This window comes from Legionella sp. (assembly GCF_965140895.1).
GTDB lineage: Bacteria > Pseudomonadota > Gammaproteobacteria > Legionellales > Legionellaceae > Legionella.
On record NZ_CBCSKT010000109.1, the window covers coordinates 1 to 45,030 of the forward strand.

The following is a 45,030-nucleotide window of genomic DNA, read 5'->3' on the forward strand; positions in this document are numbered from 1 at the left end:
GTGAAAGTAGGTCATCGCCAGGGTTTTATTAAGAACAAGAAAGCGGCCTAGAGCCGCTTTTTTTGTTTCTACCATCCTCATTCAACACGCACGATGACTAATACGTCGGCTCGGCTGTAAAGCCCAGCATTGCAACCAGGCTACGATTTTAGATTCATTCTTGATTTAAATATTTATCTTTTAAGCGTACATAATGTCGAGCAGAATACTCTAATTGCTCTAATTCAGTTGCGGTTAGTTTGCGTACCGCACGTGCTGGATTTCCAAGATATAAATAACCACTTTCTAGAATTTTCCCTGGTGAAACTACACTACCAGCCGCAACCATGGCGTGATGTTGAATGTGAACGGCATCTAATATCAGTGCACCCATCCCAATCAGACAATAATCATCAATAGTACAACCATGTAATACCGCTTGATGCCCTACCGTAATACCCTCACCTAAAATCAAGGGCTTACCCCCAGAAGTATAAGGACCATCATGGGTAACATGGAGAATCGCACCGTCTTGAATACTGCAGGCATTGCCTATTTTTATGAAATTCACATCCCCACGTAAAACTGCCATTGGCCAAATAGAAACATCGTCTCCTAAGCATACATCACCAATTACAGTGGATTGCGGGTCAATATAAACTTTATTACCCAGTGTAGGGCTTTTACCTTGGAAATTACGAATAGAATAATTCATCTTCATTACACCATAGTTACAAATTCTTCGGCACTTGTTGGATGAATAGCAACTGTATTATCGAAATCTTTTTTACAGGCACCCATTTTTACTGCCACAGCAAAACCCTGCAACATCTCATCTGCGCCTAAGCCGATGACATGTAAACCAACAATTCGTTCTTCCTGGCCTAAGGTTACTAGCTTCATTACGGTTGGAATCTTATCATTACTTGAAGCATAGTACATGGAATTAAAACGTGTTTGATAGATTTTAATCTGTTCTTTACCATACTTTTGTATCGCGGTCTCTTCAGTTAATCCTACAGTGCCGACAGGAGGGTGGCTAAATACTACAGATGAAATATAGTCATAATTTAAATGTGCATCTTGTTGTTTATCAAATAATCGATCAGAAAGCCTACGTCCGGCAGCGATAGCCACTGGCGTCAAGGCTGGAGTCTCAGTTACATCTCCAATTGCATAAATTCCTTCAGTGCTGGTATTTTGGAACGCATCAACCAGAACTAAGCCATGCTCATCGATTTTAACCCCTACTGCATTTAAATTTAATGTATGCGTTCTCGGCCTTCTGCCTACAGCAGCAATGATCACATCCAGATCAGAAAGCAGGGTGCCACTGTGGCAGGATATGGCTTTTCTGCCATCGCTATGTAAGGTGACTTCACATGCTCGATGATTTTGATGAACATGAATCCCTTGTTGTTGCATAACCTCTAAAAGGGTATCACCTAAAACATGATCAAAACGACTAAGCGGTTTTTCGCCTCTCATCAGCAAATGTGTTTCAGAGCCTAGGCCATTTAATACTCCGGCCAGTTCTACTCCAATATAACCACTACCAATGATGGCTACTTTTTCAGGTTGCTTGGTTAATGCAAAAAAACCATCAGAATCAATTACATGTTTCATGCCTGTGAACATCGGGATAATGGGTTCACCACCAGTAGCAATAATGATATGATTTGCATGGTAAATTTGCTCGTCTACCACGACTGAGTTTTTATCATGAAATGCACCATAACCATTAATATGCATAATGTTGAATTGTTCAAAACGTTTGGCATAACTTACTCTTAGGCGATCAATATAAGCATTACGCTTGTTAACTAAATCATTCCAATCCAGTTTTATCGCAACGGGATCAAAGCCATAATCTGGAGCACGATACATGGCTTCTGCCATCATCGAGGCATTAAACATCATTTTTTTGGGGACGCAGCCTAAGTTAACGCAGGTGCCTCCTAACTGGTTAGGTTCAATTACTGCTACTTTGGCTCCATGCTTTGCTGCGCGCACTGCACTTGCAATACCACCGCTGCCGCCACCAATAACTATTAGATCAAATTGATTGTTTTTCATGATTAGTTCTTTGAGAAATAAAATTATAGTAGCAGGAACTAATGTGCTAACCAACTGATATTTATTGGTTTAAACGTAGTCTAATAATCGATACCGTGATCACGTCACTGCAGTATCCATAAGTTCAGGGTGAGAAAGCGAAATATTGCTTCTACAGTGCGAAAAGAAATATCCAGTAGTTTCGCAATTTCTTCTGATGTTTATTCTTGCGCTAATAATTTAATACAGTTGGCTTGTTGCTCCGTATACCTGGAAATACTCTGTGCATGCAAGCACAGGCAGTCTTCGTCTATACGCACCCAAAGATCTTAGTATATAATTAATGCGCAACACGTGTTTTTGTTGGGATGATCATGGGGGGAAGAAAGAGGCAGCGGCAAAAAAGCCATCATGAAAATCATAATAAAGTATTACCTCAACTATTCGATCCTTTGGTTATGGAGCCGATGCTACTGTAAAAGCAGAAAAAGCTCCCCTTCAATCCTTTGAGCAAGCAAAACCAAAATAGTGCCGATGGCACAGAAAAATTTAAGGACTTTAAAGATAAATATAACTCACCGAAAAATGATGAGGGGAATCTTGCGAATGATGTTGCCATGAGGATCTCATCATCCGGTTGATACGTTGCAGGGATAGGTTATTTTTGAGCATGCCATTATTGCGAGCATAGCGAAGCAATCCAATAGTGAGTTTTAACGAAGTATCGCTCTGCGTTGCGTCACGTCACTGTGCTCGTAATAACGAAATTGTCATACCAAATGAACATTTTGCTCTGAGCGTATACTCGATGTTTTGCGAGGATAAGTGTCCCTAATACAAGGCGGTATCTTAGTTTACAGCAAAGATTTTTTTGCAGTTGTTATCTGCTACATTCGGATTTTTTACCCCGTAAAATGCGCCTTTATCCAAATCCGCACAGACTTGGTCTGGGTTTAATTGATCTAGGCATTCTGCCAATGTTCGATTTTGGCAATTAGGTAAAATAGGATCTGGGGTACTCAGAGCATGATATTGCTCATTATTCCATTCATGTACAGAACTCGTGTAGTAGGTGGCAAAGTCTTTGATTCGCAACTCAGGGCTTAAGCTAAATATTTTAAATGCAGAGTAGTTATGGTGATTACGGCTAATACTTGGGGTGGCGTAATCATATAAATTAACTCCATTATCTAAGCGAATTCTACGGAATTCCTCCATATGTGTGTGGGAACTCAGTAAGGTGATTTGACCATATAATCGGCTGTATTTGTTAATAACTTTTATAAAATCTTGTTCATATTGCTCATACCAAATTCGCTCGCCGAGGTAAGAGCGTCCTGGAGGCTCATGCATCGCAATAAGTAATTGTTTTGCATGGTGATTTTTTAATTGTTTTTCTAACCAGGCCAATTGGGTTTGGGCATCGGTTTCTTGGTTTTTGTTTTGAAAGAAAAATCCATGTCTTAACCAAGATACTTTGGTCCATTGGGTTGCATTTAAGGCTAATAGGATGACTTCTTTGTTATTAGGAATAACATAACTGGAATAGTAGCCATCGTGATGCATGTGGCTGTCGTCAATTATTAAACCTTTGCAATGAGCACACGCCCCATCCCAATCTGTAGCATAGGTCAATGGGGAAATGCCATTTGCTTCAAAAGCTTGATAGTTACCTTGAAGAGAATCATTATTTCCTGGAATATAAAACATAGGTTTTTGGGCGATGTCACTGCGATATAAGCTTTGAAAAACAATTTTTTCATATTCTGCCTTAGTTGAAGTAAACAGCAGGGCATGAGCAGGAATATCACCTAAAAAAAGGATAAAATTCACCCCAGGACTTAATTCCTTTATTTTATTTTCGGTAAGTTTAAGCAGCTCAGGCCCGGTATCTTGGCCATCACCTAGTGTATTATTATGGCCGTAATGGATATCGCTTATCGTTAAAAACTGTATTGATGCTGCAACGGTTGAGTTTAGTAGGAAAAAGCTGAGGAGTACAATGCGGATTATAAGGCTCAATTTTTTCTCCAAAAAAGCTAGTAAGTGGTGTCGTCTTTACCGCAGCGTTGATAGTGCTTGGTTTTAAAGGTTCTATCTTGGCCATGGTTTTTGTGCTCTATTTGGCTATTTATTGGGCCGACTCCTTAATCGTCCACACGCGCTCTGCTGGATTGGTTGTATCCGTTGCTTGCACCCACAGTAAGGCTGGTTTAGCCACAGGACTAATGGCTAGCGTTTTGGAAGATAACATCACCGCAAAAGGATAGTTTTGCACGACGGATTGTAGCGATGCCCATACCTTATTGGCATCTGATTGATTATCCGTTACCACTAATTCATCGCCACGGTAGATAATATTCACTGCTTGGCCACGTAGCGCGGTTCGTATCGCCGATTCTAAGCGTCTCCATTTTGCTTGATGCACTTTTTGCCGTTCTATTTGATTCGGTTTTAATTGAAAGTTAACGGGTTTATGTGCTGTCACAAGCTGAGGGGCGTGATTTATTACGGGGCTAAGTTTAAGAAAATAAGTGCATAAAGCATCTAATACTGGGCGTCCAGGACCGGAGGCTTTTCCTGGCTGTCTATTAACATACATGGCAAAGGCCAAGGTATGGCCATTAGCCGTATATAAATATCCAGACAGACTATTGATTCCTGTCATCGTACCGGTTTTTGCTCGAATGAAACCTTGTTGTGTTGGCACGCGGAATCGCTTTTGTAGAGTGCCATCACGGCCAGAAACCGGTAGAGCGGCAATGTACTCATAAGCAAGAGGGAAGCGTTGATATAAAAATGTTAATAGCGAAATAGTTTGTTCAGGAGTAACCAAACTATAGCGAGATAATCCCGACCCATCGGTAAATATAGAACGAGTAAAATCAATTCCAGTTTGTGCTTGTAAAAAGCCTTTGATAAGGGGCTCTGCTTCTTTCCAGTTGACTGGAGCACCATTGAGTTTAGCCGCAGCATGTAGATATAAACTGTCAGCATATAAATTATCGGAGGGTTTTAATGTATCAGCCATCAACTCAGATAAGGCTTTTGAGCGTTGGTTGGCGATTAATAATGCTCCCGCAGGTGTTTTGCCTAACTGAACTTGCCCATTAAGTTGAATATTGGTTTGAGCTAAATTACTTTGAATCATCCCTTGAGCATAAGCCAGGGGATTTTTTATGGCCATGCGTTGTTGTACGGCCCCTTGACCTACTCCTACGCAACCACGAGCAGTTAGGTGATTGTCTTGGTCTAATGAAAAGCCAACACCACACCCCTCCGCCCTAGCTTTAGTGGTGGCTTGATTATTAATGCTGATGGCAGCACCATTATCGTTTGCTTCTACAATTGCAGGATCGCCTGCTTTAGCTCCTGGGTTTACCGTAACGGTTAATCGATTCGCATCAATCATCACCGGAGCGTTGGGAGCTCCATAACTATAAGATAAATCAGTGCTTAACCATCCTGGAGGGTAAGTATCGACATTAGCTAGATTGCTATCAATATAAACATTGCCTTGAACTGCATGGATGTTCCAATCTTTTAAAGTGGAAAGTAATTCTTTTAAATCATCGCGAGAGAAAGAAGGGTCGCCACTGAGCTTTAGGTAAATATCACCATGCAATACACCTTGCTGCACTTTGCCAGAACTGATACTTAATTGGTTAGTGAAGTGATAATCAGGGCCAAGCACCATTAAGGCTGCGGCTTCAGAAAACAGTTTCATATTACTGGCAGGAATGTAAAAACGGTCTGCATTACGACGATATAAAGTTTCTCCAGATGTTAAATCAATAACGACTATGCCAAGATTGACATTAGGGTTTACTCGCGTAATTAATGCGTCTACATCACTTTGTACACTGCTGCTTTGAGAGCCTGACGATAATGCCAGCAAACACAAGCCAGTTAGCATCCGTTTTATCAATGTTGGTTCCTTTTTCTAGGATAATTGTTTTTATTAGGGAAGAAGCTGCTTTTGGCAGCAGATCCTAATCATATCGTAAGCCTAGGCGCTCCAAAAGCCCTGCAAGCGTGTCATTGTTAAAAAATTTCACTTTAAGCCAGCCTCCATCACCATTATCGTCGATTATTTCTACCGGAGCACCGACTTGCTCTGCCAAAATAGTTTGTAAGCGCTCAATGTCGCGATCTTTATTGTTATTCTTCAGTGGCGTTGCATGTTGATTTTTTTGTTCTTTCACAGCCTGTTCTAATTGGCGAACAGACCATTGCTCTTGTACCGCTTGGTCAGCTAAATATTCTTGGTCTGTTGGGTTTAAGCCAATCAATGTACGGCCATGCCCTAAGGACAGAACTCGATCGCGAAGATAATCTTTAACAAAAGGTGTCAGGCTTAATAGACGCAAGATATTAGCGATATGGCTGCGTGATTTACCTACCAAGGTGGCGATTTCATCTTGAAGGTAGTTGAACTCATCCATCAAACGCCGATAAGCACTGGCTTCTTCAATAAGGTTTAAATCTTCACGTTGGATGTTTTCAACCAGCGTAAGTGCGCAGGCTTGTTTGTCGCTGTAATTGCCGATTAAACAGGGTACTTGTTGCATTCCCGCTATTTTCGCGGCACGCCAACGTCGCTCTCCTGCAATAATTTCATAGCGCTCTTTGGCTATGGCACGTACTATAAGTGGTTCGATTAAGCCCTGAGAAGCAATAGATTGAGCTAGTTCTTTTAAGGCATCGAGATTGAAGTCTTGTCGAGGTTGATATTGACCTGCTTGGATGTTTTCTATGGGTAAATAATGAAATTCACTGTGCATTTAAATGCAACTGCATGAGTAATTTGTTCAATTGTTTCATATCTTGGTGTATGGAGGCAAGTGTTGGTAGGAAACGTAGCTTTTATTAGAATGAAGGCTGGGCTGACAGGCCCAGCAATTGGAAATAGTGCAAACCGGTTTTGCCGGGCTTTTCAGCACAGCCTACGATATGTATTTTAAAGTAATCCGTAAATAATTGCAGAAATCGCAATCACGCCCATAATAATGGTGAATAGATTGCTGATTTTGTGGGTGCCGTATTTTTGCATTGCAGGTACTTTGGCAATAGCATACATCGGCATAATGAATAATAGTACGGCAATAACTGGTCCACCCAGGGTTTCAATGATTTTGAGGATATTGGGATTGATGGTGGCTGTGATCCAACAAGTAATAACCATAAACACTTCAATAATCAGTTGCAGCTTATCTTTACCGATTGTTTTTCCATATGATTTTAACGAGTTAACAATAATGCTGCTTAAGCCTTCTTTTGCTCCTAGATAATGTCCTAAAAACGATTTGGAAATGGCAATAAAGGCAATAATTGGTGCGATGCAGGCGATCAATGGGGTTTTAAAATGATTCGCAAGATAAGACAAAATCGAAATATTTTGTTCTTTCGCCTGCATTAAATCTTGAGGAGAGAGACTAAATACGCAGCTGAACACAAAAAGCATGACGGAAAAAACCATCATTAAATGGCTGTATTTCATTATCTTGGTACAACGCTTATCTGCCGCAGTGCCATGGCGCTCCTTTTGGCTAACCGCAAAAGAAGAAATAATGGGGGAATGATTAAAAGAAAATACCATAACGGGGATTACTAACCATAGAGTCATTAATAGCCCGTGTCCACCATTTGCGTGTAAGGAGTTACTTTGTTGTAAAATGGCGTTATTCCAATTAGGAATTAAATATAAGGATAGGAACAGTAAAATAGTCGCGAAGGGGTAAACCATGAGCGACATTGATTTTACAATAAATTCTTGGCCAAAACGGATGATTGCCATTAAAGCAAGAATAAGAATAATTGCTAAAAGAGCTCGGGGTGGGGCGGAAACACCGACTTGGTTAACCAGAAAACTCTCTACAGTATTGGTAATGGCGACGCTATACATTAACAAGATGGGGTAAATCGCAAAAAAATATAAGGCGGTTAGAATTCGGCCATAAAAAGTACCAAAATGTTCTTCAACCACCTCGGTGATGTTGTTTTGTGCAGAAGAACCGGATAAAACAAATCGACATAAGGCTCTATGTGAAAAGTATGTCATTGGGAAGGCTAATAAAGTCATGATAATTAAGGGTAAAATTCCATTTAAGCCAGCGTCAATAGGTAGAAAAAGAGTTCCTGCGCCTACTGCCGTACCATAAAGACTCAGCATCCACACTGTATCTTGTTTATCCCACGTAGTTGAGTTTTGATCTGCCCCTGATATGGGTATTGCCACTGATTCATTTATCGCCATACATTCTACCTTAAAACGGGTTTGTATTGTTGAGACAAATACAAAAATGCCCTAATTGCACATAATATTACCAATATATGGTTTTTTTTTCAACATAGATGGTATTTTTATGCTGGGTATTACTTTAATACTACAGATTGGTTAGCATTGTAAAGCGTTGGATACATAGCCCGTCTTATACTGCGTTAATACGGGCTATGTATTTGTTAATAGTCTAACTTTGTTCCGTAGAGCCTGTCTCCAGCATCTCCTAAGCCTGGCATGATGTATCCTTTCTCATTCAATTTCTCATCAATGGCGGCCGTATAAATGGGGACGTCAGGATGTTCTTCATGGAACGAGGCGATGCCTTCGGGAGCCGCTAGTAGACAGAGGAATTTAATGGATTTAGGTTCTCTCTCTTTTATTTCTTTAACTGCAGCGATAGCTGAGTTTCCAGTGGCAAGCATCGGATCGACAACAATGACATCACGATCATGCATGTGCTCAGGTAATTTAATGTAATATTCAATGGCTTCTAAAGTTTTGGGATCACGGTATAAGCCAATATGGCCAATGCGCGCAGTTGGGACAAGCTGTAACATGCCATCAACTAAACCATTTCCTGCACGTAAAATAGAAACAAACACCATTTTTTTACCCTTGAGAACTGGAGATCGCATTGTAGTCATGGGGGTTTCAATGTCGGCATATTCTACTTCCAGATCGCGAGTAATTTCATAGGCTAGCAACATACTTACTTCATGCATCAAGGTGCGAAATTTTACACAGCTGGTTTCCTTTTGACGCATAATCGTTAATTTGTGTTGAATTAACGGGTGATTTACTACCGCAACTTTTTGATTTTGCATGATAACTCCTAAAATACAGTACCATCACTAATGATTTGTAGTGGTGGGGTACCTTGATTACGTTTTTCCCTGGCAATACGCCGTCCTGCTTCCCAGGTACCTCCTTGCAAGATTTTTGCGAGTGGTAGCTCATGAGTACTTTTTTGTAGATTTTTTCTAATTAAATCAGCCAGCTCATCCAGTAATGCTACGGTTAAGGCGCGCCATTCTACTACCAGTTGGGAACTAGGATCATGGGCTTGTTGTAGAGCGTTCGGATCTTTAACTTGAAGTAAGCCCGTATCAATCAATAATCCCCCATTGCGATACTCGGGTAAGCCGGTTAAGGTTGCAAGTTGTGTTACCTGAATTCCTGCTTGTTCTAAAGGTTCTATCAGTGAGTAGGTGAGCCATTGTGATAATTTATGGAATGGAACATATTCAGAGCCTGATACTTGGCTTTTTAAGGCACTATGCAGCCATACATCACCCAAGGGCACCCCTTGATAACTAAGCCGTGCTGGCCAGATTGTATTAAAGGCGCCTAATACGGCTTGAAAAATCTGCGCAGCTTCGAGCTGGCCATGTGTCGCCATGGAGCTGACATAGGTATAGAAATCACCTAAACGGCCTGCTTGCCCAAAATATTCAGTATTTTCTTGTATTGCTTTACCTAAGTGGTTTAATAAAGCGACTCGACCTGAAACCCCTTCAAGAGGATTGTTGCTACTGACTTGAAAACCCTGTTGCAGATCCTGTTCACTAAATTCGACTAAGCGTTGCGCATCTACGCGAAATGGCTCTTGAGGATGAGTGCTAAAGTCACCACTTTGATAAAGATCCAGGCTTGCTATAGCTAATCCTTCCGAACGTGAAAATTCTTTTCCAGAAGCATGTTCTTTATAGTGCCAGGACGGGCCTGCTCCAGCATCCAGAAACACACTGATAATTACCAATTCATAGAGGACCTTTCCTTGCTCTGTGGGACTGAGTGTACTGAGTTGTTCCTGCATTTTGGGGATGCGATCAATGCCGCCGGCTTCAAAATGCCGCCAGCGACTGTGATAGGGAATATCTAAATTAGGGTATTGTTCTTGAATTACTTCAGTAACAAATGAAGCAGTAGCTGCCATTTGTTCTGGCTGCAAGCTAAAGTGCTGGAGCTTGTTTTGTTTGGCAAGCTCTAAAATGGCATGGGCACGATGACGTATGGTGCGCGGGTCGCGCAGCATGGTTAATATGGGATCTTGTTTTTGTTGCTCCTTATTCATGCAGTTCACGTCCTTTTGTTTCCGCTAATTCGTTAATGTCGACGATACGTTCTGGCGAATAGTAGCCTGCGGCACGTTTTGCATTCATTTCTACTTGGGCATCCGGAGGGACCAGCTCATCTGGAATTGAGACGCGTTCAATGACTTCGATTCCCGATTTAATGAGGGCATCGTATTTCATATTGGACATCGAAACAAAACGGTGGATTTTAGTAATGCCAAGCCAGTGCAGCACATCAGACATAAGCTCTTGGAAACGCATGTCCTGGACTCCGGCAACACACTCTGTACGCTCAAAGTATTTAGCCGCTGTATCACCGCCTTTTTGGCGTTTACGAGCGTTATATACTAGAAACTTAGTGACTTCTCCTAAGGCTCTACCTTCCTTACGGTTATAAACAATAAGTCCTGCTCCACCTTTTTGCGCGGATTCAATACAGAGTTCAATGCCGTGAGTTAAATAAGGTCTGCAGGTACAAATGTCCGAGCCAAATACGTCAGAACCATTACACTCATCGTGAATACGACAAGTTAGCTCCACTTTAGGATCATGGATAGTCGTCACATCACCAAAGAAATAGGCAGTAAGCCCGCCAATTGGCGGTAAAAAGACATCAAGGTCCGTACGGGTTACTAATTCTGGGAACATACCTGCGGTTTGTTCAAATAGAGTACGGCGAAGGGTGGATTCTGAAACTTGAAAACGCTCAGCAATCCCTGGTAAATACCAAACAGGCTCGATGGCTGCTTTGGTTACGGTCACATCGCCTGATTCTTTTAATATCTTTCCATCTGGCTTGAGCCGTCCTTTCTGCATTGCTGTATGTAACTCGGGAATATTAATATGGGCTCTGGTTACTGCAATCGTGGGTCTGATGTCATAACCGGCCTGAATCTCTTCCGCAAATTCTGTGGCAACCATATGTCCCCAGGGATCTAATGAAATAATTTTTTGGGGATTATTCCATTGCGCGTGTGGCCCAATAGTTACTGGTGGGGTTGTATCGGTCAGATCCGGGACGTGTTCTGGATCTAAAACACCAGCGGCAACGGCAAGGGCTCGGTACACTGAATACGAACCAGAATGCGTACCAACGGCATTACGATTACGAATATTAGTTAAAGAGGCAATAATTGGTCCACGCTCTTTAGCGGTAGGAGCACCCCATTTAATTTTTAGTGAGGGGGCAGAGTGTACTGACGGATGAGAGGAGAGGACTATATGTCCTTTAGATTTTTTCTTAAGATCGTCGTGTGTCATTGTGTTAATCCTTTAATCGCCTGTTTATTGGAACTTATCATAGCAGAACCATTGCGGAGGTAAAGGGCTAAGTTGTTGATTTTAATTTGATCATAGTGTGTTGTTGTGGGCTTTTTGGCAATCAATATAACCGCTTATTATCACGTTATTTTGAACATCAGTCTTTGAACAAGGTATCGCTACTGGTTCATCGTTTATAGAGGATAGAATTCATATAAATGGACTTAAGGGGGGGGCGTTCTTGTTGGTGGTCATGAACGGTCACATCAATATTCTTCAATGGGTTCAGGCTGGTTTAGGCCCCCAGGTTCTCGCTCCCCAGGGCATCAGCAGGAACTAATTATTGTTCCTGCTGTTTTATGTAAGAGTTGTCTTGCTATTTTGTTCTCTTGCATGATGTAATTTGATTTACAGTCGTAATTTTGGATTGCGGCTTGATGAACTTCAAGGATCATTTAATGCCCATACCAGATCGCCGAATCGTATCTCCTTTTTTAATTTTTGTTGTGTTATTGCTTATGGTATTAATGCAAACAACTACGGATCAATACGTGCCTTCGTTACCAGCGATTACCAAGGTTTTTAATAGCAGTGAGGCGGCAATTCAAATGACGCTGTCTTTATTCATGCTGGGTTTAGGAATTTCTCATCTATTTTATGGGCCTTTATCCGATAAAATTGGTCGCAAGCCACCACTCATGTTTGGGATTGGTTTAAGTATTTTGGGTAGTTTATGCTGTTTTCTTGCTACCTCCGTTTGGATGTTGATTGTTGGGCGTTTTCTACAGGGGTTTGGAATTGGTTGTTGCAGTTCTGTAGGTCGTTCCTTAGTCAGGGATTTATTTACTGGAAAAACCCTGGCAAAAATTGGTTCTTATGTCGGGATTGTTAGTGTTTTTATTATCGTTGCTTCCCCTACCTTGGGCGGATACATCCAGGAGCAATTCGGGTGGCGCGCTAATTTTTTATTTTTATTGTGCTTTGGATTGGTGATGTGGGTGCTCGCGTTTTTTGCCTTGCCTGAAACCAACAAAAATCTTAATCCTGATGCGACCAAGTTTAAGGTAATGCGAGCCAATTTTTTTCTTTTATTAAGCTCTAAAGTATTCCTAGGTTATACCCTCTGCTCTTGTTTTGCCTGCGCGGGTATTGTTTCCTATCTGATTATCGCACCTTTTTTCTTTCAGGATGTTTTAGGATATACACCCATGGAGTTTGGTCAATTAACGGTTTTTATTGCTGCAGGTATTTGTGTTAGCGGCATTATTAATAGCCAGTTAGTGATGCGGAAAGGTATTTCTTATATGGTCTTTGTTGGGGCCTTGTTGATGACGCTGGGCGGGGTTTGTCTGCTGGGGCTCGCCTTGCTCGGTATCACTACAATATGGAGCATTATACTTCCAGTTGCTATATTTTGTATGGGGGCGGGTTTCACCTTTATTAATGCATTTGCGGGGGCGTTTCATCCGTTCCCACAGATGGCGGGCACCGTTGCTGCCTTGTATTCCAGTCTGCAAGATTTAACCGCTGCTTTAACGAGTGGCATTATTGCTGCAGTTAAAGGCTATGGGCAGTGGTCCTTGGCAATAATTCTATTGATTTTAGGGGCTTGCTCTATCTTGAGCTGGGTTCTCGCAGCTCGCGAAAATAAATGATTTAGCCTTGATTTTTCTAGGGTAATCAAGGTTTTCATAATGTCATTCCATATAATTCTTGCTTATTTTAAAGACAAATTACTGTTAATATAAGCCTCTATTCTCAGGAGAGCCTCATGTTATCAAAAGTGCAGTTGCTTCAGTTTATTGAGGAATGTCAAAAATTACCCCTTACCTTTTCTGCTTCACTAGATGAAAGAAAAATCTATTGGATGAGATTAGAAGCTGAAGTTGGTTTTGTTTTTTTTAAAAATTTGGCAGAGCAGTCTGATTTTGAAAACGAACAGGAGGCAATAGAACAACTTATTAGAAGATATTTTGCTGAACGAGGAACTTTATTCGGTGAAAAAAGCAGTATTGCCTATCTGAATCATCCTTTTGCACCAATCAATCAGCTGTGCCTGAGGATTGCTCAGGTAATTGCCAAACCTGAAGAATCGGTTTGGACGATTTTAATGCCTTCAGTCCAGAAATTATGCCGTTCCTTGGTGTTTTCATTTAAAGAAGACACAGAAGAGGAAGGGCATTTTCCTCTTGAACTCTATGGGTTAAACCAAACCCAGACGCAATTAATTCCCGTAGCCGAAATTTTTAGTCGAGCAAAAGTGAATACCAATGCGCTTTTTCCCGATTTTCAACAGGATTTAACAGCGCTTCAGTACACGCTAGGCGGGCGCGATTTTTTAACTCTGGAACAAATCGCTGGTGAAGCTGGTTTTCGCTATATGCGTGCGTTAAAGCAAAAACATAACCGACAATTCGATGATCAAAGTATTGGCTTTGCTATTAGCAAGTTGATTCGGGAGTTGAAACGGGGGGCTTCGGGGGATGCTGGGACAGAACTTGTTGCGGATAATGAGGTACTTGCTAGTCCCATCCAGACTTTTTATACCTTATGGAGATCTCTGCCTGAAAACATTCGGGCACAAGTGGCTCCTTTGAAATTGAAGCATTATGGTTACGCTAATGTTACTTTAGAGTGTTATTTTATAACTCTATTTGCACGCTGCCTCGGATGTGAGCTTACTGATGAAGAAGTACTGCTACAAAAGGAAGCAGATATTTTTCCCTGTGCGAATCAAATTTCAGACTCACTCGATGAATATTTAACCCAGCATGCGCAATTATACATCATCAAAATTAATGAACAGGAAACTGAGGTACAAGAGCATTCTGATTTGAAACTGTTACGTGATGAAGCATTAAAGGCTTTAAAAACACGTGGACAAAGTATGGGGTTGGATGACGATCAATTGTGGTATAAGCTGGTCCAGCTAATGACGTTCCTAGATTATTCTGTATCTGCTATAGCCCAGGTAATTGCAGGTGAAATACGGAAAATGCAAGATTTACTCTCGTTAATACCTATAAACCCACAATTATTTACAGCAATACTAGACTGTCTCCAGGAGAGATTAGGTCAGTTGTCTTTTAATGAAAAAAAGACATGCAAGGTATTACTCCATTTTTCTGCTGAAAAACAACAAATAATTATTCAAGCTAAATCCACGGCAATCGCGGAGCTCATTCGGGCTGAACCGGAACAATATGACTTGATTCACCAAGTCTTGAAACCAGAACTTTGGGACGATTTTGAGCAAAATTACTTACAGGCCATGTGTGATGGCATTAAAAGTGGTGGTGACTGTGTATTTTTAATGAGTGAGCTAAATGAGACTGCAGTTGTCGCTATGCTGACTTATTTACAACCAAGACTCCATGAACTATTTAACAATTTTGATTTTGCAAAACTTTTTACTTATCGAGTTAAAGTACAGCAAAAATTGTTGATTGATGCTCTTTTTGAACAACTAATTCAATGGTTTAGTCCCAATATTTATTCCCGCTGGGATCGATATTGGGAGTGGGATAGCAAAGTTTATTTTCTTAACCGATATTTAAATGGTAGAACAGATGTTACTGGTTTTGATGAGCTATTAAAGATGCTGGTGCAATGGGAGCGTAGGGCGTTAATGCATGCGGCTATGCTCGATCATTTTAAACCGCAATTAAAAATGTGGATAACCAATAGTCGGCGCTTAGAGTTATTGATTCAGAACGTATATATCAAGAGTAATACGTTACATGAGTTTTCTTCTTTAATAGATGATAGTGCATTATTCTGCCGTTGGCTTGATTTTCATCCTTCTGCTTTGCGGTCGAAAGCTATCTTCGCTGTGGACTTTAGCCAGTTTATTCGTTCTTTCAGTGAGTTTCACACTTTGGCTTCTCGGTTAGAAAAAGCAGAAGAGCAAATGGTAATTGAACGACTAGGTAATACCGTAACGTGTACCCCTGATGAATTGACACAAGTTATAGCGAATACAACGTCAGGTTTTATTAGGGCCTTGGAGGATTATCTTAGGGAGTACCGTAATTGTGGTGCTGTGCGGGTTGTAAATAATTTATTGAAAAAACTGCATAATCCAGAGGTGTCTTTAGCGGAACTCATTAAATTTTTTCAGTATGAAAAGAAAATGATTGGCTCTGAGTACGTTGGTTCTTCCTTTTTCTTTTTAACAGCGAGGAATAGTCGCTTACATACCTTATTGGAGCAATTTGTGAACGAGTCACAAGAACTGCTCGATGTAGTGCTGCGATTTATCCCTAATGATGGGCTTTTGCAAGGAAATATGTTGGAATTACCTGATAATATTAAGGCATTTATTGAGTGATTACATGATTTCTGTTCGCACTGGTACTCTTTATAAACAAAAAGCTTAATTTACATGTTGATGCCAGATTAAGGATTAATGCAGTGATAAGCATAAAGCTTATGTTCTTTATGCTTGAACGCATAGGTACGCGTAGGTAGTCTTTGGCATTGGGTAAAATGCTGAGCTAAACACACGCTACGGTCATAAATATCAATATATAACGCCTCTTTTAAGGTTTTGTCGCTAATCTGTTTATTAATCGTGGCACTCCATTGAGCATATTGATTTTGTTGTGTGTCACAACCTAAGGTATAAACCGCGGGATTATTTTTAAGGAAAAATAACATGCGTGCGGCAAACCAACCTGAGGTTAAAACGGGGCTGGTAAGTTGAGGATAATCTTCATTGAATTGTTTGATTAGATAGTAAGAGACAAGCTTTTTTGCTTTAACGATAGGGAATGCATAGGTATTATCGATAACAATAAAAAAGCTTATTAGAGCATAGATTCCAATCAACGCGCTGGCCAATTTACGATAGGGAAAGATTTCAAAACAATATCCTAGCAATAAGGCGCTGCTAATCAGGTAAGGCGCTAGCCAATACTCTCGAATTTCTGCTTTACTTGCTGTGTATAGGTAAAAACACAGAAAGGTAAGGCTCACAATCCGACATAGTTTTACGATTAACTCTTTATTCGTATCCAATTTTCTTGTTCCCCACAAAAATGGGGGAAGAAGCATCACATTTAAACAGGGAAGAAATTGGGTGACGAAGGTTTTTCCTGCATTAAAGAAGGGATTTACTGCAGTACTTAGCTGATGGGTAGTCAGTTGATAGATAAACGACTGCCATTGATTTTGATAATTCCAAATAATGACAGGGCTAAAAATAGCGATGGAGAGCAATAAGGCTAGGTAAACGTGTTTGTTTTTAAAAATTGAACGATATGGGCTGGAGATTAAGAAAATAAGCAGGGCGAGGATTAAGACGATACCGGAATATTTTGAAAGCATCATTAGGCCGGCACTGGCTCCTATAAAATAGAGCTCTTTATAGTTATTGGTTTTTAAGAATTTTACGGTGTAATAAAGGGTTAGAGCCCAAAATAGGGTTAGCGGGGTGTCATAGGTGGTTTGTTTTAATATATCCAGGGTGACTAGTGGGGAAAATAGCCAGGAGAGTGTGGCAATGTAGCTGCTTTTTTTTGATAAGAAAAAGCGCGCAGTTTTATAGATAATCCAACTGGTAAGTGCGGTATTCGCAATGCCTACGAGGCTCAACGCAAAAAGGGTATGGCCAAATGCTAAGGTGGCTAGCTTGATAAGATAGGCAATCATCGGGGAGCCATCGTAATAAGACAAGGCGAGATGACGACTCCATTCCCAATAATAGTAGGTATCAAATGATAATAAATTGATAGGCGCAAGTCCTAATAGCACCACGAAGTAGAGAGCCAGAAGAAGACAAGTAGCACGTGTGTAGGTCATAGAATTAGCGGTCGCCTTTAATTGTTGAGTGCAAGCTTTTCTCCCCAGATATGGCGAGAGTAGGTGAAATAATTTAAAAGGGACATTAAACCAATACCAACGCCCATGATTATATTTTCTTGCAGTGCTCCATCACCAAAACACAAGACGCCCAAGCGTAGCCAATAGCTTTGTAAGTAGATAATACTAATTGAATAAATCGAAAAGAGGGCGAGCCGTTGCATTTTTAGCGCACGTGATACGGAGTAGCGCGTGCGAAAAGTAATTTTATTATTCAAAATAAAGTTATTAATGATGGCTGCCAATACGGCAAGCTGCGAGGCACTAAATGGTGACAGATGCAGGTAGTTACGTAGCAGGTTATAAACTCCAAATTGCACTACCATGCCCATGGAACCCACCAGGCACATTTTTAAATAACGTCTGAGTTCGTAATAGCGAAGGGTAAAGACAACCCGTAACGAGTCAGAAATGCTATTTTTGGGGAGTTTACTTTCTCCTAAATCCCGATCAATGAACTCTATGGGAAACTCGCGAATTCGCGCTTTATTTTTGTGGAGTAACCATAATAGCTGTAACTTGTAAGCATAATGATTCGTTAAAAATTGTTGTGGAAGTATTTTTAATAAGTGCTGACGACGTGTCGCACGAAAGCCACTAGTAAAATCTTTATATTTGGGCGTAAGCATCGCTCTGGCAATGTAGTTACCTAAAACGGAAAATAATTTACGATGAAACGCCCAGTCTTTAGGAATACTTCCACCTGGGACATATCGACTGCCCACAACACAATCGCAGTGTTCTAATTGTTCTAAAATCGGGCCAATATATTTAGGTTGGTGGGATAAATCGGCATCAAACTCAAAAATAATATCTGCATTCATCTCATCAAGGGCATAGTTCATAGCCTGCAGGTAGGCTGAGCCTAATCCTGATTTGGCTGATTCCGAGCACAAATGTAACCGTGGATAGTGTGCTTGTAATGATTGAACAATCACCTGAGTATTATCAGTAGAGGCGCTATCAAAAATTAATATATGCAGCTCATAATTAGGAATAGGGCTGGTGTCAGCAAAGACTTGCTCTATAGTGGTTTCAATGACCGAGGCTTCATTGTAGGTCGGGATAATGACAACCACTTTTTCCTTGGTTAATAACGCATCCATGTGTGCATCAAGAGCATCTGATTTATTTGCTTCGAGAGTCAATTTTATATCCGACTGAGGATTATTTTGGCTAGAGTGTATCAATTAATTTTTGGAAAAAAAAGGTGTGTATTTATTCCAGCAGGAGGGGGATATAAAATTTATAAAGCTTGCATATCACCTCCTTTTTGCAAGGTGTTTATTGTCTCTTAACACGAGTACTCCTCCTTAAAGCGGGTGAACTCAAATTGGATCCAAAAACAACTTCCTTTTCCAATTTCAGATTCAAATCCTATGCTTCCATTCATTTTTTCTACCATTTGTTTGCAGATATGCAATCCAAGCCCAGTCCCTTCTTTGGTATTTTTATGGGAAGAATCATCTTGAGAAAATGGGGTAAAGATCCTGTTATGGAATTCTTTTGAGATCCCTATACCGTTATCTTCTACACGAATACAAACGGAATTTTCTATGCACGAGGATTTTATTACCACGGAGCTTTTGGGGGGGGAAAACTTAATGGCATTGGAAAGAATATTGGTCATTACTTGCTCAAATCTGTCTGCATCAACATTGATATAAATTTCTGAATCTACAGGTTCAGCACAAATGATTACATCATATTTATCTGCATAAGCCTGGTTTAAGTTTTTTGTTTGTTTTAACAGCTCGGCAAGATTTTCCTTTTGAATGGCAAATCTCATTTGACCGCACGCTATTTTATTCATATCCAGCATATCATTAATTAACAAAATTAAGCGTTCGCAATTATCATTTGCAATGTTTAACAGATTATGGATTATTGGGGATAATTCTTCTGCCATATCATCAAGAATAAAGCCTAGAGATGCACGAATAGAGGTAATCGGAGTACGTAACTCATGACTTATCATCGAAACAAATTCATTTTTTATATTTTCTATTTGTTTTCGTTCCGTGATATTTTCAATAACGCCGAGATAACCTGTAATCACTTGTTCTTGATTTTTTAATGGGGTTGCTGTGAGTCGAACTGGAAAACGAGAGCCATTTTTTCTAATAAAGGTCCATTCTCCCTCATCCGAACCGAAGCGTTTTGCTTTCTCCACAAATACATCAAAGTGAGGGGCTATCGTATAACCTAATTCATCACTTAAATCGGTTGCTTTTTGGATAATTTCTTTAGGGTCATGCCAGATAGCAGGGGTTTCTTTTCCTATTATCTCATGAGCGCTGTAGCCTAATTCATTTTCAGCGGCATGATTGAAAACAGTTACTACGCCTGAGGCATCTGTAGCAATGATGATGTGTTTTGCACCGGTTAAAATGGCATTTTTTAATTTGTTAGATTCTTGTAGTGCGATCTTGGCGTTAACTCGTTCATTAATATCAGCAACAGAGCCTGCCATTCGAATCGCATTACCAAATTGATCCCATGTTGCTTGGCCACAGGCGTGAAACCAACCAAAATTTCCTTCTTCATCTTTAAACCGATATTCAATATCATAAGGACCATTATGATGTAGATGGTCATTCAGCATTTTTGCTGTTTCATCTTTGTCATCAGGATGCAAATTGCTCATAAAATAATCCATGTTTGGAATTTGTAATTTATTTTTAATTCCAAACATTTTTTTTAATTTATCTGACCAATACATTTTGTCTTCGTTTATTTTCCAGTCCCATAATCCAACACTCATTCCATCGACAACCAAATTATAACGCTCCTCGCTTTCTTTCAATTTTTTATGAGAATCTTCAAGATATAATGATTTAAGGTGGGAGATCATTATAGAGCGGAAAAAAACCGCCAAGAGTAACGCAATAATTAAGTTAGATATTAAAATCATCAACGGTAATTGGTTTTTTTGGTATTTAATAAATTGTTTTGTAGGAATTAATTGTAAAGTCCACGTATTTTTACCAAAGCTAATTTCCTTTGAGAAGGCAAAGTCACTTTCGATTGGAGTATTAATTTTATTTTGGAAGTAAACCTGGGCTCCTTGACTTAAGGTAATGTGGTAATTATGAAGTAGCGATTGGGGAATGCTTTGATTAAAAAACTCACTGATAGAAAATATTCCTGCAAGTAAGCCACCAAATTGCTGATTAATGGTTAACGGAAAATAAACAGTAAATGCATTACGCCCTTGTGTCAACGTGAACGATCTCACGTTAGCCAAATTATTGGTGGTTGTTACATTTTTCAAAGCAATATCTGCAGATGAAATATTCATACCGATAAGATTCTTGTTGTCCTCCAATGGCTTCACCCAACGAATACGGTAGGTTGGATCAATCCATTCAACAGTATGGAGACCTTTAAGGGTATCAATATAATTGGTAGCATCCATGCTCCATATCTTATACGGAGTCCCCTCAGCTTGTTCCCAGCGTCGCGCCATACGCTCTAACGCATTAATACCACTTTGTAACTGGGCTTTCACTAATAAATCGATTGTGTTTAACTCACTTATAAGCAGTTGCTCTAAATAATAGGACTGATTATTTTCCAGAATCAGGTATAGTTTGGTTGCTCCAAACGATAAAATAATAAAAATAAATGCAGGAAATAAATAACCCTCTCTACTTGCTAACCATTCTTGAGTAGAGGTCTTTTTCATCGCATTAATAAACAGAAATAAGGCAAATACCGCGCTAAACAAAAAACCACAAACCAAAATAATGAGAGGGAAGTAACTTTTTTCAGTTGCCTCAAACAAGGGGGTACTTTCCCAAACGATGAGCCATTGTTTTTGCATTACGTTGATGACACTGCTTTGTTTAAAAACACTAGGATATACCTGAATATTTTTGTCACTTTGGTAAATTAAATTCGTTTGGTGCGGTTTGTTCCCTTCATAAATTTTTACATTTAAGTAGCGATTTTGGTTTTCTGTTAACTGGCTAATAAAATTTCTCGCCAGTATCGCTAAATACACCCATCCGCTGTGCGTACCGTACTGTGATGAAGAACTTAGATGAATAGGGTGTAAAATTAAAAATCCTGCGGTTTTTTGATCATCCTGTACCAATTGAAGGCTGTCGCTAATCGTTGTTTTACCTGTTTCGCGAGATAATAATGCGGCATTTAGTCGTCTTTTTTCAAATGCAATATTTAGACCTAGCGCATTTATATTTTCCTTCTGTGGTTCAATGTAGGTAATAATAAAGTAATTAGAGCCAGAATACGATTGAGGATAAAGCTTGAATTTTTTATCGCCATCTAAACGAACTTGATTGACAAAAGGAGTTAGCTCCTTTTTTTTGACAGACAGGATTAAGCCTAATCCTTCAATACCGATTAAATGCTGCGCATCGACTAATGTTTTAGCATAGTTTTTCCAAATTGAGCGAGATATTTGAGGTGATGCCTTTAAAAAAGCCGCAGTAGCTAATAATGTATTTTCATAGTTGGTAAAATTACTAAGTAAAGAGCGCTTGTTTTCAGCAATTAAAGTCTGAAATTTGCTAAGGGATTGTTCATAGGCTTCTACTGAAAAAATCCTCCATAAATAAAATGTCACGCTTAAACTCATTAAAAGAGTTAGTATGCCGAAAGAGGACAGGGTATTTAATACATGCCCCTTCCAAGTGGTTTGATTTTCTTTTAAGGGCAGGATAAGGATCAGTGGAAAAAAGACAAGCACACCTAATGTATCCCCAGACCACCACGTAAGCCAGCTGTTTACTAGAAGTTCCTTAGTTATAATTCCGTTTGTATAAAGGCAAAAAACGCCAATAGTCGCAGCAATAAGGCATGCCACAGGAGCGCCTAGAAGAAATACTTTGGTGATTTGGCTCGAACGATTCATGTGTAATGGAAGTCCTACAAAATGTCGTATAAGCGAATAGCCTGCTAAAGCTTGTATTGTTGAGCCAATCGCTATTCCACTCGCAGAGATTATATTAGGTAAAATAAATCCCACATCGGGCGTATAGATTCCTGAGAGGCGACTGTTTAATACAAAAGAACCAATGAAGATCCCTGGCCAGAGATTAGAGCCATGAGCAATCAGTACGCCCAAGGCTATACCTGATGGTGGCCATATTATGGTTGCATAACCAGGAGGAATTGCCAAGTAAAGACCAAGTTTCCCCATAATAAAATAAAGAAAAGCAAGGAAAAACAATTTGAAGGCATAAGCGTTATATAGAGGGCGTTGCGGTGGCATGAGGTTAATGCATCCTTGTATTAAACAATATGGGGTATTTTTTTTCCAAAAAGCACGCTTAGTATTCTTTAAACATATCCGGGGTATCTGGTGGCACAAGCACTGCTTTTTTTGCCTGAGTTAGTAAGTCGGTAGTCTTCTTTTTGTTTACAAAATCCATCCCGTTTTGCAATATACTGGAAAAGATTTTATCTAATTCGCGGAGTATTTTACTCAGCTCTTTATACCCATGGGTGCCACTGGAGCCAGATAAATCATGTATTTCTCTATAACAGGTACATAGGCCATCCTCATCTGACTCTGATTCAGTTATTTGTAACCATGTTATCTCTAAGGCTACAATTCGTGGATGCAGTTTTTTAACATAATCTTTATGGATTGCTGCTAGAATTTTATTGGTCTCTTTGTCCATTTTATCTTTCGTTTATTAGTAGTCGTTTTTTACTTTGCTCATATTCAAGTTGCATAAATTTACGTTTGATTAGTAAATTTTTGATGCGTGCAAGAAGCTCTTGTTCAACTAGTGGTTTTACTAAATAATCATCGATACCCACGTGAAAAAATTCTATTCTTCGAGATAAATTATCTGAGCCTGTAGTGATAATAATTGGGATGATGGAGTTAACGGTATAATTAGAGCGTAAACGATAAATGAGAGACAGTACACTTTCGTGACCATCGACCAATACATCAGAAATTATCAAGCTGATCTGATTATGCATTATAAAATCAAATACCCCATCTGTACCGGTGAAATGAGAAACTTTTGCTCCTGCCGCGTTTAGTATTTTAATCACTTTTTCTGCTTCATTTAATTCATCTTCGATATAAAGAATATGGCATTTCATCGATGGGTTGTTGATTAATTTTTGAGCTGCGAAATTTTCAAGCTGATCATAAATAAGTTTGATATTATTTTTGGATAATATTTCAGTGATTCCCCGTGATAAGGCTTGTCTAATATGATCATTAGACAATGAAGAGGTGGTTGTTAAAAAAATAGGCGTTTCATTAGATACCCAGTGTTCGCATCGACATTTTTCGGCAAAATCCATCCCAAAACCATCGTTGAGCTCATTGGCTACCAAAACCATATCGAATTCAGAATTTTTAATCTCTTTTGTCGCTTGCTTTACCGTTTCAGAAAGTGTTATTTCATAACCTAATTTTGCAAATAAATTACCAATAACTTTTCTAAAAATACGACTACTATCAATTATCAAGACATTCATTGTCAGATTTTCCTTTTCGCTTCCGTTCCACTAATAGTATAGTCAAGAATAGTTATCAATGTAGAACAACATTAACTAAATAAGGACGTGATGCGATGACTCCAGAGTTACAAAAGATACTTTATGCTGAAGATGACAAAGATATTCGAACTATTGTAATGACGATTCTACAGCGAAAAACCAATTACCAAATAGAGTGTTGTGATACAGGATTAAAGGCACTGGAAATTGCTCAATGGTTTGTGCCTGATTTAATTATATTGGATGTTAATATGCCGGATATGGATGGAATAACCACGTTTCAAGCACTCAAAACTATTGAGTTGTTAAAGAAGGTGCCGGTAATTTTTATGACTGCAAAAGTTCAAAATCATGAAATAGACAATTACTATGATTTAGGTGTCAATTATGTGATTGTTAAACCTTTTAGTCCAAAAGAACTTGTAGAACTCATTCAACAAACCTGGAATAAATCAATAACTGCTTGTTCGGAGTAATTATTTTAAAATCAATGTCTCTATTATCTTTTAGGAGAGCCTATATTTTTTTATTTCTGATCTATACTCAATTGTAAATAATAATCAATGCAATGACTTGAGACGAACTTTAGCTAAGTTAATTATTTGATTTTGATTTGATTTCGTAAGACCAGCACTTTTATGTATGGGCTCATTTTCAATAATTATTCTAGTTAGTTTAATTGGTGGTTATGGGGCACCAATAATCTGTATGAGGCATTACGCACGGAATAGAAATTATGACGGATCAAATAGACGAAGACGAAGAAATCATTCAAGAGTTTTTAATTGAATGTGGCGAGCATTTAGATATCTTAGATAATGGCTTGGTTATTATTGAGCAAGATCCATCTGATAAAAAAACATTATCTTCTATTTTCAGATCCATACATACCATTAAAGGTGGTTCGGGGATGTTAAGTTTTAACAAGCTCGAACGACTGACGCATAGTGCAGAAAATCTATTGTCTTTGTTAAGAGATGGCAAGCTGAATCTCAACACCAATATGATAACTGTATTATTAAGTACGATGGATGCGGTACGTACGATGCTAAAAAGCATTTCAGTAACGGGAGCTGATGGAGAGAATTTATATAATGATGTAATTGAAAACATCAATCACTTAATTGAATCGCCTGAATCTGCAATAACCACAAAAACAGTGGGAGAGTCCCAAGTCGTAGCATCGGTTGAAGATAAAGAACTTACAGAACCACTCGTAGTTAACGAGTTACCCTCATCTGCTCCAGCACTTGAAATAAGTACCGATATCATTTCAAGTTCACAAGAAGCATCAGTCCTCATTGAAGAAAAAATAGATCCCTCCACAAGCGTGATTCAAGAGGATATCCAACATGCTGAATCAAAAACGAATATGCTCAATGAAGCCAGTATTCGTATTAATGTTGATCTTCTTGACAAGTTAATGAATTTAGTTGGTGAATTAGTATTATCACGAAATCAAATATTGCAATTTGTATCGACTATTTCTGACTCAAATTTTATTACTGTATCACAAAGGCTTAATTTAATTACTTCAGAACTTCAAGAAGGTGTAATGAAAACCAGGATGCAGCCTATTGGGAATGTCTGGGGTAAATTTATACGTGTGGTTCGTGATTTGGCAACCAGCTGTAACAAACGGGTTAATTTAGAAATGTATGGCAAAGAAACAGAACTCGATAAGACCCTAATCGAAGCAATTAAAGATCCCTTAACTCATATTGTTCGTAATTCTGTCGATCATGGTATTGAAACCCCTGATGTACGCAAAGCTGCGGGCAAGCCTGAAGAAGGAACTTTGAGCCTTAAGGCGTATCATGAAGGGGGGCATGTCCATATAGAAGTTTATGACGATGGTGGCGGGATTTCCGCAGAAAAAGTGAAGGCAAAAGCATTGCAGAGGGAGTTAATCACCGGGGAACAAGCAAATCGTATGAGTGAGAGAGAGGCTCTGAATTTGATTTTTTTACCTGGCTTATCTACTGCGGAACGCATAACGAATGTTTCCGGTCGTGGAGTGGGTATGGATGTGGTTCGCACTAATATTGAACGCATTAATGGAACCATAGAACTTCAAAGTAAACCAGGTCAGTTTACCCTCTTAAAAATTAAAATACCTTTAACTCTTGCTATCATCCCTGCATTAATCGTGACCTGTCAGGAAAACCGATATGCGATACCACAAAGTAGTTTACTGGAACTTGTGCATCTTGAGCCTGAAGACATCAAAGCCAACGTACAGTTTATTAAAGATACCCCTTTATACCGGTTGCGAGGAAAACTATTGCCATTGGTTTACCTTGCCAAGGAACTTGAATTAGTAGATGACCCCACTACGGAAAATACCAGGTCCAGTATTAACATCGTTGTCTTGCAAGCAGGAGAGGTGCAATTTGGCCTGGTTGTTGATCATATTAACGACACCCAAGAAATTGTTGTGAAACCGTTAAGTAAACTCTTAAAAAATCAATTTGCTTTTTCCGGGGCAACGATTATGGGCGACGGGAAAATTTCGTTGATCCTTGATGTAACAGGATTTGCCCGTAAAGCCGGTTTGTTATCATCTAATTTAGAGGCAAAAAGGTTAAAACAAGTCACTCAAATACAAGAAGATCCGAGCCAGAAGCAGGCGCTTCTCCTTTTACGTGCAGGCATTGATAAATTAATGGCTGTACCCATGAGCAAGGTCCAACGAATAGAAGAATTTATGATATCCAGCATTGAGACTGTTGGTGAGCAAGAGGTGGTGCAATACCGTAAATCGATTATGCCTTTAGTTCATCTGGGGGAGTTTATTAATCAATCAAGACTGGTAAAAGAAGAGAATGAGAAAGTTCAAGTCGTTGTTCATTCTTTGGGGGAAAGGAATTTTGGCCTCATTGTCGACCATGTTTACGACATTGTGGAGGGTAATTATGAGGTACATAATCATATTAAAAGAAAAGGGATTTTAGGAACTTCCATCATTGAGGAAAAAGTAACGGAAATCCTGGATATAGATTTCATTATAAATAATGTATTGCCCCATTACTTTAATCATACTATTTCAGAGACTGAATTATGAGTGAATCACGCCAGATATGTACTTTCTATGTAGATAAATTTTTCTTTGGAATTGATGTCAATAAGATCCAAGAGGTAATTCGCTATCAGGAAATGACTTCTATCCCACTCACGTGCGATGTGATTAGAGGAATCATTAATATGCGTGGGCAAATAGTTACGGCTATAGATATGAGAAAAAGGCTTCTTTTTTCTGAGTTATCAGATGAGATAAAGCCTACAAATATTGTAATACAAACCGATGATGACCCCGTAAGCCTTTTGGTAGACAGTATCGGGGATGTTATCAATATTCCAAATGATTTCTTTGAGGTGCCTCCTGAAAATTTGAATGGTGCTATTCGGCAAGTATTAAAAGAGGTCTGTCAATTTGAAAAGCAGTTATTGCTCATACTCGATCTGGAACAAGTACTTCAATTACATGAAATGGAATCGAATTAATTTAAATAGAAACACATGTTAAGGACAAAAAATGGCTATCAAAAAAATGGATTCAAGCATTACTAATGCAGACTCAAAAAACAAGAAAGCAGATAAAGAGAGTGAACATGACAGCCTTAGAGAGAAATATGAATTACTCCATAAAGAACATGCAGCCTTATTACGTGTTATTAATCTGACGAGCATTGTTTCTGTAGCCGATAACAGAGGAAATGTTTTAACTGTAAATGATAAATTGTGCGATGTATCCCAATACAGCCGTGAGGAGTGTATCGGTCAGCCCCATAATATGTTTCGTCATCCCGATATGTCGAAGGCAGTATTCAAAGAAATGTGGGCAACGATTGGCACGGGTAAAATATTCCGCGGAAAAATTAAAAACAAAAAGAAAGATGGAACCCCTTATTACGTAGACGCGGTTATTTCTCCTGTTTTAGGTGACGATGGCAAGCCAATGAGTTACTTGGGCGTGCGCTATGAAATTTCTGAATATGAAACTAATTACAATTATTTAAAAGCCTTATTGGGGGCTATCAACTCCAGTTATGCAATGATCGAATTTGAGCCTAATGGTACGGTCATTTCGGCTAATGAAAACTTTCTCAAGCTTATGGGCTATTCCTCAATAGATGAGCTTTCCGGGAAACACCACCGAATATTTATAGATAAAGAGGAGTCTCAAAAAGAAGCTTATAGCAAATTTTGGGATGAGCTATCTCATGGTAAATCGTTTAAAGGGGAATTCAAACGCATTACCAAAGATGGGGATGAGGTGTGGATTAATGGTATGTATGCCCCTATGCTCGATGACATGAATCGAGTGATAAAAGTTGTGAAGCTCGCCAACGATGTTACGTTAGAGAAAAAACGAGAGCTTGAATTGATGAAAAAAGTAGATTCTATTTTAGAGGTGGTCAATGCCGCGAGTGAGGGGGATTTAAGTAAAGAGATCATCGTTAATGGCAATGAACCGATTGATCTTGTCTGCGTGGCTCTAAAAAAATTTATGGGAGCTTTGCATCATGATTTAAGCTTAATTTCTACAAATATTGAAGCGTTAACCAGCTCCTCTGATGAACTCAATGCTATTGGGCAACAAATGGCCGGCACTGCTGAGGAAACCTCCATACAATCCACCATTGTTTCTACCTCGGTTAATCAAGTCAGCCAAAACATTCAAACGGTTGCTGCGGGTATTGAAGAACTTGATGTCAGTATCAAAGAGATTGCTAAAAATGCATCTAATGCAGCTCAAGTTGCTACGCAAGCAGTCAATCTTACGGATGATGCTAATCTAACGATGGCGAAACTAGGTGACAGTAGTATGCAAATTGGGAATGTTGTTAAAGTGATTACTTCTATCGCTCAGCAAACCAATTTACTTGCTTTGAATGCTACTATTGAGGCAGCTCGCGCAGGTGAGGTGGGTAAAGGATTTGCCGTAGTAGCTAATGAAGTTAAAGAGCTTGCTAAAGAAACAGCCAAAGCAACGGAAGATATTAGTCGTAAAATTGAAACAATACAGTCCGATACTCAAGAGTCTGTAGTTGCAATTACCAAGATCAGTACAATTATTAAAGAAATCAATGAAACTCAAAACACTATTGCCTGTGCTGTCGAGGAGCAAAGTGCAACCACTAATGAAATCGGTCGGAGTGTTTCTGAAGCCTCTCAAGGAGGTATCGAGATTTCTGAAAATATACATGGAGTGGCTCAAGCCGCAAAAGACACTGCGGAAGGCGCAAGCAATAATCAACTGGCTTCTGAAGAGCTGACAAAAATGGCGGCTGATTTGAAGAAAATTATGGCCCAATATACGTTTTAAATCCTTATTGTTACGGAATATGCTAAAAAAATAGGGGTATTTATGAAGAAAGTATTGTTGATAGATGACTCTAGATCCGCTCGTACCTTGTTAAAGCGTATTTTTATTGGACTAGAGAAATGGGATGTTAAAGAGGCGGGAAATGGGCAAGAAGCTTTAGATCAATTACATGCTGGTGAAACATTTGACCTCATCTGTATTGATTGGAATATGCCTGTTATGGATGGTCTTGAATTCATTAAAGCCGCTAAAAAAACAGTGGGATTAGAATCCACCTGGATGATGATGGTTACTACAGAAACAGAAATGAGTAACATGCATAAAGCAATGGTTGCCGGGGCTAATGAGTATGTTATGAAGCCTTTTACTAAAGAGGTGATTTTAGGAAAGCTCGAAATGATGGGATTATTAGCAGAATATTAATGGAGTTTTTAAGAGTAGCTTAATATGAAAAAAATCAGGGTGATGATCATTGATGACTCGGCATTAATGAGACAAATTATTAACAAACTCATATCGAAGGATCCAGAAATAGAAGTTATTGCCTCTATTAGCAATGCTGTATATGCTTTAAATATGATCAATAGACTTAAACCCGATCTGGTTACCCTGGATATAGAAATGCCTGAAATGGATGGGCTAACTGCGTTAACTGAACTAAGAAAAACACATCCTACCCTTCCTGTAATCATGTGCAGCACTCTTTCACTTAAAGGGGCTGAAGTGACGATAGAGGCTTTGGAACGAGGGGCAAATGATTATGTAACCAAACCCACTTCTCAAAGCTCTCGACAGGAGTCTTTTGAGTCCATGGGAACAGAGTTACGGTGTAAAATTCATGGACTCATGAAGCAATACGTATCCCCTGCATCATCGTTAGTTAAAAAGGAGATGCCTCGAGGCCTGACCGCAAATCCTCTTACTGGTCCGATTGACATCGTGGCAATAGGTATTTCTACTGGTGGGCCAAATGCTTTATCTACCTTAATTCCTAAGTTCCCCGCTGATTTTCCGGTACCCATTCTTATTGTGCAGCATATGCCGGCTCTCTTCACCCGTATGCTTGCTGAAAGCTTAGATAAAAAAAGCGCGATTAACGTGAAGGAGGCTGTTGATGGGGATGTCTTAAAACCGGGCTACGTCTGGATTGCTCCTGGGAACTTCCACATGACATTAGCTAAAGGACATTTTAATTATATAGTACGCTTGAACCAAGAGGCTCCAGAAAATTCATGCAGACCCTCGGTTGATGTACTTTTTAATTCTGTAGCGCAGCACTTTAAGAGCCATGCTCTCGCTGTTGTGATGACAGGCATGGGGCAAGATGGTCTGCTAGGGTGTAAATCCATAAAGGAGTCTGGGGGCCGAGTTTTTATACAAGATGAAGAATCTAGCGTTGTATGGGGAATGCCTGGTGCTGTAGCAAAAGCAAATTTAGAAGATGAAATTTACTCTTTAGACGCAATAGATAAGGCAATTATTAAATCAATAAACCAATTTAGGGTCTCTAAATGAGCAATAATCCTAACTTTATATTTTTACAACAATTTATTAAAGAACAAACCGCTATTGTTATTGATTTAGGAAAAGAATACTTGATAGAGGCTAGATTAGGTCCTGTTGCAAAAGAGTTGGGGTTTCCTTCTATTGATGTTCTTCTCGAAGAGGTTCGAATCAAGCAAAATGATAAATTGAAAACTCGAGTAATTGATGCGATCACGACCAATGAAACATTTTTCTTTCGTGACATTTATCCTTTTGATTTTTTGAAGAATCAAGCGGTACTCGATGTAATAGAAAAAAAGAAATCAGAACGAAAACTAAATATTTGGTGTGCTGCTGCGTCAAGTGGTCAAGAACCCTATACGATTGCGATGATCTTAAAAGACTATGCTGCAAAGCTCGAGGGATGGACCATTAATTTTATAGCCAGTGATCTTTCCGAAACCATGTTAGAAAAAGCGAAATTGGGCATGTACAACCAATTAGAAATAAACAGGGGACTGCCTATGCCTTATTTAGTGAAGTACTTCGAAAAATCAGGTTCTTCCTGGCAGATAAAGCAAGAAATTCGCAATATGATTAAGTTTCAAAAAATTAATTTAAAGCATGCATGGCAATTAGCACGTATGGATATAATTTTCATGAGGAATGTTTTAATTTATTTCGACCTTGATACTAAAAAAGATATTTTTAAGCGTTTGGAATTTGTTTTAAATCCTGATGGATATTTATTTTTAGGCGGCTCAGAAACCCTGTTAGGTATTAGCGATAATTTTGAACGTTTAAAAGTGGAAAAAACCCCTTGTTATCAACTCAAGAAAAAACATTAATTTAGGTGGCTTATGGATACTAATAATTTATCAACCTGGCTCGATGCTTCGATTGGCGCTTTTTATGATTTTGGTGTACAGAATTTTTTTATCGAAGAACATTCTGAACCTCAAATTAACTATATAAATCTATTGAATGAAATTAGCGATCTGAATGGCTCAAGTATTGAGTTAAACATGGATGGTAAAAAGATCAATGTATTTTTCTTGTCGCAACAAGAGACGCTTGACTATATTGCTAATCGTATTTTATGCAATGATGAAAATGAACGACTTGATGAGGCTGATGTAGTTGATGCGATTAAAGAATTGACTAACATCATCGCTGGTGGGGTTAAAAATCGCCTTAGTGCCGAAGTTGAAGGAGAAATCCTGTTGGGTTTACCTTCTTACATCGATAAATACTTTATCAATGAAGACCAATTGGTTTATACCTTAGGTCATTTTAATTTTGATAATAGAGATATTTATATTTTAATAGAAAAAATATCTCTACTTAATTAAGCTTGTCACACAGCAACTGTGGGCTATACTTGTGCCTACAGTTTTGTACCCAGCGTTAATGTCACCGATTCCATAGAGTGCTCAGCTTTTTTTCTAAAATGCTGCAGGTACGGTTGGACTGAATGGAACTCAAATGCCTCTTTGGACTCAAAGCATTCAGTCATGGTGAAGATACTGGAATTTTCCACATTTTGATGCAGATTATAGCTGATGCATCCAGGCTCTGCTCGGGTAGGTTCCAGCAGGGTTAACAAGGCTTTATAGAGCTCCTCTTCCTTGCCAGGTTTGGAGGTAAATTGCGCAATGCAGAGAAAGTTTGCCATTATTCATTCCTTAGTTATGGCTAATAATAGAAATCTCATTTTCGGAGATTTCTATTAAGCATGCAATAATTGTTTAAAATTTACTTTGAATTGAAACCGCTTTTTCACATAGATTGCGTAAGGCGGTGGCTATTTGTTTGGCTTCATTGCTACCCAAATGATAGTCTTTTTTAAATTTTACTGGATCAGTAAAGTTCAGCCAGACTTCTCCCTTTGGGTCTTCGGTAACCATGATTCTTAAGGGTAAGTCTAAGGCTACTGCCGGATTTTCTTGCATTAAGGCGGTGCCTTTAGCGGGATTGCCTATAATTAGGACCTCAGTGGGTAATAAGGATTGATTGACTTTGCAGGCTTCGGTACGGTGATCGATATGGGCAAAAATTTTGCCCCCTTGTTTGTTTACTATAGCGCTTAATCGCTCAATAGTTTGTCGCACTGAATAGGGGCTTTGTATCGTTTCTGCCTTTAGACCACCATCCATTGCCGCTAATTTAATATCAAAGGCTGCGGCAATTTTACGGGCTAACATATCTAGATCCACTAAGTTTTCTTTATTGGCCAAGAGCGTCACGCAGACTAATTCACTTGCTGCGGTAAAACGACTTAAAAAAGCGGAAAACCCGGGGATAGTTCCTTTTATATGCATCAGTCCAGGATGGCCGGGAAATGACCAGCCCGCATTTCCTGAGATTTTTTGTTGATTATCCAACATTGGGCTTTGATATAAGAAGGCTCTATTTTCGGCATTTTTAACGAGAATGCCGCCCGCCAGGCCAATATCCCAAAGGCTAATGTCTTCAGCAGATGCGATGATGCCGCTATTGGCAAAAGAGGATGTCCAGCTTACTTCGGGGGCGATTGTATTGTCAGCCGAATGCCCAACAGCCGGTTCTGCAGGATCAACAAAAATTGGATTTTTTAAAAATTCGCTATGTTTAAATGGGTTGGTACCATTGCCGGTTTCATTTTCCAACGACGATAAGGTATTGATAAAAAAGGTGCGCTGTAATCCCATACGTTCAATTTGATTTTTAGTTACATAGGCTTCATAGCTCATACCACTGGCTTGTTCTACAATAAGTCCGAGTAGATAAAAATTAGAAGCACTAATTTGGCTCTCAGTTCCTGATGGAAATAATAACGTCTGGTCCTTAATAAGGTTAATAATTTCTGTAGCAGTATATTGATGGTGATAAGAAAAGCCTTTAACGCTGGTATAATCAGGTATTCCGGAACTGTGAGTTATCAAATGGCGAATACTGGTTTTTTCCCACGCTCGTGGTGCGGATGAAGGTAGATAGCCTATTATGGAATCCCCCACGTCTAATTTCCCCTCTTCTTGAAGCTGCATTATCGCGACAGCCGTAAATGCAGTGGTTATTTGCCCTACATTAAACAGCGTACGGGTTGAAACCAAGCGCTTAGATTGAGTATCCGCTAATCCATAGCCAACTGCACGCGTAATATACGGAGCTTGTACAATGGCAAGGGACATTCCAGGAATCGCATTTTGTTCCATGTATTCAATAATGAGATCATCTACAGATTGTCCTTGGTAGATTGTGTGAAAATCCCCCCGACTACTTCCTTGACTATCCATTGTTATCTCCTTTTGATAAATAATTATTTTTTCCGTGGTTCAGACAGATCGAAAATTGGTGCGGTATATGCAGGTCTTTTGCCCACAGCAGGGCCTATTTGATAGAGAATAAAATAGGCAATATTCGTTAATGCGAAGAAGGGTAAGAGGTAATACATCATCCGTAGTAATAAAAAACGCAGGCGATGAGTTTCATTATAAGCCAGGGTATACAGTAGTGCGAAAATAGTCGAGAAGGTAACAATACAGATGCATGAAAAGTAGATCGAGTATCCATCGACCATTGATGAGTTACCCCATGCGGACTCTTGCAGACGGTATGCGTAATCTAATATAAATCCAAGGAATAGTCCTATCAGGGTAAAAATATAGATTCCTTTTTTAGCGGCCATCATTTATTTCCTTAGTGATTCTCCTATTAATCATAGTTGATTTTACGATGCTTTTCTGGGCCAATTTCGGACACTTGGCTTTTGTTTTGCTCTGTTTTCGGGTAGAATAAAAGTTTTAAGTGGGCTGGAATAAGAGGGGTTATGCAAAGCAAAGAAGAGCGTGGCAGACAGTGGCTGGGAGATAAAGCATGCACCGAATCTGGGCAAGCAAAATTACTCACAGCCTTATTAATGAGCACTTACATTCAATCAATCGATAATTTGGCGATGATCAAAGATGCGTTCGCAGATAGCTTCAACTCAGAGTTATTTCTTCGTTTGGATATTTATGGTGCACGAGAACGTGGCGCTCTATTATTTGCGAAATTAACGGTCGATGAGGTTTTAGAGCAATTACGGCCTGCTGGAAATCAAGACTTATGTAATGCCCTACAGGATTTAAGTGATATTACTGGGCATCTTTTTAATACTAAAATACCCTCAACGGCGGATGTAAGGAAATTACTGCAGATAGTAAATGAGATATTGGATTTAGATGATGCCGTATTTACAGATAAAGCACTGGCGGCAAATTTATTGTTTACTCTCTTTCTTATTCTTAATTTGGGCGAGCCGACCTTAAAATCGTTGAGTTCCTGGACTTTAAGCATGGTATCTTGGGTTATTCCTATAGACGAAATACAAGAAAGTATCGCTACCTTATTGCGAAAGACCGAAGCAAAGGCTCTCCTTCTTGCACCTAAGCCTGAGGGAGCTGATGAGGAGCCTAATGTTGTTGAGCTTGCCCAAGCCTCTTTTAATCAACAGTATCTCTCATTGCTCACTACTGAATCTTCTGATAAACAAACTGGAAACATTGACGAACTTGCGATTGAAAAGAAGTTGGTGGTAGTTGAAGATACTATGGCCCAGGCTTCTGTCGCTCTTGTGCGTTTAATGACATTACGAAGCAATAACCATGAATTTGAGTTAAAGATTAAATCACTGAAAGTGCTTCTTAATTCGCTAATCGACAATGAGAGTCGTGTTTCTGGTCGGATGTATTTTTTAGATTTGATAGCTAATAACTCAGAGGCTTATCAGGTTTTGCTAAAAACTTTAGCGGAGCAGAAAAAAATAGCTTTTGAGGCTATGGTACAGCAATTAATTACTGTCAACGAGGAACAAAATCTGTCACAGCGAATGTCCTATGGCCTGAGCTGGCTCTCTGTGCCGCTAACGCATGGTTATCGCTACGTTACATCACAAAAAATACAGGATGTCGCTTTAACATGGATGCCATCTACTTGGGATAGTGAATGCAAGGGAGCGCTAAAGCAATTGTTAATGGATACTCTTACTGAGCTTAATGGTAGAGTGGACGCTCAACAAGAAGAAATTAACCGTATTAACAATCAGCTATTTCCGCAGGATAATGATTTAAAACGGCAAATTTTAAGTGAATCAGATGATGGACTTCTGCAGCTGCAGCAAACCGTGACACTCGCAGAGCATGCAGTGCATGTCTATCATGCTTTATTGCGCTCAGTGAAAAAAAATCAACTTTTCCTCAAAAAATACCAGGCAGATGCTGACCGGTTGGCGCATTTTCTCCAGGTGCATAATAACGTTTGGGTTAAGCTTTCCAACTTTTTAGCACAAATGTGCTGGTTATTTAAAAGCGATGCCGCACTAATGGTTCATACCGTCACCGAATGCAAAATTAAACTTGATAAGTTAAATAGGCAATATCAAGCTGCGATCGATAGTTCTTTTCAGAAAATTGATCAAGATGAGGATGTTGATGCGAGTATCAAAAAGCAATTAAAGAAACAATTTTATACGGAAATGGAGCGAGGGCATATTGAGCCTTCTAATCGCCCAATTGGAGAGCATTCTACCCGTTTATTGGTTAAGAATTTGGAGCGTTTATTTGCAACTAATCCTCAGCCTCGAAAGCCTGTTTTTGATGTTAATGAAGACATTGATGATGAGTCGATTGCAATATTTGATTTCTAATGGTCTAAAAAAACTTGTTTTATTTTTTCTTTATGACCAATACGTATCCAATTTAAATCATGATAAGGAAAATTCGAATGTTTATTTTTTTTAGTCAAGAGTGAGATTTTGATAAAACGATGCAGATTTTAAATGCCGGTGCCCTAACTTTAGCTGCAGTACAAATGATAATGGATCCAAGTACTTCATTCCGTTTTGGTTTTGATCTTGCCACTCGTGGTTTAACAATAATTGCATTTAGAAACAAAGATACCTTCTGGGGCCGTTTAGCTGCTTCTGGAGCGAATTGTGCCAGATTAGGCGATGCAACTAGCCAAGGGGTGTTTGGTGTTGCTGAGGTAGCAGATGTGGCCTTGCATAGCACCAACGTAGTAGGTACTCTTTTATCTGGTTCTTATGAGCAGAACCCAGAGACGACTTCTGGTTCTGTGCCTGGACGCAGGTAAGTCGGTTCGTAGATTGGGTCTATGGCTCAATCTACAATATAAATTTTATTACCCTGAGTCTCATTTTTCCTCTTGGCGAAGAGCTACAAAAAACTCCCATCACACCATTAAATTTGAGCTATATTAAACAGTACAGGACTTAATAATAATAAAAAAAAGGACATGTCATGAGCGCTCTTCTGCTATTGGCTTTAGCCGTGTCATCCTATTTGCCGCCGGTACCAGTGCAGTTTATTGAGCAGCAGCAAAAAAAGGTGAATGATGATATTCGCTTTATTAATGGATTAGTCCCTATTGTTTCGGCGGGGCATTCCAGTGTTCAAGACATTAATGATATGAATCTCATGCTTCATAATGAAGCCCCTCATTTAAATCAACAAGTTATTAATAAAGTATTAATGACTCTAAAATGCGCGAATGACTATAATGTGGATCATAACAATATTCTCACTATTATTGATTATTCAATGCCGTCCAATGAAAAACGTTTGTGGGTTTTTGATTTAAAAGAAAAGAAATTATTGTTTCACACCTATGTGTCTCATGGCATTAAATCAGGTGCTTTAGTTTCCAACTATTTTTCCAATCAATACAATAGCAAAGCCAGCAGTATCGGTGTCTATCAAACGCTACAGTCCTATTATGGACGCGATGGACTTTCATTGCGCTTGGATGGTTTAGACCGTAATTTTAATGACAATGCCTCAAATCGTTCGGTGGTGATGCATTCAGGATGGTATGTTGAAGAGAGCTTTATTAAAAAATACGGACGCCCAGGTCGTAGTTGGGGATGTCCGGCCTTACCATTAGAAAATTCTAAAGCCATCATTAATACGATTAAAGATAAATCTTTAATCGTGATTTATTACCCCAGCGATAACTGGTTTAGCAAATCAAGGTTTTTAAACTGTGATAAGGATGTAGCCTCTCATCTTAGCAACCAGATGACTTTGAGCATACCTGCTGCGGCTCCTGACGATCAGCGTGAGGCGATTTTATTTATTAGCAGCGGCTATCGAGGTAAAGCGACTGAAACTAATCCCGTAGCGGTGATTTCTGCAGATGTTTATCAACGTATATTTCATGCTACCGCGCCGCTAAAGCGCATGTTAAGGCGGCAAATCAATAATGCTGAGTATATTGCTTTAAGCACTGCTGAGTTGAATTATTTAGCGAATAATCATACGGCTGATTTAAGTTCAATTTACTTTGTGATTCCTACCATGAAAGAGGTTCGCGGTGGTTATTTTGAAACTCAAATGCAGATTGTTAATTTAGGTAAGATCAAGGAAGTCAAAGCCAATGGGACTCAGGGGACTAGCTTTACTATTTCTTTTGAAGGAAGACCGGCAATTGGTTTAAATGCATCGAATCAGTTTATACGGTGGGTAGGATTGTAATTATTCGGTAGCGTGGTAGCTCACGAATTACCGCTGTCAAGCCGCGGTAATTCGGTTCTCTTTAAGCTTCACAACACTTTTAGCGTGACCAGACTACATTTACGATTAGTGTTGCACTTCTTCCGTGCGCTCATCACTATCACGCAACTCAACCCACATTGCATTCAATATTGCAAAAGCACAGGCCAAACCAGTACCTAAAATCCAGGAAAAATACCACATAAAATAACCTCCTAATAGGCTGTTTCTTGATTATTAGTAATCGTTTCTTCAGTTACTTTCCCACGCAAAACACGATAAACCCAAGCGGTATACGCTAAAACAATCGGCAGGAAGATGGCAACCCCAATCAGCATAATAAATAGAGTTAATTGACTTGATGAGCTGTCCCAAACGATTAGACTTTGCTCAGGGTTCGTGGAGGAGGGGAGTATGAATGGAAACATGCTCACACCTACGGTTGCAATAATCCCAATCACTGACAGCGCGCTGCATACAAAGGCAAGTTTTGCCCAACGTGCGGTGATCAAAGCAAAAAACGCAGCTAAAATTCCCACGGCAGGAACGATTAAGGTGATTGGCGCATTCCGATAATTATTAAACCAGGCATCCGCTTGTAGGGCTGCGGTTTTATAAAGCGGATTGGATGGGCCATCATGTGGCACAATAGCAGTTAGCGTATAGCCATCAATGCTATAATGTAACCAAAATCCTGCTGCTATGAACACAATGATTGAAAGTAGAGCGCAAACTCTTCCTGCTCGAACAGCTCGGTGTTGTATATGGCCTTCTGTTTTCACGTTAAGGAAAAAAGCTCCATGCATGGCCAACATGAACACTGATAAAAGACCACAAACTAAGGCAAAGGGATTAAGCAGAGCCCAAAACGTACCAGTATAAAATGGACGTAATTGCGCATCAAAATGGAAAGGCACACCTTGCAATACATTGCCTATCGCTACCCCAAAAATAAGCGCAGGGACAAAGCCGCCAATAAATAAAGCACAGTCCCAAACTCCTCGCCATAGCGGGTTATCGACTTTAGAGCGATATTTAAATCCTACTGGGCGCAAAATTAAAGCGAGTAAGATTAAAAACATGGCTAAATAAAACCCGGAGAATGATAGGGCATATAAGGCTGGCCAAGCAGCGAAAATAGCACCGCCACCGAGAATAAACCAAACTTGATTTCCTTCCCAGGTCGGGGCAATGCTGTTAATCATAATCCGGCGTTCCATATTGGTCTTAGAAAGCCAGGGCAGCCACATTGCTACCCCTAAATCAAAGCCATCAAATACTGCAAAACCAATCAGTAACACACCAAGCAGTACCCACCATACAACACGTAATGTTTCATAATCTAAAGGCATCATCCTCTCCTAGTGAGCCATATTATCGGGGCCAAGACGAATGTATTTAACCATCAAGTATACTTCAACTACGGCAAGCGTGCTGTAAAAGAGCACAAAACCAGAGATAGAGGTAAGTACTTGGCTCGTACTGACAGAAGAAGTTCCCATCATTGTTGGTAATACCCCTTGCACCACCCAAGGTTGGCGACCATATTCCGCAACTACCCAGCCTAATTCAGCAGCAAGCCAAGGTAAGGGAAGTGCCCAGAATGCGATGCGATGATACCAGCGGGATGTATGTAATTTGTGTTTCGCAGATAGATAGAAGCCTACAGCAAAGAGTAAAATAAAGAAGAACCCACAGGCCACCATAATGCGGAATGAAAAGAACAGCGGGACGACATTAGGTTTGAGATCATGGGCCGCTTTATCAATTTGCTCTTCAGTTGCATCCACTACATTTTCAGTATACTTTTTCAGTAGTAATCCATAGCCTAAATGAGCATTATGCGCTAGAAAGTCTGCCTTAGCTTGGGGATCATTATGATCCTTTTGCAGTCTAGTTAAGGCTTCATAAGCAAGCATTCCTTCTTTGATACGATCTTTACCTTGGGCAATGAGCTCGGTAATGCCCTCAAGTGGCTGATTAAAGCTTCGGGTGGCAATTATACCTAGTACATAAGGAATATCGATTGCATAGTCCGTTGTCATTGTTTTTTCATTGGGAAGCCCAATTAAGGTTAATCCTGCTGGTGCTTTTTCGGTATGCCATATCGCTTCAATTGCTGCGAATTTCATTTGTTGGACATCATAATCAAAGTGCCCACTTTCATCACCTAATACTACCACGGCCAAGGCAGATGCTAGTCCAAAGCTCGTTGCAATCGTCATGGAGCGTTTAGCAAAGGCAAGGTTACGGCCTCTTAACAAGAAATAGGCGCTTATGGATAAAACGAAAATAGAACCAGTTACATAGCCGGCACTGATTGTATGTACGAATTTGGCTTGAGCCACTGGATTAAAGATAACCGCAGCAAAGTCGGTAACCTCCATGCGCATGGTTTCAAAGTTAAATTCAGCACCTACAGGGTTTTGCATCCAGCCATTGGCAATTAAAATCCACAAAGCAGAGAGATTCGTGCCTAAAGCCAACATCCAGGTGCAACACATATGTTGTACGCGACTTAATCGGTTCCAGCCAAAGAAAAACAAACCAACAAAGGTTGCTTCCAAAAAGAATGCCATGATTCCTTCCAGCGCTAATGGGGCGCCAAAGACATCACCGACATAATGGGAGTAGTAGGCCCAATTCGTACCGAATTGAAACTCCATCGTTAAACCGGTTGCAACCCCAAGGACAAAGTTAATTCCAAAGAGCATGCCCCAGTATTTCACCATTTTTCGCCATATATCTCGCCCAGTCATGACATAAACTGTTTCCATGATGGCCAGGATTAATGACAGGCCTAAGGTCAGCGGGACAAATAGAAAATGATAAAGAGCGGTTAAAGCAAATTGTAGACGGGAAAGATCTACAAGGTCACTACCAGGAATCATGGTTCACCTCATTTGTAAAAGCGAATCTAGAGCAGAGTCGCATAAATAGAACACTATTTTGGAGATTTAGATGGTTCTTGGGCATGAGAGCTGCCTAATAACCATTGCTCCGTATTTTTATTTGGTTTTTCTACGTTTTTGAAACAGACAGCCCACAGCACGAATAACATGGATAATTTTACTGTTAAAGTCAATAGGATATCACGAGTTAGTGGTTTTATCATTGCATCACTCCTCTTTTTTTAACATACCAAACTTTAATGATTCGGCGATTAAATGGGCTCTTTGAGTTATTTCTTCAGCAGCCTCTTTGGGTAAATGATTTTGTGCTTCTTGTTGGAATAAATTTAGCCAACGGATAAAGTGTGTTTCTTGAATCTGTGTGAGTTCTTTAAGTACAACATGTTTTTGGTAGGCATTACCGTGATATTCATTGGTTTTTAGCATGACACTATTCCAAAATTGACACAGTAGAGGGATATGTTCCTCCCAATTGACTTGGGCTACCTCATTAAAGACAGGTCCAAGCATCTCATCCGCTTGTACTTTTTGATAAAAGTGAGTTATAAGTGTCTCAATATGTGTTTTGGTCAGTGTGGTCATGATCTACTGCCAACTGGTGTAACTTCAATAACATAGAGGAGACATGGTATTGGAAAGTTACTAATTTTCTATATTAAAGCTAATGATAATAAAGTTATATTTTAAATGCAATTTTTAACAAGAGTTTCTTAGTAAGTTAGATTATTCTCTCTGGACTCAGCGGGAATAGCTGATGGAGCAGTTCCTAGTTGTATAAGAAAGCTAAATTTTCTTAAGGTTTCTAGCGATTTTTGATCATAGCAGGCTTTTTTATTGATTTGTCCGTCCTCAACGCTTATTAATTGTTCGAATTCTCCGATTAAGCTTTCAAGGCTTTGCCTTAACAACATTTGTTGTTGCAGGGATTGGTGTAATTGTTTTTGCGTAATTTCCAGATCTAGATTGATTTGAGTGGTGCTAATGGCAAATTGAGCAAGATCTTTTTCTTTACTTGTAACAAAATCTTGCAATTTTTGTTTCAGCATGTCTTGATGTTCTTCGCTGACCAGTGTTTGGTTTGATAAAGAAATTACGGCGTTTTTAAGGGTTGATATGGTACGCGTCATCTGCTCATGTTCTGATTCTAGTTGAAGGCGCATTTTTTCTAATTGATCTATTTTTTCAGACAGTTGTGCCTGAGTTTCTTCTGATTGCTCAGTGACTTTAGTTAATTGGTTGTGAGTTGCCTGGAATAACTTAGACTGTTCTTCGATGCCGTCATTTAGATTGCTGATTGTTAATTCATGAGCATTTATAATGGCTTGTAATTTTTCTTGTGCTTCAGTTAGGGTGCTTATTTTTTCAGTTAGTGCTGATATGTGCTTATTTAATTGGCCAATCGTTTGTTGATACTCTTGATTTTTTTCTTGTATGCTCTCTATTTCATTTTTGAATTGCTCATGAACGTTATTAATTAAACCAATTAGAACGCCAAGAACGTTAGTAAGATTTTGCATGATGGTTTTAAATTTCTGGGTGTTATATCTGAATAGATCGTGATGCTCATTTAGTAAGAGTACGGCCGCAGTATAGCAGCCCAACGCAACCACACTGATTGCCATGCTGAATATTAAGAGTGAGAATGCCAAGAATAAACCGCCACTGATTTGTATCCATAGCGGCCATTGTCCCAAATATGCTGCCGCACGAGAAATGAGGCTGTTATTGTCAGCAAATGAATCAATTGCTGCTTCGAGGTCGTGTTGTATTTTGTCTAATTGTTTGTATGCCTGTTCGATTTTATCTAAGGGTGGTTGTTTCGGATTCAGGGCATTGTTTTTGGAAACAGGGATTCCCTTTGCAAAAGCCATTGGCTAGTCCTTCTTTAAAAGCAAGATTAATGTGGAAAAATGGGTCCGCATTATTACACAGTTGCGCTTTAGAACCAAACAATAAAAGATATATTATATCCAGTACATAATGCTATTTTTAAATGCAATTTGAGCTATACTAAAATATAAAGAATAAAGAAAGAAATGGGGATGTATCATGAGTGGAAATACGATGAGCAACGTTATGCGTACGGCGATTTTTGCTCTAGGCCTATTTGCTAGTGCAGCATGTAGCGCACACGGAGGCGGTGGCTGGCACGGCGGAGGCGGTGGCTGGCACGGCGGAGGCGGTGGCTGGCACGGCGGAGGCGGTGGCTGGCACGGCGGAGGTGGTGGCTGGCACGGTGGAGGTGGTGGCTGGCACGGCGGAGGTGGTGGTTGGCATGGCGGAGGTGGTGGTTGGCACGGATACTACCATGGCGGCGGTGGTTGGGGGGGGGCCTGGCGTAGTTGTTGGTGTTCCCCTTGGCGGTTATTATTATGACTCTGAATGTCAAACAGTTCGCGTATGTAACCGTTATGGCCATTGTTGGTTGCAAGAATCCTGTTACTAATCCTTCAAGTAAATGTAAAAAACCGTGAGTTGTTTTTTCACGGTTTTTTAATTTATGTATATCAACGTTAGGTCATGCCCACGTAGTAGATTGTAGTTCTTCTTTCATTCTGTCTCTCATTTTTGTGGTATTATCGCGCACTTTATTGATTACATCGAGATATTATGGAAAATACATTGGAATACCTGAAACATTTAAACTGGGAGCACATCGCTTTTTCTTTAATGCTCCTTTTTTTTGGTTATTTTTTCGCAAAAAAAATCAGTGCCTTAGTCGGAAAATTCATTGAAAATAAATTTTCAAAGCACCATGCAATGCTGTTTAGCCGTATTATTTATTACGGGTTATTTTTATTATTTTTGGTTTCTGCCCTACAGCAAATGGGATTTAAACTTACTATTTTACTAGGTACCGCAGGGTTATTTACCGTTGCTCTAAGTTTTGCATCCCAAACTGCCGCATCAAATCTCATTAGTGGGGTTTTTCTTCTATTTGAACGTCCCTTTAAAGTAGGGGAGGAGATTTCGATTAAAGATATTAAAGGAACGGTTGAAACCATTGATTGGTTATCAACTAAGATTAAAACCAGTGACAATCGTTTGATTCGTATACCTAATGAAGCTTTAATTAAATCGGAAATTACTAACCTCAGTGTCTACCCGCAAAAACGGGATGAAATTGTGTTACGTATTGATTCAGTACACAATATTAGCAATATTAAAATGCTGCTTAGAGATATTTGCGATGAGTGTGTTCATATTTTACCTAAGCCTGGCACGAAGATTTTATTATCGCAAATGCTGGATAAGGGTGTTGAATTGAAAGTGTTATATTGGTCCAAAACTGATTTGGCACTGGTGCGTGATGAATTGTTGACGGCAATTAAGATCTCTTTTGAACGTGAGGCGATTACGTTTATGCCTGAACGGGCGCTTGCTTAAGGCAATAGGCATCATTGCTGACGTAGCGGTACACGCATTAAGCTGCTCCCATTTTTTGATTACAATCAAATTCATTTCCTGTTTTTAACAGTGTCCATATAATGCGTGCATTTTTATTAGCTAAAGCAACAGCGGCCTTATTAAGACTTAAAGTATCTCTTTTGCTCGCCAACCATTTACCATAATGGCTTTCTGTTTTTTTACACCGACTTAATGCGGATCGTGCACCATGAATAAGTAAGGTGCGTAAATATCTGTCTCCTCGTTTACTAATACCCAATAATACTTGTTTATTACCACTGGATCACACATCCCGCAGCATAAATTCGTAAAATAATGAATTAACCTCAAGAAGATCAGTTGCGGTAACAACCCAAGAGAA

At 39.5% G+C, this 45,030-nt stretch carries 38 protein-coding genes and 1 pseudogene; 15 read left to right on the forward strand and 24 right to left on the reverse strand.

The window, feature by feature from the left end:
- Window positions 1–154: 154 nt before the first annotated feature.
- The 9 genes from ACQY7T_RS11325 to ACQY7T_RS11365 form a co-directional block, all read right to left on the reverse strand.
- The gene (locus ACQY7T_RS11325; RefSeq protein ID WP_428413482.1) at window positions 155–694 is read right to left on the reverse strand and encodes a gamma carbonic anhydrase family protein; all 540 of its coding nucleotides are present in this window, start codon (window positions 692–694) and stop codon (window positions 155–157) included.
- Between the two features lie 5 nt (window positions 695–699).
- Window positions 700–2,055 (reverse strand): glutathione-disulfide reductase, encoded by a 1,356-nt coding sequence (gene gorA / locus ACQY7T_RS11330; protein WP_428413484.1) that lies wholly within the window; start codon window positions 2,053–2,055, stop codon window positions 700–702.
- An 828-nt stretch (window positions 2,056–2,883) separates the two neighbouring features.
- The gene (locus ACQY7T_RS11335) at window positions 2,884–4,056 is read right to left on the reverse strand and encodes a metallophosphoesterase (protein WP_428413486.1); all 1,173 of its coding nucleotides are present in this window, start codon (window positions 4,054–4,056) and stop codon (window positions 2,884–2,886) included.
- A gap of 109 nt (window positions 4,057–4,165) precedes the next feature.
- Complete coding sequence (gene dacB / locus ACQY7T_RS11340; RefSeq protein WP_428413553.1) at window positions 4,166–5,959, reverse strand: D-alanyl-D-alanine carboxypeptidase/D-alanyl-D-alanine endopeptidase; 1,794 nt, start codon at window positions 5,957–5,959, stop codon at window positions 4,166–4,168.
- Between the two features lie 67 nt (window positions 5,960–6,026).
- Window positions 6,027–6,818 carry a ParB/RepB/Spo0J family partition protein gene (locus ACQY7T_RS11345; protein WP_428413488.1) on the reverse strand — a complete coding sequence of 264 codons (792 nt, stop codon included), beginning with the start codon at window positions 6,816–6,818 and terminating at the stop codon, window positions 6,027–6,029.
- A 176-nt stretch (window positions 6,819–6,994) separates the two neighbouring features.
- Window positions 6,995–8,290 carry a serine/threonine transporter gene (locus tag ACQY7T_RS11350; protein ID WP_428413490.1) on the reverse strand — a complete coding sequence of 432 codons (1,296 nt, stop codon included), beginning with the start codon at window positions 8,288–8,290 and terminating at the stop codon, window positions 6,995–6,997.
- 206 nt (window positions 8,291–8,496) lie between these two features.
- A complete protein-coding gene (gene upp, locus ACQY7T_RS11355; RefSeq protein WP_428413492.1) occupies window positions 8,497–9,141 on the reverse strand; it encodes a uracil phosphoribosyltransferase in 645 nt (214 codons plus the stop codon).
- A gap of 8 nt (window positions 9,142–9,149) precedes the next feature.
- Complete coding sequence (locus ACQY7T_RS11360; protein ID WP_428413494.1) at window positions 9,150–10,391, reverse strand: URC4/urg3 family protein; 1,242 nt, start codon at window positions 10,389–10,391, stop codon at window positions 9,150–9,152.
- Entirely contained in the window at window positions 10,384–11,652 is a 1,269-nt protein-coding gene (locus ACQY7T_RS11365; RefSeq protein WP_428413496.1) for a GTP cyclohydrolase II, read from the reverse strand. Before ACQY7T_RS11365 ends, ACQY7T_RS11360 begins: the two co-directional genes overlap by 8 nt.
- Window positions 11,653–12,110: 458 nt before the next feature.
- On the opposite strand from ACQY7T_RS11365, the gene ACQY7T_RS11370 reads away from it, so the two are divergent.
- Window positions 12,111–13,307 (forward strand): multidrug effflux MFS transporter, encoded by a 1,197-nt coding sequence (locus ACQY7T_RS11370; RefSeq protein ID WP_428413498.1) that lies wholly within the window; start codon window positions 12,111–12,113, stop codon window positions 13,305–13,307.
- Between the two features lie 116 nt (window positions 13,308–13,423).
- On the forward strand, window positions 13,424–15,982 hold the full coding sequence (locus ACQY7T_RS11375; RefSeq protein ID WP_428413500.1) for a hypothetical protein: 2,559 nt from the start codon (window positions 13,424–13,426) through the stop codon (window positions 15,980–15,982).
- 68 nt (window positions 15,983–16,050) lie between these two features.
- Here the strand turns inward: ACQY7T_RS11375 and ACQY7T_RS11380 are convergent, their stop codons facing one another.
- The 5 genes from ACQY7T_RS11380 to ACQY7T_RS11400 form a co-directional block, all read right to left on the reverse strand.
- Window positions 16,051–17,454, reverse strand: coding sequence for a glycosyltransferase family 39 protein (locus ACQY7T_RS11380; RefSeq protein ID WP_428413502.1), 1,404 nt, complete (start codon window positions 17,452–17,454; stop codon window positions 16,051–16,053).
- 17 nt (window positions 17,455–17,471) lie between these two features.
- A complete protein-coding gene (locus ACQY7T_RS11385) occupies window positions 17,472–18,620 on the reverse strand; it encodes a glycosyltransferase family 2 protein (protein WP_428413555.1) in 1,149 nt (382 codons plus the stop codon).
- Between the two features lie 188 nt (window positions 18,621–18,808).
- Window positions 18,809–22,753, reverse strand: coding sequence for a CHASE domain-containing protein (locus tag ACQY7T_RS11390; RefSeq protein WP_428413504.1), 3,945 nt, complete (start codon window positions 22,751–22,753; stop codon window positions 18,809–18,811).
- A 58-nt stretch (window positions 22,754–22,811) separates the two neighbouring features.
- Window positions 22,812–23,165: a hypothetical protein gene (locus ACQY7T_RS11395; RefSeq protein ID WP_428413506.1), complete on the reverse strand. Its 354-nt coding sequence runs from the start codon at window positions 23,163–23,165 to the stop codon at window positions 22,812–22,814.
- 1 nt (window position 23,166) lies between these two features.
- Window positions 23,167–23,985 (reverse strand): response regulator, encoded by an 819-nt coding sequence (locus tag ACQY7T_RS11400; protein ID WP_428413508.1) that lies wholly within the window; start codon window positions 23,983–23,985, stop codon window positions 23,167–23,169.
- Window positions 23,986–24,080: 95 nt separating this feature from the next.
- On the opposite strand from ACQY7T_RS11400, the gene ACQY7T_RS11405 reads away from it, so the two are divergent.
- From ACQY7T_RS11405 to ACQY7T_RS11440, 8 genes are all read left to right on the forward strand, one after another.
- Complete coding sequence (locus tag ACQY7T_RS11405; protein ID WP_428413510.1) at window positions 24,081–24,482, forward strand: response regulator; 402 nt, start codon at window positions 24,081–24,083, stop codon at window positions 24,480–24,482.
- A 260-nt stretch (window positions 24,483–24,742) separates the two neighbouring features.
- Window positions 24,743–27,070 carry a chemotaxis protein CheA gene (locus ACQY7T_RS11410; protein ID WP_428413512.1) on the forward strand — a complete coding sequence of 776 codons (2,328 nt, stop codon included), beginning with the start codon at window positions 24,743–24,745 and terminating at the stop codon, window positions 27,068–27,070.
- Window positions 27,067–27,510, forward strand: a complete 444-nt coding sequence (locus ACQY7T_RS11415) for a chemotaxis protein CheW (protein WP_428413514.1) — start codon at window positions 27,067–27,069, stop codon at window positions 27,508–27,510. The genes ACQY7T_RS11410 and ACQY7T_RS11415 overlap by 4 nt, the downstream gene beginning before the upstream one ends.
- A 31-nt stretch (window positions 27,511–27,541) precedes the next feature.
- Window positions 27,542–29,335 (forward strand): methyl-accepting chemotaxis protein, encoded by a 1,794-nt coding sequence (locus tag ACQY7T_RS11420; protein WP_428413516.1) that lies wholly within the window; start codon window positions 27,542–27,544, stop codon window positions 29,333–29,335.
- Window positions 29,336–29,377: 42 nt separating this feature from the next.
- On the forward strand, window positions 29,378–29,758 hold the full coding sequence (locus tag ACQY7T_RS11425) for a response regulator (RefSeq protein WP_428413518.1): 381 nt from the start codon (window positions 29,378–29,380) through the stop codon (window positions 29,756–29,758).
- A gap of 24 nt (window positions 29,759–29,782) precedes the next feature.
- Entirely contained in the window at window positions 29,783–30,850 is a 1,068-nt protein-coding gene (locus tag ACQY7T_RS11430; protein WP_428413520.1) for a protein-glutamate methylesterase/protein-glutamine glutaminase, read from the forward strand.
- Window positions 30,847–31,668, forward strand: coding sequence for a CheR family methyltransferase (locus ACQY7T_RS11435; protein WP_428413522.1), 822 nt, complete (start codon window positions 30,847–30,849; stop codon window positions 31,666–31,668). The genes ACQY7T_RS11430 and ACQY7T_RS11435 overlap by 4 nt, the downstream gene beginning before the upstream one ends.
- 12 nt (window positions 31,669–31,680) lie before the next feature.
- Window positions 31,681–32,172 carry a chemotaxis protein CheX gene (locus ACQY7T_RS11440; protein ID WP_428413524.1) on the forward strand — a complete coding sequence of 164 codons (492 nt, stop codon included), beginning with the start codon at window positions 31,681–31,683 and terminating at the stop codon, window positions 32,170–32,172.
- 35 nt (window positions 32,173–32,207) lie between these two features.
- Here the strand turns inward: ACQY7T_RS11440 and ACQY7T_RS11445 are convergent, their stop codons facing one another.
- The 3 genes from ACQY7T_RS11445 to ACQY7T_RS11455 all read right to left on the reverse strand — a co-directional run bounded on the left by ACQY7T_RS11445 (window position 32,208) and on the right by ACQY7T_RS11455 (window position 34,490).
- Window positions 32,208–32,495, reverse strand: a complete 288-nt coding sequence (locus ACQY7T_RS11445; RefSeq protein ID WP_428413526.1) for a putative quinol monooxygenase — start codon at window positions 32,493–32,495, stop codon at window positions 32,208–32,210.
- A 73-nt stretch (window positions 32,496–32,568) separates the two neighbouring features.
- Window positions 32,569–34,095, reverse strand: a complete 1,527-nt coding sequence (locus tag ACQY7T_RS11450) for a serine hydrolase (protein WP_428413528.1) — start codon at window positions 34,093–34,095, stop codon at window positions 32,569–32,571.
- Between the two features lie 23 nt (window positions 34,096–34,118).
- Complete coding sequence (locus ACQY7T_RS11455; protein ID WP_428413530.1) at window positions 34,119–34,490, reverse strand: hypothetical protein; 372 nt, start codon at window positions 34,488–34,490, stop codon at window positions 34,119–34,121.
- Window positions 34,491–34,628: 138 nt separating this feature from the next.
- Between ACQY7T_RS11455 and ACQY7T_RS11460 the strand changes: the two genes are divergently transcribed.
- The 3 genes from ACQY7T_RS11460 (at window position 34,629) to ACQY7T_RS11470 (ending at window position 38,331) form a co-directional block, all read left to right on the forward strand.
- Complete coding sequence (locus tag ACQY7T_RS11460; RefSeq protein WP_428413532.1) at window positions 34,629–36,485, forward strand: hypothetical protein; 1,857 nt, start codon at window positions 34,629–34,631, stop codon at window positions 36,483–36,485.
- 119 nt (window positions 36,486–36,604) lie between these two features.
- Window positions 36,605–36,931, forward strand: a complete 327-nt coding sequence (locus ACQY7T_RS11465; protein ID WP_428413534.1) for a hypothetical protein — start codon at window positions 36,605–36,607, stop codon at window positions 36,929–36,931.
- Window positions 36,932–37,098: 167 nt separating this feature from the next.
- On the forward strand, window positions 37,099–38,331 hold the full coding sequence (locus ACQY7T_RS11470) for a murein L,D-transpeptidase catalytic domain family protein (protein ID WP_428413536.1): 1,233 nt from the start codon (window positions 37,099–37,101) through the stop codon (window positions 38,329–38,331).
- A 105-nt stretch (window positions 38,332–38,436) separates the two neighbouring features.
- On the opposite strand, the gene cydX is transcribed toward ACQY7T_RS11470, so the two are convergent.
- From cydX to ACQY7T_RS11500, 6 genes are all read right to left on the reverse strand, one after another.
- Window positions 38,437–38,553, reverse strand: coding sequence for a cytochrome bd-I oxidase subunit CydX (gene cydX / locus ACQY7T_RS11475; RefSeq protein ID WP_428413538.1), 117 nt, complete (start codon window positions 38,551–38,553; stop codon window positions 38,437–38,439).
- An 11-nt stretch (window positions 38,554–38,564) separates the two neighbouring features.
- Window positions 38,565–39,701, reverse strand: a complete 1,137-nt coding sequence (gene cydB / locus ACQY7T_RS11480) for a cytochrome d ubiquinol oxidase subunit II (protein WP_428413557.1) — start codon at window positions 39,699–39,701, stop codon at window positions 38,565–38,567.
- Window positions 39,702–39,710: 9 nt separating this feature from the next.
- A complete protein-coding gene (locus ACQY7T_RS11485; RefSeq protein WP_428413540.1) occupies window positions 39,711–41,240 on the reverse strand; it encodes a cytochrome ubiquinol oxidase subunit I in 1,530 nt (509 codons plus the stop codon).
- A 53-nt stretch (window positions 41,241–41,293) separates the two neighbouring features.
- Window positions 41,294–41,464, reverse strand: coding sequence for a cytochrome oxidase putative small subunit CydP (gene cydP / locus ACQY7T_RS11490; protein ID WP_428413543.1), 171 nt, complete (start codon window positions 41,462–41,464; stop codon window positions 41,294–41,296).
- 4 nt (window positions 41,465–41,468) lie between these two features.
- Window positions 41,469–41,843: a group III truncated hemoglobin gene (locus ACQY7T_RS11495; RefSeq protein WP_428413545.1), complete on the reverse strand. Its 375-nt coding sequence runs from the start codon at window positions 41,841–41,843 to the stop codon at window positions 41,469–41,471.
- Window positions 41,844–41,971: 128 nt separating this feature from the next.
- Window positions 41,972–43,132, reverse strand: a complete 1,161-nt coding sequence (locus ACQY7T_RS11500; RefSeq protein ID WP_428413547.1) for a hypothetical protein — start codon at window positions 43,130–43,132, stop codon at window positions 41,972–41,974.
- 178 nt (window positions 43,133–43,310) lie between these two features.
- Here ACQY7T_RS11500 and ACQY7T_RS11505 point away from each other — a divergent pair, with 178 nt between their 5' ends.
- The gene (locus tag ACQY7T_RS11505) at window positions 43,311–43,637 is read left to right on the forward strand and encodes a hypothetical protein (protein ID WP_428413549.1); all 327 of its coding nucleotides are present in this window, start codon (window positions 43,311–43,313) and stop codon (window positions 43,635–43,637) included.
- Window positions 43,638–43,871: 234 nt separating this feature from the next.
- Entirely contained in the window at window positions 43,872–44,648 is a 777-nt protein-coding gene (locus tag ACQY7T_RS11510) for a mechanosensitive ion channel family protein (protein ID WP_428413551.1), read from the forward strand.
- Window positions 44,649–44,861: 213 nt separating this feature from the next.
- Here ACQY7T_RS11510 and ACQY7T_RS11515 read toward each other — a convergent pair.
- Window positions 44,862–44,952, reverse strand: a pseudogene (locus ACQY7T_RS11515) (transposase); the annotation flags it as partial.
- Window positions 44,953–45,030: the final 78 nt, after the last annotated feature.

Excerpts from the sequence above, each read along its gene's own strand:
- ACQY7T_RS11485 (WP_428413540.1), bottom strand. The coding sequence starts at position 41,240 with ATGATTCCTGGTAGTGACCTTGTAGATCTTTCCCGTCTACAATTTGCT.
- gorA (WP_428413484.1), bottom strand. The coding sequence starts at position 2,055 with ATGAAAAACAATCAATTTGATCTAATAGTTATTGGTGGCGGCAGCGGT.
- ACQY7T_RS11455 (WP_428413530.1), bottom strand. The coding sequence starts at position 34,490 with ATGATGGCCGCTAAAAAAGGAATCTATATTTTTACCCTGATAGGACTA.
- ACQY7T_RS11450 (WP_428413528.1), bottom strand. The coding sequence starts at position 34,095 with ATGGATAGTCAAGGAAGTAGTCGGGGGGATTTTCACACAATCTACCAA.
- ACQY7T_RS11345 (WP_428413488.1), bottom strand. The coding sequence starts at position 6,818 with ATGCACAGTGAATTTCATTATTTACCCATAGAAAACATCCAAGCAGGT.
- cydB (WP_428413557.1), bottom strand. The coding sequence starts at position 39,701 with ATGCCTTTAGATTATGAAACATTACGTGTTGTATGGTGGGTACTGCTT.
- ACQY7T_RS11505 (WP_428413549.1), top strand. The coding sequence starts at position 43,311 with ATGAGTGGAAATACGATGAGCAACGTTATGCGTACGGCGATTTTTGCT.
- ACQY7T_RS11390 (WP_428413504.1), bottom strand. The coding sequence starts at position 22,753 with ATGCCACCGCAACGCCCTCTATATAACGCTTATGCCTTCAAATTGTTT.
- ACQY7T_RS11350 (WP_428413490.1), bottom strand. The coding sequence starts at position 8,290 with ATGGCGATAAATGAATCAGTGGCAATACCCATATCAGGGGCAGATCAA.
- ACQY7T_RS11365 (WP_428413496.1), bottom strand. The coding sequence starts at position 11,652 with ATGACACACGACGATCTTAAGAAAAAATCTAAAGGACATATAGTCCTC.
- ACQY7T_RS11495 (WP_428413545.1), bottom strand. The coding sequence starts at position 41,843 with ATGACCACACTGACCAAAACACATATTGAGACACTTATAACTCACTTT.
- ACQY7T_RS11425 (WP_428413518.1), top strand. The coding sequence starts at position 29,378 with ATGAAGAAAGTATTGTTGATAGATGACTCTAGATCCGCTCGTACCTTG.
- ACQY7T_RS11440 (WP_428413524.1), top strand. The coding sequence starts at position 31,681 with ATGGATACTAATAATTTATCAACCTGGCTCGATGCTTCGATTGGCGCT.
- cydX (WP_428413538.1), bottom strand. The coding sequence starts at position 38,553 with ATGTGGTATTTTTCCTGGATTTTAGGTACTGGTTTGGCCTGTGCTTTT.
- ACQY7T_RS11400 (WP_428413508.1), bottom strand. The coding sequence starts at position 23,985 with ATGAATGTCTTGATAATTGATAGTAGTCGTATTTTTAGAAAAGTTATT.
- ACQY7T_RS11360 (WP_428413494.1), bottom strand. The coding sequence starts at position 10,391 with ATGAATAAGGAGCAACAAAAACAAGATCCCATATTAACCATGCTGCGC.
- ACQY7T_RS11420 (WP_428413516.1), top strand. The coding sequence starts at position 27,542 with ATGGCTATCAAAAAAATGGATTCAAGCATTACTAATGCAGACTCAAAA.
- ACQY7T_RS11405 (WP_428413510.1), top strand. The coding sequence starts at position 24,081 with ATGACTCCAGAGTTACAAAAGATACTTTATGCTGAAGATGACAAAGAT.
- ACQY7T_RS11430 (WP_428413520.1), top strand. The coding sequence starts at position 29,783 with ATGAAAAAAATCAGGGTGATGATCATTGATGACTCGGCATTAATGAGA.
- ACQY7T_RS11410 (WP_428413512.1), top strand. The coding sequence starts at position 24,743 with ATGACGGATCAAATAGACGAAGACGAAGAAATCATTCAAGAGTTTTTA.
- ACQY7T_RS11325 (WP_428413482.1), bottom strand. The coding sequence starts at position 694 with ATGAATTATTCTATTCGTAATTTCCAAGGTAAAAGCCCTACACTGGGT.
- ACQY7T_RS11435 (WP_428413522.1), top strand. The coding sequence starts at position 30,847 with ATGAGCAATAATCCTAACTTTATATTTTTACAACAATTTATTAAAGAA.
- ACQY7T_RS11445 (WP_428413526.1), bottom strand. The coding sequence starts at position 32,495 with ATGGCAAACTTTCTCTGCATTGCGCAATTTACCTCCAAACCTGGCAAG.
- ACQY7T_RS11500 (WP_428413547.1), bottom strand. The coding sequence starts at position 43,132 with ATGGCTTTTGCAAAGGGAATCCCTGTTTCCAAAAACAATGCCCTGAAT.
- ACQY7T_RS11465 (WP_428413534.1), top strand. The coding sequence starts at position 36,605 with ATGCAGATTTTAAATGCCGGTGCCCTAACTTTAGCTGCAGTACAAATG.
- ACQY7T_RS11510 (WP_428413551.1), top strand. The coding sequence starts at position 43,872 with ATGGAAAATACATTGGAATACCTGAAACATTTAAACTGGGAGCACATC.
- ACQY7T_RS11380 (WP_428413502.1), bottom strand. The coding sequence starts at position 17,454 with ATGACCTACACACGTGCTACTTGTCTTCTTCTGGCTCTCTACTTCGTG.
- ACQY7T_RS11375 (WP_428413500.1), top strand. The coding sequence starts at position 13,424 with ATGTTATCAAAAGTGCAGTTGCTTCAGTTTATTGAGGAATGTCAAAAA.
- ACQY7T_RS11415 (WP_428413514.1), top strand. The coding sequence starts at position 27,067 with ATGAGTGAATCACGCCAGATATGTACTTTCTATGTAGATAAATTTTTC.
- ACQY7T_RS11370 (WP_428413498.1), top strand. The coding sequence starts at position 12,111 with ATGCCCATACCAGATCGCCGAATCGTATCTCCTTTTTTAATTTTTGTT.
- upp (WP_428413492.1), bottom strand. The coding sequence starts at position 9,141 with ATGCAAAATCAAAAAGTTGCGGTAGTAAATCACCCGTTAATTCAACAC.
- ACQY7T_RS11460 (WP_428413532.1), top strand. The coding sequence starts at position 34,629 with ATGCAAAGCAAAGAAGAGCGTGGCAGACAGTGGCTGGGAGATAAAGCA.
- ACQY7T_RS11385 (WP_428413555.1), bottom strand. The coding sequence starts at position 18,620 with ATGGATGCGTTATTAACCAAGGAAAAAGTGGTTGTCATTATCCCGACC.
- ACQY7T_RS11470 (WP_428413536.1), top strand. The coding sequence starts at position 37,099 with ATGAGCGCTCTTCTGCTATTGGCTTTAGCCGTGTCATCCTATTTGCCG.
- cydP (WP_428413543.1), bottom strand. The coding sequence starts at position 41,464 with ATGATAAAACCACTAACTCGTGATATCCTATTGACTTTAACAGTAAAA.
- ACQY7T_RS11395 (WP_428413506.1), bottom strand. The coding sequence starts at position 23,165 with ATGGACAAAGAGACCAATAAAATTCTAGCAGCAATCCATAAAGATTAT.